This is a genomic window from Bacillus nitratireducens (assembly GCF_001884135.1).
Taxonomy (GTDB): domain Bacteria; phylum Bacillota; class Bacilli; order Bacillales; family Bacillaceae_G; genus Bacillus_A; species Bacillus_A nitratireducens.
Window position 1 is genome coordinate 346,029 of the sequence record NZ_MAOC01000091.1, and the last position, 57,671, is coordinate 403,699.

56 protein-coding genes and 1 pseudogene (2 of these 57 cut by a window edge) are annotated in these 57,671 nt (G+C 35.5%); 14 read left to right on the forward strand and 43 right to left on the reverse strand.

The window, feature by feature from the left end; translation table 11 throughout:
* A protein-coding gene (locus BAU23_RS26600) for a YfhD family protein (RefSeq protein WP_000792006.1) crosses the window boundary here: on the forward strand, positions 1–73 show its final stretch. 77 nt of this gene lie to the left of the window's left edge; 73 of the gene's 150 nt are visible here — the last part of the coding sequence; the start codon falls outside the window, past its left edge; the stop codon is at positions 71–73.
* Positions 74–146: 73 nt separating this feature from the next.
* On the opposite strand, the gene BAU23_RS26605 is transcribed toward BAU23_RS26600, so the two are convergent.
* The 8 genes from BAU23_RS26605 to BAU23_RS26640 all read right to left on the reverse strand — a co-directional run bounded on the left by BAU23_RS26605 (position 147) and on the right by BAU23_RS26640 (position 10,310).
* Positions 147–2,000, reverse strand: coding sequence for a terpene cyclase/mutase family protein (locus tag BAU23_RS26605; protein ID WP_071735526.1), 1,854 nt, complete (start codon positions 1,998–2,000; stop codon positions 147–149).
* Between the two features lie 100 nt (positions 2,001–2,100).
* Positions 2,101–2,526 carry a divergent PAP2 family protein gene (locus BAU23_RS26610; RefSeq protein WP_000447809.1) on the reverse strand — a complete coding sequence of 142 codons (426 nt, stop codon included), beginning with the start codon at positions 2,524–2,526 and terminating at the stop codon, positions 2,101–2,103.
* 80 nt (positions 2,527–2,606) lie between these two features.
* Positions 2,607–3,548, reverse strand: a complete 942-nt coding sequence (rarD, locus tag BAU23_RS26615) for an EamA family transporter RarD (RefSeq protein ID WP_000535482.1) — start codon at positions 3,546–3,548, stop codon at positions 2,607–2,609.
* 105 nt (positions 3,549–3,653) lie between these two features.
* Positions 3,654–3,902: a DUF1294 domain-containing protein gene (locus BAU23_RS26620; RefSeq protein ID WP_000871335.1), complete on the reverse strand. Its 249-nt coding sequence runs from the start codon at positions 3,900–3,902 to the stop codon at positions 3,654–3,656.
* A 73-nt stretch (positions 3,903–3,975) separates the two neighbouring features.
* Entirely contained in the window at positions 3,976–4,110 is a 135-nt protein-coding gene (locus tag BAU23_RS26625) for a hypothetical protein (RefSeq protein WP_001116171.1), read from the reverse strand.
* 57 nt (positions 4,111–4,167) lie between these two features.
* The gene (locus BAU23_RS26630; RefSeq protein ID WP_071735528.1) at positions 4,168–7,530 is read right to left on the reverse strand and encodes a tubulin-like doman-containing protein; all 3,363 of its coding nucleotides are present in this window, start codon (positions 7,528–7,530) and stop codon (positions 4,168–4,170) included.
* 73 nt (positions 7,531–7,603) lie between these two features.
* Complete coding sequence (locus BAU23_RS26635) at positions 7,604–9,700, reverse strand: vWA domain-containing protein (RefSeq protein WP_071735530.1); 2,097 nt, start codon at positions 9,698–9,700, stop codon at positions 7,604–7,606.
* Between the two features lie 274 nt (positions 9,701–9,974).
* Positions 9,975–10,310 carry a hypothetical protein gene (locus BAU23_RS26640; RefSeq protein ID WP_000842909.1) on the reverse strand — a complete coding sequence of 112 codons (336 nt, stop codon included), beginning with the start codon at positions 10,308–10,310 and terminating at the stop codon, positions 9,975–9,977.
* 138 nt (positions 10,311–10,448) lie between these two features.
* Here BAU23_RS26640 and BAU23_RS26645 point away from each other — a divergent pair, with 138 nt between their 5' ends.
* Positions 10,449–10,847 (forward strand): hypothetical protein, encoded by a 399-nt coding sequence (locus tag BAU23_RS26645; protein ID WP_071735532.1) that lies wholly within the window; start codon positions 10,449–10,451, stop codon positions 10,845–10,847.
* A gap of 40 nt (positions 10,848–10,887) precedes the next feature.
* Here the strand turns inward: BAU23_RS26645 and BAU23_RS26650 are convergent, their stop codons facing one another.
* From BAU23_RS26650 to BAU23_RS26695, 10 genes and pseudogenes are all read right to left on the reverse strand, one after another.
* Positions 10,888–11,607, reverse strand: coding sequence for a class I SAM-dependent methyltransferase (locus BAU23_RS26650; protein WP_016130064.1), 720 nt, complete (start codon positions 11,605–11,607; stop codon positions 10,888–10,890).
* Between the two features lie 83 nt (positions 11,608–11,690).
* Complete coding sequence (locus tag BAU23_RS26655; protein WP_016130065.1) at positions 11,691–13,385, reverse strand: peptide ABC transporter substrate-binding protein; 1,695 nt, start codon at positions 13,383–13,385, stop codon at positions 11,691–11,693.
* Positions 13,386–13,804: 419 nt separating this feature from the next.
* Complete coding sequence (locus tag BAU23_RS26660; RefSeq protein ID WP_071735533.1) at positions 13,805–15,520, reverse strand: peptide ABC transporter substrate-binding protein; 1,716 nt, start codon at positions 15,518–15,520, stop codon at positions 13,805–13,807.
* 281 nt (positions 15,521–15,801) lie between these two features.
* Entirely contained in the window at positions 15,802–17,499 is a 1,698-nt protein-coding gene (locus BAU23_RS26665; protein ID WP_071735535.1) for a peptide ABC transporter substrate-binding protein, read from the reverse strand.
* 348 nt (positions 17,500–17,847) lie between these two features.
* A pseudogene (locus BAU23_RS26670) lies at positions 17,848–18,315 on the reverse strand (cation:dicarboxylate symporter family transporter); the annotation flags it as partial.
* A gap of 201 nt (positions 18,316–18,516) precedes the next feature.
* On the reverse strand, positions 18,517–19,554 hold the full coding sequence (locus BAU23_RS26675; protein WP_071735537.1) for an LCP family protein: 1,038 nt from the start codon (positions 19,552–19,554) through the stop codon (positions 18,517–18,519).
* Positions 19,555–19,571: 17 nt separating this feature from the next.
* A complete protein-coding gene (locus tag BAU23_RS26680; RefSeq protein ID WP_071735539.1) occupies positions 19,572–20,570 on the reverse strand; it encodes an anti-sigma factor in 999 nt (332 codons plus the stop codon).
* A gap of 12 nt (positions 20,571–20,582) precedes the next feature.
* Complete coding sequence (locus BAU23_RS26685) at positions 20,583–21,116, reverse strand: sigma-70 family RNA polymerase sigma factor (protein ID WP_071735541.1); 534 nt, start codon at positions 21,114–21,116, stop codon at positions 20,583–20,585.
* A gap of 209 nt (positions 21,117–21,325) precedes the next feature.
* Positions 21,326–22,132 (reverse strand): ABC transporter permease subunit, encoded by an 807-nt coding sequence (locus tag BAU23_RS26690; RefSeq protein ID WP_016130070.1) that lies wholly within the window; start codon positions 22,130–22,132, stop codon positions 21,326–21,328.
* Entirely contained in the window at positions 22,125–23,018 is an 894-nt protein-coding gene (locus tag BAU23_RS26695) for an ABC transporter ATP-binding protein (RefSeq protein ID WP_071735542.1), read from the reverse strand. Before BAU23_RS26695 ends, BAU23_RS26690 begins: the two co-directional genes overlap by 8 nt.
* 164 nt (positions 23,019–23,182) lie before the next feature.
* On the opposite strand from BAU23_RS26695, the gene BAU23_RS26700 reads away from it, so the two are divergent.
* Positions 23,183–23,776: a TetR/AcrR family transcriptional regulator gene (locus BAU23_RS26700; protein WP_071735544.1), complete on the forward strand. Its 594-nt coding sequence runs from the start codon at positions 23,183–23,185 to the stop codon at positions 23,774–23,776.
* Positions 23,777–23,870: 94 nt separating this feature from the next.
* Here BAU23_RS26700 and BAU23_RS26705 read toward each other — a convergent pair whose 3' ends face one another.
* The gene (locus BAU23_RS26705) at positions 23,871–24,839 is read right to left on the reverse strand and encodes a helix-turn-helix transcriptional regulator (RefSeq protein WP_033670273.1); all 969 of its coding nucleotides are present in this window, start codon (positions 24,837–24,839) and stop codon (positions 23,871–23,873) included.
* A 59-nt stretch (positions 24,840–24,898) separates the two neighbouring features.
* Here BAU23_RS26705 and BAU23_RS26710 point away from each other — a divergent pair, with 59 nt between their 5' ends.
* Positions 24,899–25,342 (forward strand): VOC family protein, encoded by a 444-nt coding sequence (locus tag BAU23_RS26710; protein WP_000171329.1) that lies wholly within the window; start codon positions 24,899–24,901, stop codon positions 25,340–25,342.
* Between the two features lie 60 nt (positions 25,343–25,402).
* Here the strand turns inward: BAU23_RS26710 and BAU23_RS26715 are convergent, their stop codons facing one another.
* The 8 genes from BAU23_RS26715 to BAU23_RS26755 all read right to left on the reverse strand — a co-directional run bounded on the left by BAU23_RS26715 (position 25,403) and on the right by BAU23_RS26755 (position 36,405).
* Positions 25,403–26,434 carry an oxidoreductase gene (locus BAU23_RS26715; protein ID WP_071735545.1) on the reverse strand — a complete coding sequence of 344 codons (1,032 nt, stop codon included), beginning with the start codon at positions 26,432–26,434 and terminating at the stop codon, positions 25,403–25,405.
* 270 nt (positions 26,435–26,704) lie between these two features.
* Positions 26,705–29,128 (reverse strand): DNA topoisomerase IV subunit A, encoded by a 2,424-nt coding sequence (gene parC, locus BAU23_RS26725; protein ID WP_071735547.1) that lies wholly within the window; start codon positions 29,126–29,128, stop codon positions 26,705–26,707.
* A gap of 1 nt (position 29,129) precedes the next feature.
* Positions 29,130–31,094, reverse strand: coding sequence for a DNA topoisomerase IV subunit B (parE, locus tag BAU23_RS26730; protein WP_001062211.1), 1,965 nt, complete (start codon positions 31,092–31,094; stop codon positions 29,130–29,132).
* Positions 31,095–31,465: 371 nt separating this feature from the next.
* On the reverse strand, positions 31,466–31,879 hold the full coding sequence (locus BAU23_RS26735) for a CoA-binding protein (RefSeq protein WP_000151377.1): 414 nt from the start codon (positions 31,877–31,879) through the stop codon (positions 31,466–31,468).
* Positions 31,880–31,958: 79 nt separating this feature from the next.
* Positions 31,959–33,200 (reverse strand): S1C family serine protease, encoded by a 1,242-nt coding sequence (locus tag BAU23_RS26740; RefSeq protein WP_000542627.1) that lies wholly within the window; start codon positions 33,198–33,200, stop codon positions 31,959–31,961.
* A 203-nt stretch (positions 33,201–33,403) separates the two neighbouring features.
* Complete coding sequence (locus tag BAU23_RS26745) at positions 33,404–34,081, reverse strand: response regulator transcription factor (RefSeq protein ID WP_071735548.1); 678 nt, start codon at positions 34,079–34,081, stop codon at positions 33,404–33,406.
* Positions 34,082–34,099: 18 nt separating this feature from the next.
* Positions 34,100–34,552 carry an anaerobic ribonucleoside-triphosphate reductase activating protein gene (nrdG, locus tag BAU23_RS26750; protein ID WP_000867055.1) on the reverse strand — a complete coding sequence of 151 codons (453 nt, stop codon included), beginning with the start codon at positions 34,550–34,552 and terminating at the stop codon, positions 34,100–34,102.
* Complete coding sequence (locus tag BAU23_RS26755) at positions 34,549–36,405, reverse strand: anaerobic ribonucleoside triphosphate reductase (protein WP_000917714.1); 1,857 nt, start codon at positions 36,403–36,405, stop codon at positions 34,549–34,551. The genes nrdG and BAU23_RS26755 overlap by 4 nt, the downstream gene beginning before the upstream one ends.
* A gap of 225 nt (positions 36,406–36,630) precedes the next feature.
* Between BAU23_RS26755 and plsY the strand changes: the two genes are divergently transcribed.
* Together plsY and BAU23_RS26765 are read left to right on the forward strand one after the other, a co-directional pair.
* Positions 36,631–37,227 (forward strand): glycerol-3-phosphate 1-O-acyltransferase PlsY, encoded by a 597-nt coding sequence (gene plsY, locus BAU23_RS26760; protein ID WP_000237189.1) that lies wholly within the window; start codon positions 36,631–36,633, stop codon positions 37,225–37,227.
* Positions 37,228–37,335: 108 nt separating this feature from the next.
* On the forward strand, positions 37,336–37,626 hold the full coding sequence (locus tag BAU23_RS26765; protein ID WP_001054449.1) for a HesB/YadR/YfhF family protein: 291 nt from the start codon (positions 37,336–37,338) through the stop codon (positions 37,624–37,626).
* 36 nt (positions 37,627–37,662) lie between these two features.
* On the opposite strand, the gene BAU23_RS26770 is transcribed toward BAU23_RS26765, so the two are convergent.
* The gene (locus tag BAU23_RS26770) at positions 37,663–38,082 is read right to left on the reverse strand and encodes an acyl-CoA thioesterase (RefSeq protein WP_000495819.1); all 420 of its coding nucleotides are present in this window, start codon (positions 38,080–38,082) and stop codon (positions 37,663–37,665) included.
* A gap of 109 nt (positions 38,083–38,191) precedes the next feature.
* On the opposite strand from BAU23_RS26770, the gene BAU23_RS26775 reads away from it, so the two are divergent.
* A complete protein-coding gene (locus BAU23_RS26775; protein ID WP_000614834.1) occupies positions 38,192–39,484 on the forward strand; it encodes a glycoside hydrolase family 18 protein in 1,293 nt (430 codons plus the stop codon).
* A gap of 87 nt (positions 39,485–39,571) precedes the next feature.
* Here the strand turns inward: BAU23_RS26775 and sspN are convergent, their stop codons facing one another.
* The 4 genes from sspN to BAU23_RS26795 form a co-directional block, all read right to left on the reverse strand.
* A complete protein-coding gene (gene sspN, locus BAU23_RS26780) occupies positions 39,572–39,706 on the reverse strand; it encodes an acid-soluble spore protein SspN (protein WP_000527988.1) in 135 nt (44 codons plus the stop codon).
* Positions 39,707–39,749: 43 nt separating this feature from the next.
* On the reverse strand, positions 39,750–39,893 hold the full coding sequence (locus BAU23_RS26785) for an FbpB family small basic protein (RefSeq protein WP_001254700.1): 144 nt from the start codon (positions 39,891–39,893) through the stop codon (positions 39,750–39,752).
* Positions 39,894–40,033: 140 nt separating this feature from the next.
* Positions 40,034–40,981, reverse strand: a complete 948-nt coding sequence (locus BAU23_RS26790; protein WP_000528747.1) for a 3'-5' exonuclease — start codon at positions 40,979–40,981, stop codon at positions 40,034–40,036.
* A 114-nt stretch (positions 40,982–41,095) separates the two neighbouring features.
* Positions 41,096–41,671 (reverse strand): TlpA family protein disulfide reductase, encoded by a 576-nt coding sequence (locus BAU23_RS26795; protein WP_071735550.1) that lies wholly within the window; start codon positions 41,669–41,671, stop codon positions 41,096–41,098.
* 480 nt (positions 41,672–42,151) lie between these two features.
* On the opposite strand from BAU23_RS26795, the gene BAU23_RS26805 reads away from it, so the two are divergent.
* Both BAU23_RS26805 and BAU23_RS26810 read left to right on the forward strand, forming a co-directional pair.
* A complete protein-coding gene (locus BAU23_RS26805) occupies positions 42,152–42,367 on the forward strand; it encodes a hypothetical protein (RefSeq protein ID WP_001047914.1) in 216 nt (71 codons plus the stop codon).
* 11 nt (positions 42,368–42,378) lie between these two features.
* On the forward strand, positions 42,379–42,711 hold the full coding sequence (locus tag BAU23_RS26810; RefSeq protein ID WP_083583416.1) for a YmzC family protein: 333 nt from the start codon (positions 42,379–42,381) through the stop codon (positions 42,709–42,711).
* A 22-nt stretch (positions 42,712–42,733) separates the two neighbouring features.
* Here the strand turns inward: BAU23_RS26810 and BAU23_RS26815 are convergent, their stop codons facing one another.
* Entirely contained in the window at positions 42,734–44,392 is a 1,659-nt protein-coding gene (locus tag BAU23_RS26815) for an ABC transporter ATP-binding protein (RefSeq protein ID WP_071735553.1), read from the reverse strand.
* A gap of 114 nt (positions 44,393–44,506) precedes the next feature.
* On the reverse strand, positions 44,507–47,230 hold the full coding sequence (gene acnA, locus BAU23_RS26820) for an aconitate hydratase AcnA (RefSeq protein WP_000238548.1): 2,724 nt from the start codon (positions 47,228–47,230) through the stop codon (positions 44,507–44,509).
* Positions 47,231–47,519: 289 nt separating this feature from the next.
* On the opposite strand from acnA, the gene sspO reads away from it, so the two are divergent.
* Positions 47,520–47,669, forward strand: coding sequence for an acid-soluble spore protein SspO (sspO, locus tag BAU23_RS26825; protein ID WP_000518053.1), 150 nt, complete (start codon positions 47,520–47,522; stop codon positions 47,667–47,669).
* Between the two features lie 37 nt (positions 47,670–47,706).
* On the opposite strand, the gene pdaB is transcribed toward sspO, so the two are convergent.
* The gene (pdaB, locus tag BAU23_RS26830; RefSeq protein WP_000744280.1) at positions 47,707–48,432 is read right to left on the reverse strand and encodes a polysaccharide deacetylase family sporulation protein PdaB; all 726 of its coding nucleotides are present in this window, start codon (positions 48,430–48,432) and stop codon (positions 47,707–47,709) included.
* Positions 48,433–48,478: 46 nt separating this feature from the next.
* Positions 48,479–48,742, reverse strand: a complete 264-nt coding sequence (locus BAU23_RS26835; protein WP_001146298.1) for a hypothetical protein — start codon at positions 48,740–48,742, stop codon at positions 48,479–48,481.
* Between the two features lie 121 nt (positions 48,743–48,863).
* Here BAU23_RS26835 and BAU23_RS26840 point away from each other — a divergent pair, with 121 nt between their 5' ends.
* Both BAU23_RS26840 and BAU23_RS26845 read left to right on the forward strand, forming a co-directional pair.
* Positions 48,864–48,986: a small acid-soluble spore protein P gene (locus BAU23_RS26840; RefSeq protein ID WP_000517651.1), complete on the forward strand. Its 123-nt coding sequence runs from the start codon at positions 48,864–48,866 to the stop codon at positions 48,984–48,986.
* A gap of 124 nt (positions 48,987–49,110) precedes the next feature.
* The gene (locus BAU23_RS26845) at positions 49,111–49,491 is read left to right on the forward strand and encodes an Hsp20 family protein (protein ID WP_000516751.1); all 381 of its coding nucleotides are present in this window, start codon (positions 49,111–49,113) and stop codon (positions 49,489–49,491) included.
* 50 nt (positions 49,492–49,541) lie between these two features.
* Here the strand turns inward: BAU23_RS26845 and BAU23_RS26850 are convergent, their stop codons facing one another.
* Together BAU23_RS26850 and BAU23_RS26855 are read right to left on the reverse strand one after the other, a co-directional pair.
* Positions 49,542–50,780 (reverse strand): MDR family MFS transporter, encoded by a 1,239-nt coding sequence (locus BAU23_RS26850; RefSeq protein WP_000676839.1) that lies wholly within the window; start codon positions 50,778–50,780, stop codon positions 49,542–49,544.
* Positions 50,781–50,845: 65 nt separating this feature from the next.
* The gene (locus BAU23_RS26855) at positions 50,846–51,253 is read right to left on the reverse strand and encodes a hypothetical protein (RefSeq protein WP_000119681.1); all 408 of its coding nucleotides are present in this window, start codon (positions 51,251–51,253) and stop codon (positions 50,846–50,848) included.
* Positions 51,254–51,387: 134 nt separating this feature from the next.
* Here BAU23_RS26855 and BAU23_RS26860 point away from each other — a divergent pair, with 134 nt between their 5' ends.
* Positions 51,388–52,590, forward strand: coding sequence for an alanyl-tRNA editing protein (locus BAU23_RS26860; protein ID WP_165615108.1), 1,203 nt, complete (start codon positions 51,388–51,390; stop codon positions 52,588–52,590).
* A gap of 44 nt (positions 52,591–52,634) precedes the next feature.
* Here the strand turns inward: BAU23_RS26860 and BAU23_RS26865 are convergent, their stop codons facing one another.
* The gene (locus BAU23_RS26865; protein ID WP_000432579.1) at positions 52,635–53,078 is read right to left on the reverse strand and encodes an NUDIX hydrolase; all 444 of its coding nucleotides are present in this window, start codon (positions 53,076–53,078) and stop codon (positions 52,635–52,637) included.
* Positions 53,079–53,182: 104 nt separating this feature from the next.
* Between BAU23_RS26865 and BAU23_RS26870 the strand changes: the two genes are divergently transcribed.
* Complete coding sequence (locus tag BAU23_RS26870; RefSeq protein WP_071735557.1) at positions 53,183–53,764, forward strand: DUF6434 domain-containing protein; 582 nt, start codon at positions 53,183–53,185, stop codon at positions 53,762–53,764.
* 8 nt (positions 53,765–53,772) lie between these two features.
* Here the strand turns inward: BAU23_RS26870 and BAU23_RS26875 are convergent, their stop codons facing one another.
* From BAU23_RS26875 to BAU23_RS26890, 4 genes are all read right to left on the reverse strand, one after another.
* Positions 53,773–54,864 carry an acetyl-CoA C-acyltransferase gene (locus BAU23_RS26875; protein ID WP_001077976.1) on the reverse strand — a complete coding sequence of 364 codons (1,092 nt, stop codon included), beginning with the start codon at positions 54,862–54,864 and terminating at the stop codon, positions 53,773–53,775.
* Positions 54,857–56,320, reverse strand: a complete 1,464-nt coding sequence (locus BAU23_RS26880) for an acyl-CoA synthetase (protein WP_071735559.1) — start codon at positions 56,318–56,320, stop codon at positions 54,857–54,859. Before BAU23_RS26880 ends, BAU23_RS26875 begins: the two co-directional genes overlap by 8 nt.
* A gap of 65 nt (positions 56,321–56,385) precedes the next feature.
* The gene (locus BAU23_RS26885) at positions 56,386–56,961 is read right to left on the reverse strand and encodes a biotin transporter BioY (RefSeq protein WP_001093323.1); all 576 of its coding nucleotides are present in this window, start codon (positions 56,959–56,961) and stop codon (positions 56,386–56,388) included.
* A gap of 123 nt (positions 56,962–57,084) precedes the next feature.
* A protein-coding gene (locus tag BAU23_RS26890) for a long-chain fatty acid--CoA ligase (RefSeq protein WP_071735560.1) crosses the window boundary here: on the reverse strand, positions 57,085–57,671 show its 3' end. It continues 1,027 nt past the right edge of the window; only the last 587 of its 1,614 coding nucleotides appear in the window; the start codon falls outside the window, past its right edge — the gene reads right to left on this strand; its stop codon occupies positions 57,085–57,087.

Consider the following 57,671-nt stretch of genomic DNA (forward strand, 5'->3'; position numbering starts at 1 on the left):
CAATGACTTAGAAGCAAACGCACGTGCAAATGCCGCTGATGCACGTCAAAAACGCCAGTCATCAGAAAAATAAGGCACTACAACATTCCTTATTCTTTTCAACAGGGACCTACTACCCGAAAAATAAACCGAGAGCTACTCTCGGTTTATTTTTTATATTTTTTTATATAATGTGCCAAAGCGAGCAACGGATATATATGTCCGTAACTATGATACCGAATATAAAAGCCACCCGGTAACCCTGTACCAGTAGGATATTTTTCATTCATAGTAGGCTGCGCGAGCAAATATGAAATTCCTTTTCGAATAATTGGTGTTTCTTGATCATAGTAAGAAATGAGTGCATCAAGCGCCCACGCTGTTTGTGACGGTGTACTAAAGGGTAACGAAACAAATTTTTTCTCCTCACTACTTTGACATGATTCTCCCCAGCCTCCATCTGTGTGCTGTACATGTTCAAGCCATAAAGCTGCTTTTTTCACCGACGGATGAGTAGAAGGTACTCCTAATGCAAGTAGACCTGTCATCGCTGCCCATGTACCGTATATATAGCATATCCCCCATTTCCCATACCATGATCCATTCAGTTCCTGTACATCCATTAACCATTTGACTGCTTTCTTTTTTTGCTCTTCAGGCAATTCATTCGGTGCGAATGTGCCGAAAAATTCTAACACCCTACCTGTAATATCTGGTGTGGACGGATCAGTTATCATATCACTCGCATTCTCAATCGGTAAATTCGCTAATATACGGCTCGTTACCCCCCGTTCGAAAGCTCCCCAGCCTCCATCATTGTTTTGCAATCCTTTTAACCACTCCACACCTCTTTCCCACGCACTATCTACTCTGCTACTCCCTCTACTTCGCGCTAACGCTCTAAGAGCAGCTGTTGTATCGTCTACATCAGGGATTGTCGTATTCACATCTGAAAATCCCCAGCCGCCAGCCATAATTGATGGTGCATGTACGCTCCAATCCATTCTCTTAGTTTGTTGTCTTTGTAGTAAATATTCCGTTGCCTTTTGAATCATCTTATTTTCTTTCATTACATTAGCTTCTTGCAATGAATAGCTAAGTAAAGCGGTATCCCATACGGTAGAAGGAGAATTTTGCAAATGACTTCCTCTGTCCATCTTCCATATATAAGATTTTAATCCTATCACAGCTTTCTCAATAATTGGAGACTGAATAGAGTGCCCTAATGCAAGCAAAGCATAAATCATATAAAACGTAGCACTCGCGTAACTATATAATGTTCCATTTTCATCTATACGTTCTCCTATAAAGCGCTCCACTTCTTCGTATCCTTTATGATGTAAAGAAAGTGGATAAGCTATTACCTTTTTCACATCACCTACAAACGATTGAAACAACGGAGACCGCTCCTCCCGAAACCATTGTCCACCTTCGCCTGCAATATGATTTAAATTTGGCAATAACTTTTTTTCTACACGGAATCTCTTATTCATACAAATCATCATCGGAATTAAATGTATACGGGCTGAGCTACTTAACTCAAATATACTGAGCGGGGAGTCATCTTGTAAAAATAAGATTGGCGTTGGAAAGTGAAAAAGCGTAGGAAATTCATATTCTCCATGAATCGCTAATAAAAATTTCGTCATAAAATGAGCACGAGAAACTCCCCCGTGTTCCTTAATAAACATTTCAGCTCGCCTCATATTTATATCTTCCTTCGAATATTTTTCCGAAGCAAGTAAAGCAGCATATGCTTGAATCGTCGCGGATAAATTCCCTCCATTTTCATCTTCGTATAATTTCCAAGTCCCTTCATTTGTTTGAAGAGACGCTAACCTTTTCACGAACGGCTCTATTTCGTCATTTCGTCCTAATAATTTGAGTAAAAAAATCATGTGACAATCCGTTAGCAATGCTCCTTCAAAACAAAATGACCACGTTCCGTCTTGCCTTTGCATCGTTTGAAGTGCAGTCGTTCTCCGCTCTATCTCCTCACGCACTTTGTCATATAGTAGCACACCGCTCACCCACCCTTTCTAAGTCCGTATACGATATTCGAAAAGCTAGCTAAATATGTATGAAAACAAAGAAAAGCAGAACGTGTATTACACATTCTGCTTACAAACAATACCCAACCCCGACAACAATTCCTAATAGTGCACCAACAACAACTTGATACGGTGTATGTCCAACGAGCTCATTTAACTTTTTATATTCTGTTTGTCTACCATGAAAAAAATCATTCAATATTTTCGCTTGCTTACTTACCGCAAGCCTTACTCCTGAAGCATCGTACATAACAATAATGGCAAAAATAGCGGCAACCGCAAATATTGGACTCTCCACACCTTCCACCACTCCGACACCTGTAGCAAGTGCAGTAACAGTCGAAGCATGCGAACTTGGCATTCCACCTGAAGCGAAAAACTTAGCAAAATCAAACTCGCCTGTTTTTATTAATTTAAAAACGACTTTCGTTAACTGTGCTAAAAACCAAGAAATTATAGCTGCTATAAGTGGATCATTATGTAAAATTGTTTCCATGTTTTTCAGCTCCTCACTGACTATAATGGAATTTCTATATAATATAAGTATAAAGAAAAATGCGTAGAAAATACTACGCATTATGATACTTTTGCTGATTTATTTTTAATAAATTTTGGTTGTTTCTGTAGTAGAAACTTTGTTTTCGCCATTGAAAAGACAAATAAAGCAATCCATATACAGAAAAACGCAATCATATGAGTAGATGTGAAATGTTCACCAAAAACGAACACACCTAAAATTAAACTAATAGTCGGTGCGATGTATTGTAAAAACCCTATCATATAGAGCGGAATAAGTTGTGCCCCTTTAGCAAAATAAAAGAGTGGTAATGCTGTAACAATACCCGCACCTATTAAAAGAAACGTTGATATTGCCGAAATAGAACCGAACGAACCGAAACCATGCACTCCTGTCATAAACAAATATATAAGTGCAAATGGCGTCACTAACATCGTTTCCATCGTAAGCCCGATTGTTGCGTCGTAATTTAATAATTTTTTCGTTAATCCATATAATCCAAATGAAAAAGCAAGTGAAAGAGAAACCCATGGAATTGATCCGAAACGTACCGTTAAAATAACGACACCTAATCCAGCTAAACCGACCGCAACATATTGCCAAAAATTAAGCTTCTCTTTTAAAACAACTGTACCAAGTAAAATACTTATAAGTGGATTAATATAATACCCAAGACTCGCTTCGATTACATGGTTATGATTTACTGCCCATATGTATACAAACCAGTTTCCACTAATAAGTACCGAAGCAATTGTTAATGACATTAATAATTTAGGTCGTTTAAAAAGGGCCACTAACTCCCCACCAAACTGACGAAATCTCTTTGTTACTCCTAAAACTAACAACATAAAAACAAATGCCCAAACGATGCGATGCGCTAATATTTCATCTGCCGGTACTTCCTCCACCCATTTCCAATAAATCGGAAGGACTCCCCACATCGTATACGCACCTGCCGCATATATAATCCCCTGCTTTTGTTGTGCTGCTTGACTCCCCATCTTCCCTGTTCTCCTCTGCTCTTTTTTTCTTCATTATAAGGTCTCACATGCTTACTTTACCAATATTCAATCTGCATTTCTTTCGACATTCCTCTTACAAATCCCTTATATGTATAAAAACACTCCTACTGTTATAATAACGAGCACTGGAATACCGAAGACAAATTTACTTTTATGTGTCTTATGATGAAACATATACATACCAATCCAAGCTCCAACCGCTCCTCCAGCTGCAGCTGATAAAAATAACGTACTTTCTGGCGTTCTCCACTGCTTTTTCTTTGCTTTTCGCTTATCAAGCCCCATCATACTAAATGCTATAACGTTGATAATAATAAAATAAATCCATTTCATCTCTTTCTCTCCCTTAAAAAATTCGCTTTATTGTAACACGAAAAAACCACGCAGGCGAGTAGCCTGCATGGTTTTATACTTCAGTCTCATGATTTTCTTGTTCTTTTTGTTCTTCCATTTGTTGCTCTGCAATCTCCGCTGAAATCATTCCATAATAAATTTCTGGATATAATCCAAATATTTGATATACACTCCCTAAAAACGGCATCGGAATCCCTCTTTTCTAAAGTTGTATTGCCATTCTTAAGGATTCCCTTTTCGCTCATTATACATTCGTTTTTGGTGCTTCTTCTTCATCGTGAACATGTAATACATTTTGCCATTTTTTATAAGGTGCACTATTTGGATCTACATACCCTTTCGCATACGAACGATCCCACAATTGCTTAATAAACATCTCTTTTTCTTTCTTCGCAACCATATCCGCGCCTGTTCCGTAGTAATTTTGGAAATACAACTCAATTTCATCAAGGAATAATCTTAACAACTCGTCGGATGTTTCTTCTAACGTCGGGTCATATTTCGCCTCACGGTCATACATTAAAATCATATCTAAAATATTATGGACATGCTCTTTACGAAGCCATCTAATATCTTGAGCACCTAATACAAATGGATGTGTATATAAATGTCCACCTTGTATCATCGCTTTGTCTTGTTCTTCTTCAAACCTGGACAAGATGTTTTCATAAATGAACGGATTATGAAGCAACGCTCTGTGCAACTTATAACTTTCGCTTGAAATATTTTTTCCCATCGACTGGATTAAAAAACTACGGCCGACACCATTATATTGATACACGAATTGTCCATCCACAGCAACTAAACTAATCCAGCGGTACATATACGCGTATAGAAGAGCACGATTACATTTATCGTAATCTAACTTCGTTTGCGTTGCATTCAAGTCTGGCATAAAGGCTGGCAAATGCCAATATTTATCTAAATGCGGCGTCAAACTAGATTTTTTACTATTTAATTTGTTCACGCGGCGATAATACGATTGGAAGTAATCACCTTTATCATTCATAAAACCATTTGAAATATGCCCAGATGAAAGCTTAGGAAAATCTTGTAGCGATAATCCGTAATGAGCACGATAACAAATCACTTCAAATGGTGAAAACGCCTCGTTTACCGTATCTTTTTCTTTGAACATTTCTTGCAATAACTCTTCTTGCAATTCTTGTTTTAAAGATGGATGTACGCCCCAATATTGTAATTCCCTATGATGAGAAACTTTCGGAACGAACGGACTTGCTAAATGGAAAAGATCTTCAATTTTTTCACGAACGTATTCATCACGATCACGCTTCTTGAAATCTGCTTCTTTTCGCAATGCTTCAACGATATTAAGCTCTAATTTGTCACGATAGCGTACTTGAAGTTCGTCATAACAATAACTCAATATATGTTCACGATAGAAGTCTTCAACCTTTTTCGACTGAATTTCTTCGGCTTTCGCATCACGACAATATTCCCCGTACAAGCTCATATAAATTTCTGCTGATATATCTTTCGGTAATACACCTAAATTTAAATGTTGCTGCATATCTTGCCAAATCTTTTCTTGTAATTTCTCTTCAGCTAATACGTATACATTCGTCGGGTTCGTTTTCCCCTCAAATTCTTTGCTTCGCTTTTGAATTTCAAACAATAAATTTTCACGTGTTTCGTGTAAGTTATCAAAAAACCTTTCCCAATATTGAATCATTTTATCAACTGCTTGGTATAGCGATTGATACACGAGTTCTAACAACATCTCTTTACGATACTCACTTAATTTGTGTACGTACTGCGTTACAATATCTTCAAATTCTTTTTTAAACAAACGCTGCTGATTATTAATCATTTTTCCAAACCAGCCTTGTTGCTGCGCAATTTCTACTCGGCGAACAGCTGTTACCGTTCCATCAATATTACTCACATTAAATTTCTTATCGTAATTTTGAATTAAATTACGCTTTTGTTCATTATTTTCATGTAGTCGATTCATCTTCTCTACTAACTGCTTTCGGATTTCATACAGCATAAAACGCGCTGCAACGGGATGGACAGGATCCGTTTTCTTTAAAAACCATGTATTTAATTGATAAGACTGTCCTTCTGAGCCACTCGGTGTAAAGCGATCTGATTCGATCATGTCATATAAAAGGGTAGTTACATGTTCATGTACACGGCTCGGAATCGCATACGCATATAAACGAACCGCATGATCAACTCTCGCTACTTCACCTTTCATTTGTTCCATTATTTTAAGTTTCGCAGCCGATATTTTGCACTCATGCTGCAGGCGGTTTAATTCTTCATCTTTTTGCACTGTACGGTGTACATAGCTTTCAACAGCCTCTAAAAACAACTTAGACTTTGCGACACCGACCTTACCGCCCTCTGCTCCTTCACGCGTTTCATTGAACATTTGTCTATAAAAAATATGAGCCTGCTCTGGACGAGTAGCAAGATGCTCTAAATCTTCTAAATAACTTTTCCCGCGTTCTGGCTTTTCACGCTGCATACCACGTTTGACATCTTGGTCGTATCTTTGCTTCTTTTCTTGAAACAGTTGATCTAAATGAAGCCAAGATTCATCTAAACCTTGAACCGCCCATTTTAAAGCACAATATTTCAAAACGTGCTCATACGGATAAATAAGTTTTGCCGTTCCTGCTCCGCAATATCTACCTTTCCCGCTCGATTCTGCCAATTGCTGAATTTGATTATCTTCTTGTGCAAAATGATTTGCAGACATTGGACTAAATAACTGTAAATGAATTGTATTTGCCATTTGCTCCATATAATCTGATAAGTTGTGCAAATGGTGCCCATGTAAATTTTCATAATCATATAAGAAGCAATAATTGTACGGTAAATGATGCTGCTTTATCGTATGATTCGTTCTTCCATCTTCATCCACTTGATCAGGACGATATTCTAATTCAATCGTGACGCCGCCTCGTTTTGATAATTCACCGGTAGAGCCGAGTGTAATAGCATGTAATTCTTTTAACGAGGCATAGCCGTTTGCTTGCACCGTTTCAAACTCTTTTGCACTAACCGTTCTCGTCTTCACTAAAACATCTGGCATTAAAAACGCACCGCGAATTAAAATGTTGTGATGCTGCAATTTTTTCCGAAGCATTTCACGCAAATATAATGCGATTTGTAAAAACATCCCTGAACCTGTTCCGCCCGCTAGTGATGTTACGATAATGACACGCACTCCATATTCCGTTTGATCGCTTGTAACCGGAAAAATCTTCTCGATTTCTTGCCAAAAGGATGTCAATTTATCTTCTTTCATCGCAGCACGTAACGCTAAACGGGAAATGACGCGTAACTGTCCTGCCCCTTCTGTCAGTGGTTTATCAAGTATAGTCGGGTCCATCGGAAACCACTCCGGAATTGTTGGATCTCCCGCAATATACTCTCTTGGCGTTTTACTCGAACTTGTTTGCGTCTTAAACTTCCGAATATGATCAAATTTACTCAATGTATTCACATCTGTATCAAATACGTGCATTGCTACCTTTTTTCGGCGCTCCTCAGGTAGCCTTTCATATATTTGATGTGTCACAGTACTACCGATTCCACCTAAACCAATTAATATCGTTGGAACTTGTAACGTCATGTGAACCACCTTCCTATTCTTGCTTGTTTGAAAAAGGAGGAGAAAGCTAAAATTCCCCTCTTTTCCCTATCTCCTATTCACACTCGTACCTGTAAATCTCTTTACCGTATCCTCTATCAATTACTAAAAGTTCATTTGGATATAGTGTCTTATGTTCCATTCCAACCTCATCCTCTGTTATAAACATTCCATCAATAATCATCCCAACTACTTGTGACTCTTTCGCTACAAATATAGATTTCGATCCATTTTTCGCTATTAATGTTACAGATTGCACCGTCTTTCTTTCTGCTCGGAATGGAATACCAAAATAGTGCTTCCACCATTTATTTTTAAGTAACTCTGGTTCGGATTGATAAAGCCAATCTTTCGCTACCTCTTGATCCCATTCATAATATAATAATGCTTTTCGGTGAAATCTCGGACGAACAATCCATCCTAAGATAATAATTCCTACTACTAAAAGTAATAAAGTGATAGGAATTACAAATTTAAAAATGAGCGCATATTTCTCAAAAAATGGTGCATTTTCTATGTGAAGTACAATCTTTTCCTTTACTTTTTGTAATTTTGAATCATTAATCGTGATGGTAGCTTCTACGGTGCCTGTATCTGTAAAATTGAATGTGTCGGAGTAATAAGGTCGAGGATAAACGTAAATTTGATTATCATGTTGTTTTACTTCATAGTTGATTGATTGATTGGATGTGACACCAGTAGATTTTAATAGTTTCTTTACAGCCTCTTCTGTCATCGGTTTACCATCTAACTGCGGCTGTAAAATAAATGGTTTACTATTTTCCAAATTCGTTACCTTTTCTTCGTAACCTTTTGTAACAGTTTGAAGTGTTAATTTCGGTTTTATGGATGTATCAATTTTGAATTCTTTCGTCTGCCTATAAAATCCCTTTATGTTCATATGAACTTTTCCGCGTACTAACTCTTTGCCAACTTTTGTCTCATAATAAAACACATGTCTTTTATCATCCCACTTCATCGGATACTGCTTTCCGTCTATTTCTACTTCTGCTTCAAAATAAGAAATTTGAATTGGAAGCTCCGTAGGTTTTGCTTCAATAACAGCCGTTACTCCTTCGTACATTTTCTCAACATTTTTTCTATCTTTATCATCTTTGTCATACGTAGAAACAGTATAATTAAGCGCTGGTTCAACAAGTACTTGTAACCCTTCGTTCTCCATATCTTGATCCACTTCTATCGTATATGTTCCTGGCTTAATCACTTCCTGATTCGCTGTACTCACATGTACTATATTTCCGAATAATTTAGCTTCTCCTGGTGCATGTATGGAAAAAGAAGACTGCACTTGTAACGGTTTAGAAATTTGCATAACTTTATAATTAGACAAAGACGATGATTGTCGTACAAGCGTCATACGCTTTAATGGGAACGGCGTTGTAATTTCTATTTTTTTCCCTACTATTTTCGTTTTGACAATTGTTTCAACCGAGGAGAATGGGTCACGATTGGCAACTAATGCTGCCACTTGATTTACACTTTTTACAATGCCATCCTCACCACTAGATGGCATCGTAACACCATTTATCTCTTTCTTCCATATTTCTTTAAACGTATTTAGCTGTTCTTTTTCTTGCTGCCCTAAATCCTCTTCCATCGTGATTAAGACTGGATGTAAAGAGATCTTTTTCGAATCCATTTCTTTCTTAAACTGCGCTAACTTCTGTGTAATTTGTTCTTTTCCACCAATCTTATCTTTCTCCAAATCATTAAATGCCCCGTCAGTTAATACAATAAGCCAAAATTCACGTTTCCCATCTATATCTGCTTCCTTTTTTATAGATTGCATCGCCGTTTCTACTGCGCTAAATGGAGTATTTAAATATGTTTTCCACGCCCCAATCCCCTCAATTTCTGTTTGCCTTTGATCCTTTGTTAATGAAATGTTTAATGGAGCATTCGGCTTGCTCATTGGAACGTAAGAAAATTTATCTTTCTCATCTAATAGCGCAACTAAACTTTGCAAGGCGTAATTGGCATACTTCCAGCGATCGTTATTTCTCATGCTGCCCGAATCATCATATACAAGTGAAACGACCCTTTCCTTTGCCTCCTCTCCTTTTGCAAAAACTGAAAAAGGTAAACATATAAATAGAAACAGCATGAACGTGGCACAAATTCGAATTTTCATGATGAGGCTTCGCCACCTTTGTAGACAAATTCCTATGTTTAAATTTATGAGAGGAAACAAGATATATGACTTGTATTTTAGGACAACAGTTCACAACGAGTACATTATGTAAATAAAAATGAACTACTCCCATATTTTATTTCTAGTTTTTTCCTTATTATATATCTGAAATAACACATAGCTTTCATACTTTTCCCGCTATAAATTCCACCACTAAAGTTTGATTTTCTTTTCAATACAAGAAATAAAGAGCACGCTATAATTAGCGCACTCTTTATTTCTTCACATATACTTCAACAATCGGATTTTCCTTCTGATCTGCATGTAAACGTATATTCTCTTCCGGCGTATTATAAATGCTCGCTACCAGCATAACTGTTAACAAATTAGGGATTTTCCCGTCACTCCCGTATTTTCGTTCAAGAGCTTCTGTATACTCGAAATCCAAATCTCCTTGCACATATGTATACACTTCAAAACCATCTTCTAAATTACAGACTACTGTGTCTATAATATCCGCTCCTACTTGTTTCTTCATCTCTCTCCGCAATGCTTCAATAAATTCTTCCCAAGGAACTTCGTACGTCTGAAATTGGTCTGTAGATTTCATTTTCTCTTCCTCCTCGTTATGTATCCTGTTCGTATATTTCCCCTTTCGTATAACAATTATGATAGATAGGTCATTCGTACAAGCCGCACTTGTCCTGCTTACATATCGTATTACGGTAATGCGGAAGGAGGAAAGAACATGCATAGAAAAAAATGTTATGATACATGCCAACGTTATTTCGGTAAAGTTGTTCGAATTGAAGATCGTGATGGTCGCATTCACTTAGGCAAAATAATCGATGTAACAAACGATTCTGTTTGGATTGAACCAATGCAACAGCGCTCATCTTTTGATACAGGATTCGGATATTATAACGCATATTCAAACGGTGGATGTGATATTTGCGGTGGTATTAGCAGATGTGATAACTGTGGATTTGGATGCGGTGGTGGATTCAGTGGTGGATTTAGTGGCTGTGGATGCGGCGGTCGTGGTTGCGATAGTTGTGGCTGGGGTGGCGGCGGTTGTGGCTGGGGCGTTGAACTCGGATTTGGCTTTATTTTTGGAATTACTTTGGCTGCATTATTTTTCATCTAACATAGTAAAGAGTTGACTATCTTTAGCCAACTCTTTTTCTCTATTTTTCACATATAAAAATCCGATGTCCTAAAATATGTTGATACATAAGCAGTACTTGTTCGTGTTGCACCCACGCTTCATACAATTCTTCTGGAATAAACGGTGATACATTCCACTCTGGCTCTTCCATATGTCCTGCAACTGTTTCTGCAATAGTTCCGCCACCTGCAATTGTAATTCTTTTAAAATTTGCTGCTTTAAATAAATGAATCCACTCATTCTCAGTTAATAATTCTTTCATACCGTATAACTGTCCAATCTTTTCTTCCTCTTTCTTCTCAATATGTTTTTCGGTAATCATTTCAATGACAACAAGCTTTCCGTCCTTCTGTAATACACGATAACATTCCGAAATAACCTTTTCTTTATTTGTAAACGCGAGTATAGATTCTCCAAGTACCAGTTCAAATGAATCATTTAAACACGGTAATCCTTCTACATCGCCTTGAATCAATTGTATATTTAAACCATCAAACAACCATCTATCTTTCGCTTTTTGAATCATAATTTCATTCTTTTCAACTGCGGTCACTTTATAACCCAATTCTTTTGTCATATACGCCGCTGTTTTCCCCGTGCCACAACCTATCTCAAGAACATTTGCTCCATGTCTAAGTGGCAATTGAGCTAATAATTGTTTTGTTAACGTAAAACCACCTGGATGAGCACTCCCTATTCCGTAATAAGCTAAAAAATCAATGTACGAGTTTCTTTTCATGGGATTCTCCCTTTTTTATTTTATATATTCCAGGAAGGAAGAAAAGTGCATAAAAAAAGGGCGCATCGCTCGCGCCCTCTCTCTTACTTATCTTCAGAAATATATGCCCATTTGTAGCTGTAATCTCCACCAACTGGATGGTGAATAATACCTTTTACTTTCGCTCTTTGAACAAGAGCATCGCCACGTTGATATAATGGTGCAATTACAGCATCATCAAGTAACATTTTCTCAGCTTTCAGTAAGCTATCCCAACGCTCTTTCGTTTTCGTTAATAGCTCGCCTTTACCTTTTTCTACAATTTCATCATATTTCGGATTTGAATATCCAGTTTGGTTATGAGGTCCATTTGTAACGAACATATCAATGAATGTCATTGGATCTAAGTAATCAGGTCCCCAACCAGCGTAAGATAAATCATAATCTAGATCTGATTCTAATTTTAATTTTTGTTTAAACGGTTGGTTTTTCAAATTCACTGTTAAGCCCGGTAAGTTCTTCTCAAGCTCTCCTTTTAAGAACTCACCTACTTTTTTCGCATTATCGCTATCGTAGTTTAATAGCTCTACAGTTACTTGCTCTTTTCCAAGTTCTTTTTTCGCTTTTTCCCAATGCTCTTTTGCTTTTTTCACATCTGTTTTTAAAATATCTCCGTTATCTTTACGGAAGTCTTTTCCATCTGGACTCTTCGCAAATTCTTTTGGTACTAAGTAATCTGCAGGTGTAGATCCGTCATTTAAAATTACATTCGTTAAGCCTTTTTTATCATATGCCATTGCAATCGCTAGACGTAAATCTTTACTCTTTAACACTGTATCTTGATTAACACGTTTTTGGTTTAATCGTAAGAAGAACGTTGACGGTGTTTTTTGTGTAAAGAAATCTGGATTTGATTTATATTTATCAACCATTTCAGATGCAAGTGCTGCACGATCGATTTGTCCACTTTCATATAAGTTTACACGTGTACCGCTATCTTTTACTACGTTAAAGTTGATTTCTTCTAACTTAACTGTTTTATTATCCCAGTATTGTGCATTTTTCTTTAACTTCCAACCTTCTTCATGTTTCCAGTCTGTTAATGTAAATGGTCCGTTGTATAACGTTGTATCTGATTCTAAACCGTATTTTTCTCCTTTTTCTTTTACGAATTTTTCATTTAACGGATAGAATGTTCCGAATGAAGTTAATTCTACAAAGTAAGGAACTGGATTTTCTAATTCTACTTCTAACGTGTAGTCATCTACAGCTTTTACACCTAACGTATCAAGTGGTGCTTTTCCATCATTAATTGCTTTTGCGTTCTTTAAATCAAACATAATGTATGCATATTCAGCTGCTGTATTTTTATCTACCGCACGTTTCCAAGCAAACACGAAATCTTTCGCTGTTACAGGGTCTCCATTTGACCATTTCGCATTTTTATTTAATGTGAATGTATATTTTTTACCATCATCACTCTTTTTATATGATTCAGCAACCCCTGGTGCTGCTTTATTATCTTTATCAAGTCGATATAAACCTTCCATTACGTTGTTTAAAGCAAGAAACGATACTTGGTCTGTTGCTTTTGAAGAATCCATAGATGGAATCTCTTGGCTCTCCGTTAAATTAAGTACTTGCTTTGCAGCTAATTTTCCGCCTTCTTTTTCGCCACTTTTCGGCGTTGTGCTTGCCTTATCTTTATCCCCTGATCCCGAGCAAGCTGTTAATGCCATACTCATTACTAGAACTGGTGCTACAACCGCTGTTAATTTTGTCATCTTTTTTCTCTTCATTTTTTTGTACCCTCCCCAATTATATGTACGATATTAACATTTAGAGATTCTCTATTAACTTTCGTTATCAGAAAATTCTTATTAATTAATATTCTACTATTTTTTTGAGTTTTGTAAAGTAGTTTTGTAAATTTTCTAAATATTTATTTTTTTATGATAGTAACTTGTTATTTTACTATTACTACTATATGAATTATCCCCCATCTACTATATGTAAACATACCTCCTCTTATTCTTCTCTATCGCTAAGTTCTATATTTTTCTTATAAAAATGATATCACTAGCTGTCTTATTGAATCCCTTCTACTATTCCTACAGTCAAACTTTAAAAGTGGCCTCAAAATTCCCATGTGCTTATTCTCCTATTCATAAAAAAAGCATTTCAAAAGCATATTAGCCACTTTTGAAATGCTTTCATATTATTTCTTGCCGCCATCCTCAGTTACATACGCCCACTTAAAGCTATATTCTGGACTAATGTTGTGTTTCACAATTCCTTTGACATTCGATTTCATTACATATGCTCTTCCTGTTTGATATAAAGGAACTAATCCTGCATCTTCTTCAAGGAATAATTTTTCTGCTTTTCCTAACGTTTCCCAACGTTTCTTCGGATCAGACAATAATTCATTACCTGCTTTTTGTACCATTTCATCATATTTCGGATTTGAATAACTCATTTGGTTATATGGGCTCTTCGATTCAAACATATCAATAAATGTCATTGGATCCGAATAATCTGGGCTCCAACCTGCAAACGAAACTTCATAATCTTGCGCTGACTCTAATTTTAATTTTTGTTTGAATGGCTGAATTTTCGTGGTAACTGTTACACCTTTTAAATTTTTCTCAATTTGATCTTTAAAGTAATCAGCAATCTTTTTCGCAGTTCCATCATCATAGCTTAGTAATTCAATTGTAACTTGATCTTTTCCAAGTTCTTTTTTCGCTTCTTCCCAAGCTGCTGCGCCTTTTTTCGTATCATATTTTAGACCATTTTTAAATGTATCTTGATAATCTTTACCATCCGGCCCTGTCGCAAGCCCTTTTGGAACCAATTGATCCGTTGCTTTTGATCCATTATTTAATATAACGTTTGCTAAACCTTTTTTATCAATTGATAATGCGATTGCTTCACGAAGTTTTTTGCTCTTTAACGGTGTATCTTGTCCGTTACGCTTTTGATTTAAACGTAAGAAGTACGTACTTGCTTCTGAATACTCACCATATTCATCTTTGTTCGATTTATATTTATCTACAAATTCTCCTGATAATAATGTAAAGTCAATCGATCCTGTATCATATAAATTTACTTTTGTAGCCACTTCTTTTACAACGCTGTAATTAATTTCTTCTAATTTCACAGTCTTATTATCCCAATATTTATCATTTTTCTTCAGCTGCCAACCTTGTTCATGTTTCCACGATGCCATTACAAATGGCCCGTTATACAATGTTGTATCTGCTTCTAAACCAAACTTCTCTCCTTTTTCTTTTACGAACTTTTCATTTAAAGGATAATATGACGGGAATGCTAATAGATTTAAGAAGTACGGTACCGGTTTTTCTAATTCTACTTCTAGTGTATAATCATCTACCGCCTTCGCTCCTAATTCAGTTCCAGGTTTTTCTCCTTTATTAATCGCTTCTGCATTTTTAATATAGTAAGCAATAAATGCATATTCTGCAGCTGTGTTTTTATCAAGTAAGCGCTGCCATCCAAACACGAAATCTTTTGCTGTTACAGGATCTCCATTTGACCATTTCGCATCTTTACGCAGTTTAAACGTATATTTTTTGCCATCTTCGCTTTTCGTACTAGATTCCGCAGCAGCCGGAATAGGCTTATTATTTTTATCAAGACGGTATAACCCTTCCATCGTGTTCCCTAAAATTTGTGCCCCTAATGTATCAGTAGATTTAGAAGTGTCCATCGTCGGAATCTCTTGGTTTTCCGTACGATTTAATACTTGCTTCGCTGCATATTTAATATCAGATTTTTTTTCTTCCCCACTATTAGATGTAGTAGTCGTTTTCTTTTCCCCACCTGACCCAGAGCATGCTGTCAATGCAACGCTCATTGCTAAAACTGGTACTACAACCGCTGTTAACTTTTTCATCTTTTTTCTCTTCATTTTTATACCCTCCCTAATTATATGTACATTACCAACCCTTGAGAGACCCCTTGTCAATGATTTACTTTTCAGAAAATTATAACTAATGTTATTCTACTCTTTTTTTCGCGTTTGTAAATAGTTTTATTTTAAATATTCTGATTTTAATCTTCATAAATTAGTATGATTTATCCCCCATCTACTATATGTACGTACTATACGCCTTATTCTTCTCTATTTAACTGAATTAAAAAAAGCATTTCAAAGTAGCTAAGCTACTTTAAAATGCTTTTTTAACTCTATTATTTTTCAGTCACGTATGCCCACTTAAAGCTAAATTCTGGGCTGATATTATGTTTTACTACACCTTTTACATTTGGTTGTAAAACATAAGAATCTCCACGTTGATATAAAGGTACAATCGCTACATCTTCTTCAAGTAATGTTTTTTCAGCTTTTCCTAACTCTTCCCAACGTTTTTTCGCATCACCCATTAATTCAGTACCGGCTTTTTTCACCATGCCGTCATATTTAGGGTCAGAGAAGCTCATTTGGTTATGAGAATGTCCAGTCTCAAACATATCTAAGAACGTCATTGGATCTGCATAATCTGGATTCCATCCGCCATACGAAATATCATATTGTTGCTCAGATTCTAATTTTAGTTTTTGCTTAAATGGTTGAAGTTTAATGTTAACTGTTACACCTTTTAAGTTCTTCTCAATTTGGTCCTTAATATATTCTCCAACTTTTTTCGCATTACCAGTATCGTAGTTTAAGAATTCAATTGTAACTTGATCTTTACCAAGCTCTTTTTTCGCTTCTTCCCAAGCTGCTGCAGCTTTTTTAGCATCTGGCTTCAAACCATTTTTAAACGTTTCTTGGAAGTCTTTACCGTCCGGTCCAGTTGCTAAACCTTTTGGTACTAAGAAGTCAGCTTCTTTTGATCCATCATTTAAAATTACATTTGCTAGATTTTTCTTATCGATAGAAAGTGCAATTGCTTCACGTAATTTTTTGCTCTTTAATGGTGTATCTTGTCCATCACGTTTTTGGTTCATACGAATGAAGTACGTACTTACTTGTGAAAATGTTCCAAATTCATCTTTCTTATTTCTGTATTTATCTACGAACTCTCCAGTTAATAAAGCAAAGTCAACTTGACCGCTATCATATAAATTGATAAGAGTTGCTGGTTCTTTAACAACACTGAAGTTAACTTCTTCAAGTTTTACAGTCTTTTTATCCCAATATTGATCATTTTTCTTTAATTGCCATCCTTGTTCATGCTTCCAATCTTTAAGAACGAACGGTCCATTATAAACTGTTGTATCAGACTCTATACCGAACTTCTCCCCTTTTTCTTTTACGAATTTTTCATTTAATGGGTAGTACGATGGGAATGCTACTAAGTTTAAGAAGTACGGTACCGCTTGCTCTAATTCAACTTCAAGCGTAAGATCATCTACCGCTTTCACTCCTAATTCAGCTACAGGTTTTTCACCTTTATTAACCACTTCTGCATTTTTAATTGGGAATGCGATAAATGCATACTCAGCAGCTGTTTTTGGATCTAATAGACGTTGCCAAGCATATACGAAATCTTTCGCCGTTACTGGATCTCCATTTGACCATTTTGCATCTTTACGTAGTTTAAATGTATATTTTTTACCATCTTCACTTTTCGTGCTAGATTCTGCTGCAGCTGGAATAGGCTTATTATCTTTATCCAGACGATATAATCCTTCCATCGTATTCCCGAGCATTTGTGAAGATACTGTATCTGTTGATTTAGAAGAATCCATCGTTGGAATCTCTTGGTTTACTGTTCGATTTAAAACTTGTTTTGCTGCTAATTTTTCCCCTGACTTGCTATCTCCACTTGAGTTTGTGCTTGTCTTTTTATCTCCGCCTGATGTAGAACATGCTGTTAGTGCCATGCTCATTGCTAAAACCGGTACTACAACTGCTGTTAGTTTTTTCATTTTTTTCTTTTTCATTTTTGTACCCTCCCTAATTCTAAACGATATCTAATCAAGAATTTTCTGATAATTCTGTTTTTCTCTATATATTTATCAGACGATTCTTACTACTTCTTATTCTACTAATTTTTTAAAATTTGTAAAGTATTATTATTAAAAATTTTTAAAAAATTATTTTCTTACAGTAATATTCATAAAAATTCCATATAATGTTCAAATTCTATTTCTCATCCATATAAATGTACCATTTTAATAGTCTTTATTATGTTTACACATTAAATCCCTGTGAATTATTGTTAATAAATAATGTATATTTTTAGAAACTCCTTTCCTACAAAAATAAAAAAGTCAGCTAAGCTGACTTTTTTATCCGGCCATTTTCTCTTTTTTCATTTCATCTAATACTCTCGTATACTTCTCATCATTGAATTCATTTTCGCTTTTTGCAACAACTACAGTCGCTACACCGTTACCAATTAAATTTACAATCGCTCTTGCTTCTGACATGAAACGATCAACACCCAGTAAAAGTGCTAACCCTTCTAACGGGATAACATTCAGTGCAGATAAAGTAGATGCTAATACGATAAATCCTCCACCTGTTACTGCTGCTGCTTGTTGACCTAGTGAAAGATCAATGTGAAAAACTTGCGCTAAAAATATAGTTGCCATTGATAAATATATTGTTGTTCCATCTAAATTAAAAGAGTAGCCCGTCGGAATAACTAAGCCTACTACTGGCTTTGAACATCCGAATTCTTCCATCTTTGTCATCATTCGTGGTAGTACAGATTCCGATGATGATGTCCCTAAAACAATGAGTAATTCTTCTTTTTCAATACTCCCCTGTTTCTTTCATTTCTCCCATACTATTTCTATCGATGACAATCATTTATTTTATGTGATAGCCCCCTTGTTATTTAACTTAAACCCCTGTTATTACGTTACACTAATATATAAATTTTTTAAATAGTATATAACAATTAAATATAAAAGATATACTATTTAACAAAAAAAGCAGATATAAGATCTGCTTTAATTTCCCTCAATTTGTTTCTCACTTAACCCAAGATGTGTTCTGAGTGTATTACTCAAATTTTGTAAGTCTTTTTTATTAGGATTATAATAATATACCCGTTGCCCATTTGGGCCATTTGGTAAATATAAATCATCACCATTTAGCTGAATCTTCTCAACTGAGCAATCTAAACCATATTTATAAAAAGATAAAATATCATCCAGTGCTAAATTTGTTTTAAAATCACCATCGACGGCCTCAACCATTTTCTCAACTTTTGTAATAGACCCTACATTTTTTAATTTACTTAAAATCGCCTCAATAACAAGTTGTTGGCGCTGTCCCCTCATTGCATCACTATCAATATGACGAGTTCTCGCCAAAGCAAGTGCTTCTTCTCCCGTTAATTTTTGAACCCCTTTTTTCAAATGAATCGTATCAGGTTCATCTTTACTATTTTGTTCAGTAAATTCAACCGGGACATCTACCTCAACACCATCGAGCCCATCGACAATTTTAATAAATGATCCAAAATTAAATTTCACGAAATAATCTACCGGTACTTGCAGTAACTTTTCTACTGCCTCAACAGAAGCTTGTGGCCCTCCATCTTTTCCGTTTTTAACGAAACCACTCCCATATGCGTGTGTTATTTTATCTTTTTTCTTTTCGATTGGAACATATGTATAAGTATCTCTTGGTATACTGGTTAATTTCACTGTCTTATCTTCTTTATTAAACGTAGCTAACAATAATGCATCCGTATGAAATGCACCATTATAGCCCTTTTGCCGTTCTTGATTTTCATCAATTCCCATAATTAACATTGAAACGTTGTGTGTAATTGGCTTTACAGCTTTCTCACGTAAATTTGATTTTTCACCACGCGATAAGTTCAAATTAGATTTTTGTACGAGATTAGAAGTTTTCATATATACATAGGCACCATACCCAACTCCGCCAAATAGTAATACCCCTAACAATACACTTATTATCGTTATCTTTTTATATTTTCGTTTATTTTTCTTTTCTCTTGAAGGAGAGGTATTCTCCATATAGTTCCCTCCGTTTTCTATTCATCTAATAAGTTTTTCAATTTTTCATAATTAGCGCTATCCTTTTGAAATACATTCTCTTTCAATCCTTTGTTTATTTGTATCCATTCAGTCGTAATCGAATATTGAATCATACCCTCATCGAAACTAAGGAACTTCAACATAATCCCCGTATTTTTCTCTACAACCATTTCAAATTTCCCTCTTAAATCTTCAGATGTACTTACAGGCATTTCTATGTTTATTACCCCTTCTATTTTGTAGCAATCAAGTCCAAGATACTTCGTTTCTTTATAACTCCAATCTTTATATCGAATTAATAGATCAGCAAATTCTGATTGAATACTGTACTTAGCGAATCCCACATATTCGTCATCATACCGTTTCTTCTCACCTGATTTTCTCAATAACCTTTCCGTAGGGCTTAATTTTACTATTCCATTATTTCTTTCTTTTGGACTCCATCTCGTCTCTTTATACGTATTATTCTTATCATTAAACTCTTTTTTTCCTTCCTCGCTATAAATCATCGTGCTTTTTTTCGATAGCTTGTCTTCTTTAGATGAAATACCACTTTGTTTCTCCGTATCAATTGCATATTTATATGTTGTAGCAATTCTTGTAGAGCTAGAATATTCTTCGAATTGCCCTGAAACATTTTGGAAGTGATCAATTGAATCAAGCATCTTTTGATGAATCTTTTCCTTATCTGGATAATTGACGTTCGACTTTATTTCTTCTTCATTCTCATAATCAGAAAACGCATTCTTCTTTACGTAATTAAACATCCCTCCATTTTGTGCAAAGCTCTGTATAGAAAACTCAGACATAGATACAATTGATAGCGTTAGAACAGCGGCACTAATAAACATCATATGTACTCTATAACTCTTTCTTTTTACAGGAAGATTATGAAGTGTATCATTAATTTTTTCGTTTAGTGCCTGTGGCAATACGGTATTATCCTTTTCTATTCTCTTTTTTAATTTTTCATCAAATGATTTTTCTTTATCCATTTTAACCACCTCCTACTCCATCTTTAATCGCTCTTCTAATTGTTCCCTTGCACGTGACAATCTTGATTTAACCGTGCCTTTTGGAATTTCTAAAAGCGTTGCAATACTTTCTTGATTCATATCTTCATAATAATAAAGTACGGTTACAGCTCTTAGTTCTTCCGTTAAGGACTGAATAGCATTACAAAGATCAATATCTTCATATCGATCGAACGCCACCATATTACTATCATGATCCTCAATTACAATTACTTTTTTATAAGCGCGAATTATATTGTTACACTCATTTATTAAAATTCTAATGAGCCAAGTTTGAAAAAATTCTTCCTTTTTCAATTTTTTTATATTTTCATAAGCTTTTAAAATTGTTGCCTGCATTGCATCCTCTATATTCGTCTCATCACGTAACATCGCCTTCGCAATGCGATACATCTTTACTTTTTCTGTATGTATAAGTGTCATAAAAGCCTCATGATTACCCTTTTTTGCTAAAGAAACATCTGTTTCTTCTTTTACAATCATCTTATATAAAGGAATTACTTTCACATTTGGTCCTCCTGTTTCAGCCTCTCTATTAATTAAACTTTACACATATTAGACGGAGTATCCTAGAAAAAGGTTCAATTCTTTTTGAATATTTCTACAAGAAAAAATATAAACATTCCATTTTGACTATCCACTTAAATGTTTCTCTAAAAGATATCCCTTCGAATTTACAAACGAAAAAAGCCCACTAATTAAGTGGACTTTCTACTTTACAACGGCAAATCTCTCTTCCTAAACACTACAATTGCTAATATAAAAATACATAGTGCCCCAACAGTTAAGCCTATACTTACCGGCCATATACTATATGTTCCTTCAGCAATTTCTTTTGGACGAAACAATGTAAATAATGATAGACTTCTCATCCACTCTAACTTATCGCTTAATTTACCTACCATATCTAATACGAAAAATAAGATTGTTAAACTTGCTGAATAACTTAGTGCCTTTCTTTCGTCATTACATATACAAGAAAAGAAAAATGAATACGCACTAACTACTAAAAATATTAGTCCTCCGACTACATTTATCTTCAGGAATAATTCTTTATTTAAATTATTATCTTTTAAAAACCATTCTGCACCCAATATACCAGCTACATAAGTAACAATTACAATAATTAATAGTCCCAATATGAGAACGGTAGCTTGCGTAATTGCAATTTTCACCCTGGATACAGGTGTTGCTAATAAATATGCCATCGCTCCTTTATCTACATGACGAGCAATTAAATGCGTTGCAACCGTGACGCAAAAAATTGTTAAAATGATAATAAATAATAGGCTATAATATTCACCAGCTAAAAAATCCATTACATTTTGAATTGGACTCTCCATTCCAACAATTTTTTTTACACTATCAGGCATAGCGCTTATTAATTCATTTAACCCTTTCGCTGATACCATTGATGGGAATATCCAAATTAATAACCATAAATAAAGAGCTGCACCAGTTGCATAACTCAAAATACTTTTTTGCGTTTCTTTCAAACTAGCTAAAAATAGTTGCTTATTCATGCTTTACCCCTTCTTTCTTATCGTAATAATGCATAAATAAATGTTCTAAATCCGTCGCTCTCGTTTGTAGTGCAGTTACATTATAGTTTGAAAGTATTTGTAAAACAGTTTGATAATTTCCTTGCACAATAATTGACGCCTCTCTACCTTTCACTCCTTCAAATTGCAAATCACATTGTCTAAGAGACTCAATTTCTTCTTGAGATGATACTGTTACATCTATTACTTGTCTTCGCATTCCTTGTAAATCATGAATATCTTCTACCGTTACTAAACGTCCATCTTTAATAATAGCTACTCTGTCACAAGTTCTCTCAATTTCAGTGAAAATATGCGACGACATAAGAATCGTTTTCCCTCTTTGCTTTTCCTCTACTATTAAATCTATAAACACTTGTTGCATAAGTGGATCGAGTCCTGATGTTGGTTCATCTAAAATTAGTACTTCTGGATCATGCATAAATGCAGCAACAATCCCTACTTTTTGTTTCATTCCTTTAGACATTTTTCGAATTGGTGTTTTCACATCAAATTGCAGACGCTCTATCAAGTCATCACGTCTCTTCGTTTCCTTTAACCCACGCATTCCTTGCATCAAATTTAAAAAATCTAATCCATTCATTCCTTCAATAAAAGAAATTTCTCCTGGCAAATAGCCAACTTCTCTTTGAATTTTCGCAGCATCTTCCCAACAATCTAACCCGAAAATTGTCGCTTTACCAGCCGTCGGTTTTATAAATCCCATTAAATTACGAATCGTTGTTGATTTTCCAGCTCCATTTGGTCCTAAGTAGCCAAACACTTCTCCTTCTTTCACTTCAAATGTAATATCAAACAAGCCTTTCCCATTTGAAAACTGTTTTGTGACATTTTGAACTGAAATCATAAGCCCACCTCATTTTTTGAAATATTTAATGTATGATATTTCAAAATCATTGTACTCCTCACCTTACATATTCGCAACAACTTTTTGAAATATTTATATGTCCATATTTCAAAAATATTGTTTTCAATTATTTTTTATTGTATATTTTAAATGAGGTGATTACTTTGAACGGCTTTGAAAAAGTGAAAGAAAAGAAAAAACGTGCCATTAAAGATGCGGCCTTTAAATTATTTTCAGAACGTGGATTTAATGAAGTGAAAATAGAACATATTGCAAAAAAAGCAAACGTTTCTCAAGTTACAATTTATAATCATTTTGGAAGTAAAGATGCGTTATTTAGAGAGCTGATACAAGAATTTATAATATCTGAATTTCAATATTATAAAGATCTTGCAGAAGAAAACTTACCTTTTCATGATATGATGCAAAAAATGATTGTAAAAAAAATGAATACTGGTGGGTTATTTCAGCCGGATATGTTACTACAAATGATGCAAAGAGATGAAGAGCTCAGAGAATTTATTTATAGTTATCAAAACGAAAAAATCCTACCTTGGTATTTAGAAATATTAGAACAAGCACAGCAAAAAAATGAAATTAATCCACACCTTTCAAAAGAAATGATGCTACTTTACATTCAAATGTTCACTAAGTTAGGTGATGATTTCGGGGCACAACTTCTTGAAGGAGATCGAGAAAAACATATACAAGATATAGTCACTATGTTTTTTTATGGACTTTCTGTCCCAGAAAAATAATTTTTTCTAAAGAACAAACAAAATCACAAAAAAGCCCTTTGGATATTTAAATCTCAAGGGCTTTTCATGTCAATAAAAATTATTAAAACCAACTTTATCTTAACGAAGTTAAATGTTGCTTTATAGTTAATACCTTATTATAGATTAACTCTTTTAGCATAACAGGCTGAATTGAGATAATCGTTTCTCCGAAATTCAGAAAATAGTTCGAGATAAAATCAACTTCTTGTTTGTTAAAATAGCCTGTTATAATGTAATTTTCATTTTCTTTTTGTATCTTCATGGAAGGATAATTCTCTTTATCAAAAATATCTTTTCCTTTTTGATTAACAATGACAATAAAATCAGTTGCATCAGGCTTTCTGTGAAAAGCAGTAAGATAACTTAATAATTCTTCAAGATTTTTTGGATTAATATTACTTGTTTCCACAATAGAAAGAATTTTATCACATCTAATTATTTGAACATTACTTGTCTCAAAATTAAAGATTTTAGCATACCACTGGCCAAATTTAGATTCTATTCGAATAAATTGGGCGACCAATGCTTTCTCCTCATCTTTTTTTAAATATGTTAAATGATAAACTCGCTCAGCAAAAATCCCCTGTAAAATTTCTTTTAAAAACGGACTAAAATTACTATGATTTGTTACTTCAAAAGAAAGCGTTCGTTCCATAATTGAAATATTTTTACTCACATTATCAGGTAATACATGTTTAAATTTATTTTCAAGTGCAATACTTTCTATATTAAATGGTTTCGTCTTGTATCCATTTAATGTAAGAATCGAAAAGTATAACGCATACATTTCATCCACACTAAAATAAATTGGCGATAACACACTATTTTCTATAATTTTATAACTTCCATTTCTACCTAGTTCAGAATATATTGGTACACCTATTTCTTCCAATGATTGAATATCTCGCAACGCGGTACTTTTAGAAATATCATATCTAGACATTAAATCTTTTAAATTAAAATATCTTTTATTATTTAAGAAAATAAGCATATCATTTATTCGTTCAGTTTTTTTCATATTTCCCTCCCGAAAAGGTGTCATGTATTGAAACCTTTTTAGTCTATATTATAATTATTAACTAATAAAGGAGTTTTATATTTATGACATTAGAAATAGCTATTTTTCTTTCAATGAATGGGCAAGCAAAGGCGGCAATTAATTTTTATACACGTAATTTAGACGCCAAGAAGTTAATGATTGTTACGTACGAAGAACTGGCGAAAAGAGATCATTCTTTTAAAATTACAAGTGAAAATAAAGATCATATTGCCCACTCTGTTTTACAAATTGGGACTACAAAACTAATGATAGCAGAAGATACAATGAATCCTACTGAATGTTATAACGTTGGAAATAACATGTCACTTTGCATTCAAAGTGCTAATTTAGAAGAAATACAAAGATTTTATAATAATTTAATTTCCGATAAGCATGTGAAAATAATCTCTCCACTAGAAAAAAATATATTTAGTGAAGCATATGGTATTATTGAAGATCCTTACGGCATACAAATCCAATTAATGTATGACAAACGACTAAACTAAATACTTAGTCACATTCGCATATTCCTGTAAAATAAAAAAGACACGAAATTCGTGTCTTTTTTATTTTACAGGAATAACTCTACCCGTTTCACTACTTTCAATAGCTAATTGAATCACTTTAATAACCTCTAAACCTTCTTCTGCTGTTACAGGTGGTTTCTCACCATTTACAATACTATCTCTTACACCCTTATAATACATTTCGTAACAGCCAACTTCTGTCGGAATACGCACTAACTCTTCTTCTGTTTCTAAAGTAGCAAAATTCTCCTCAGAGTCTGCTCCATAACCATTATCTCCTGGCTTCATTCCAGTCTTTAATTGTTCTTCCTGTGAATCCATACCATACTTCACGATAGAACCTTTATCTCCATGCAGTGTAAAATGTGGACCTGCTTGCTTTACGTAACTGCTACTATGTAAAATGACACGCTTTACTCCGTAGTGAAGTACAACATGGAAGTAGTCATCAATTTCTGCACCTGGTCGTTGCTTTATTACATCAGCATGTATCGCATCTGGTTTCCCAAATAATGAAAATGCTTGATCAATTAAATGTGAGCCTAAATCATATAAAATTCCTGATCCTGGTAAATTCTTCTCTCTCCAGCGATCACGTACATGTGGGCGGAAACGATCGAAATGCGCTTCATATGCGTATACATTCCCTATTCTTTTTTCTTCTAACAATTTCTTTATCGTTAAGAAATCATTATCAAAACGGCGATTGTGATACACACTTAAAACGACATTATGTTGCTTCGCTAATGAAATAAGTTCTTCTCCTTCTTCAATTGAAACAACGAATGGTTTTTCCACAACAACATGCTTACCATGTACAATCGCTTCTTTTACATATGGAAAATGCGTTGTATTCGGTGAAGTAATAACTACTAAGTCAATATCAGCACGATTTACTAATTCCTCAATTGTGTCAACAACTTCAGTATTTGGTAATGCTTGTTTCACTACTTCTTCTTTTGATGATAAAATAGCACGAATATCATATTCTTCTATCGTTTGTAATAACGGGATGTGAAATGTTGTACTAGAAAATCCAAATCCTACAATCCCTACACCTATTTTTTTCATGTTGCCCCTCCATTTGTCCCGCTTTAACGGGCAGTAAGATTCCTACCTCAAAATTCAGCGAAAGCAAAGAAATTAGGTGAGGAATCAACTGCTCGTAAAAGCCCGATTAGTTCAACTAATAATCAGTGGGGATAAAGAAAATCCCCACTGATTAAAGTTCCACTTTATGAGAACGATTTCATTTCATTATTATAACAAGATTATTTTTATATACATAATGATTTGCTTATAAAAAAGCATCTTGCTATGAATGATAGCAAGATGCTTCCTTTACTCCGTTCTTTTCTTCGTCCACGTTTCTACAACTTCACCAGTATCATTAACATCTAATACTAAACTACCGTTACTATACCGGTCTTTATTTCGATACGCTTTCGGATCAATCTCTTCTACAATGTGTTTCTCTGTCTTCATGTAAATTAGTTCATCGTCTCGCACAATTTCAATACCGACAATGCGGTACGGATTACGCTTTAACTCTTTGAAAATAACAAGACCTCGCTTCGCCCTCGTTGATTTCTCAATTTCTGATGCTTTTAGACGTTTTACAGCACCTCGCTGCGTCACGAGAATAAGTTGATCTTTTTCACCATTTAACGGTTTACCAGAAGCGACATAATCATCTTCTTTTAAATTAATTGCTTTTACACCAGCGGCCCTTACACCAACTGGACTTACTTCATCTTCATGGAAAATAAGTGCATATGCACCATGAGTTGCAAGAACAATATCACTCGTTCCATCTGTCGCAAATATATCAACAACTTCATCTTCTTTTTTCAAGTTTACAGCGACGAACGCTCTTGAATAACGTTGCACTTTATATTGGTTTAATTCGGTTTTCTTAATCATACCCTTTCGTGTAACAAATACGATAAATCGTTTTTCTTCTTCAAAATTCGGTACGACTGTTGCCCAAATTAATGTTTCATCTCGCTCGAGTGTAACAAGATTCGCAACGTGTTGACCTAAATCTTTCCAACGAATTTCTGGCATTTCATATACAGGAAGATAAATATAATTTCCTTTGTTCGTAAATAAAAGAATGGTTTCTGTCGTGTTTGTATCGAAACGCTCTAGTAAGATGTCACCCTCTTTCATACCGAAGTCTTTCCCGTTCGATGCATTATGCGAACGCCAACCTGTTCGTTTCACATATCCTTCTTTCGTTACAGTAACGATGACATCTTCTTGCGGAATCATAACTTCCACATCAATTTTAATTTCTTCAATTTCCTCTTCAATTATCGCACGGCGATCATCACTATATGTTTTCTTTACTCTCTTCAAATCTGTTTTAATAACTTGAAGAAGTCTTTTTTCACTTTGTAGAATCGACTGTAACTCTATAATTTTCTTACTAAGTTCAGCTGCTTCTTGCTCTAGCGCTGTAATATCTGTATTCGTTAAACGATATAGTTGCAACGAAACAATTGCTTCTGACTGCGCCTCTGTAAATCCAAATTTCGCACTTAAATTATCTTTCGCATTACGCTTATCTTTAGACCCACGAATTGTTTCAATCACTTCATCTAAAATTGATAATGCTTTCTTTAAACCTTCTACAATATGCTGACGATTTTCTGCTTTTCGTAATTCATATTGTGAACGTCTCGTAACAACTTCTTTTTGGTGTCCAATATATGCATCCAAAATTTTAGGTAATGTCATAAGTGTTGGACGACGATGATTTATCGCTACCATATTAAAATTATATGGAATTTGTAAATCTGTATTTTTATATAAATAATTTAAAATGCCTTCAGCATTTACTTCTTTTTTTAATTCTACAACGATGCGAAGACCTGTACGATCTGTCTCATCACGCACTTCAGCAATTCCATCTAGCTTTTTATCTAGACGTAATTCATCCATTTTCTTAACAAGGTTTGCTTTATTTACTTCATACGGAATTTCTGTAATAACGATTTGTTGCTTCCCACCACGAATCGTTTCAACTTCTGCTTTTCCGCGAATAATAATTTTACCCTTCCCTGTTTCGTACGCTTTTTTAATACCATCAATCCCTTGAATAATACCACCTGTTGGGAAATCTGGCCCTTTAATGACTGTTAATAAATCATCAACAGTACTATTCGGCTTATCAATACGCATCATCGTCGCATCAATTACTTCTCCAAGGTGATGCGGAGGAATTTCTGTTGCATAACCCGCTGAAATCCCTGTCGATCCGTTCACTAATAAGTTCGGGAACATTGCCGGTAATACGACTGGTTCTTCACTCGTATCATCGAAGTTTGACACAAATTCTACTGTTTCTTTATCAAGATCACGTAATAACTCAGATGCGATTGGTGATAAACGCGCTTCTGTATAACGCATTGCCGCTGCTGGATCGCCATCAACACTACCATTATTACCATGCATTTCAACTAAAACATTACGTACTTTCCAAGTTTGACTTAAACGTACCATCGCCTCATATACAGAGGAATCTCCGTGTGGATGGTAGTTACCAATAACATTACCTACTGTTTTAGCTGATTTACGAAACGCTTTATCATGTACATTTCCTTCTACATACATAGAATATAAAATACGTCTTTGTACCGGTTTTAAACCGTCACGCGCATCTGGAAGCGCACGGTCTTGAATAATATATTTACTATAACGTGCAAAGCGGTCACCTAACACGTCTTCAAGCGGGAGGTCATGAAACTTCTCTGCCTGCATGTTATTCCACCTCCGTCTCCATAATCATTTCATTTTCTAAAATATTTCCCTCTTCTTGCATACCAAATTGTACATTTCGTTCGATCCATTTACGGCGAGGTTCTACTTTATCACCCATCAATGTCGTAACTCGACGCTCAGCTCTTGATGCATCGTCAATTTTCACACGAATTAACGTACGTGTTTCAGGATTCATCGTTGTCTCCCATAATTGATCGGCATTCATTTCGCCAAGTCCTTTATAGCGCTGCAACATATAACCTTTACCGACCTTTTTTGTTACACCATCTAATTCTTCATCAGACCATGCATATTCAATTACTTCACTTTTCCCTTTTCCTTTACTTACTTTATATAAAGGTGGAAGTGCGATAAATACTTTACCAGCTTCAATAAGTGGTTTCATATAACGGTAGAAGAACGTCAGTAGTAACACTTGAATATGTGCTCCGTCCGTATCTGCATCGGTCATAATAACAACTTTATCGTAGTTAATATCTTCAACAGCGAACTCATTCCCTACGCCACCGCCAATAGCGTAAATGATTGTATTAATTTCTTCATTTTTAAAGATATCAGCAAGCTTTGCTTTTTCCGTGTTAATTACTTTACCACGTAATGGCAATACAGCTTGAAAACGGCGATCTCGCCCTTGTTTCGCAGAACCACCGGCAGAGTCACCCTCTACTAAATATAATTCATTTTTCTGCGGATTACGTGATTGCGCAGGGGTTAACTTTCCGCTTAAAGTACCTTCTGATTTTTTCTTCTTCTTACCAGTACGCGCTTCTTCTCTCGCTTTACGAGCAGCCTCACGTGCTTGCGCTGCTTTAACTGCCTTTCTCACAAGAAGTGTAGCAACATCCGGGTTTTCTTCTAAAAAGTAAGCTAAATGCTCAGATACAATTGCATCAATTGAAGAACGAGCTTCACTTGTACCTAGTTTCCCTTTCGTTTGCCCTTCAAACTGAAGTACTTCTTCTGGTACACGTACAGAAACGATAGCCGCTACACCTTCACGAATATCTGTACCTTCTAAGTTTTTATCTTTTTCTTTTAATAACGATACTTTACGAGCATACTCATTGAACACACGCGTCATTGCTGTTTTAAATCCAGCTTCGTGTGTTCCCCCATCTTTTGTACGTACATTATTTACAAACGAAAGAATGTTTTCTGAATAGCCATCGTTAAACTGGAATGCTAACTCTGCTTCAATTCCGTTTTGTTCACCAGTGAAGTATACAACTGGGTGAATCGAATCTTTCTCTTCGTTTAAGTATGAAACGAAAGCTTCAATTCCTGTTTCATAATGAAATACATCCTCTAAATCATTACGTTCATCTTTTATCGAGATTTTCATTCCTTTTAATAAGAATGCAGATTCACGTAATCTCTCACATAATGTTTCATAATTGTAATTTGTTGTACTGAAAATAGTTGTATCTGGTTTAAAATGCATTGTTGTACCAGACTCTTTTGTCTTCCCGATTTTCTCTAACGTCGTTGCAGGAATACCACCATTTTCAAAGCGTTGTTCATAAATGCTTCCATCACGTTTAATCGTTACTACTAACCATTCTGACAAGGCATTTACAACTGATGCCCCAACACCGTGTAAACCACCACTTGTTTTATAGCCACCTTGACCAAACTTACCACCAGCATGAAGTACAGTTAAAATAACTTCAGGTGTTGGTTTCCCAAGTTTATGCATTCCCGTAGGCATTCCTCGCCCTTTATCAATAACACTAATACTATTATCTTTATGTATTACGACAGAAATTTCGTCGCCAAATCCCGCTAACGCTTCGTCAACGGAGTTATCTACTATTTCATATACTAAATGATGCAATCCACGGCTATCCGTACTCCCGATATACATACCCGGGCGTTTTCGAACGGCTTCAAGTCCTTCTAGCACTTGAATTGCATCTTCATTATATTGGAACTGATGCTTCGCCAAACTCCTTGCCCCTTTCCTAATCAAATCAGAACATATGTTTCTATTATAGAATAACGCCTCGACTATAGTTTTGGCAAGTTATCTTATCTATTTTATATACCATTTTCAATAGAAAAATCCTTGTTTTTTCACAAGGATTCCTCTAGGCTACTATTTCAGAAAAATAATCGTTTGTCAACGAGAAATGGATATGTATTCCAAGATTATACATTCCAAACCTTTATCATGATCCAAATGATCAATATCCAAAACGGGATAACAAGTAACAATCCCCAAAAACAGCCTTTAAAAAATCTCATGATGAACACCTCGTTCATCTACCCCATCATATATAAGGGGCGGAATTAACATTTCCGTTACCAAAACATAAACTACTTTGTCATCGCATGCTCTACTTTAATACAACGATCCATTATTACAGTATAGCCTTTTTCTTGTAAAAGTTTATATGTATCTTCATCTTGTACTCCTAATTGTGCCCAAAAAACATCTGCATCAATCTCTACAAACTCTTTCGCAACATCCATTAAAAATTCTGAGCGGCGGAATACATTTACAATGTCAACATGTTCCTTAATATCCTTTAGTGAAGAAACTGCTTTTTCTCCAAGCACCTCATCTACTGTTGGGTTTACCGGTATAATACGGTACCCTGCATCTTGCATTGCTTTTGAAACCATATACGATGTACGTTCTGCTTTATCCGATAATCCAACAACCGCAATCGTTTTGCTTTTCTTTAATACTTCACCAATTTCCGTACGAGTTGGGTTTTCAATTGTCATAATTTATCCCTCCTATTCCTTTAGTATAGCCGATAAAGAAAGTCTCTTTCAACATGAAAGAGACTTTCTTTTATTCCGATTATTGATTCTTTGTAGCTGAATTATCTGCTAGTGTAGCTGTTTTCGTCATTTTTTGACCGTTGCGATAGAACGTAACTTCTACTTTCTCGCCTACTTTTTTCTTTTCATATAAATATTTACGGAATTGAAGTGAATTTTCTACTTTTTGATCATCTAATGATACTACAATATCATATTGCTCTAAACCAGCTTTTTCTGCTGGTGATACTGGATAAATTTTACCTAATACAACGCCATTTGTTACTTCTTTTGGTACTTTTAATTGGTTTAATGCATAAGCTTGCACATCTTCTAATGAAACTACACCTACACCAAGAGCTGGTCGTTTCACTACTCCGTCTTTTTCAAGCGATTCAATAACTGGTTTTGCGACATTAATTGGAATTGCAAAACCAATCCCCTCAACTTCTTGCTGCGCAATTTTACTTGAGTTAATTCCAATTAATTCACCGTTTTGGTTAAATAATGCACCGCCACTATTACCAGGGTTAATCGCTGCATCTGTTTGAATAACTTGTGCTTGCCAATCTGGACGTTTGTCCCCATCAATATCTACTGGAATTTCACGTTCTTTACTACTGATAATACCTTCCGTTACACTACCGTCAAATCCAAGTGGGTTACCGATTGCAATTGCTTTTTCTCCAGCACGAAGTTTACTAGAATCACCTAAAGTTGCAACTTTATTAACAGCAGATCCATCAATCTCTACAACTGCTAAGTCTAACCAAGGGTCCTTACCAACTAACTTTGCATCAACTTGCTTTCCGTCGCTCAATTTAACAGCAAGTTTATTTGCACCATCTACAACGTGGTTATTTGTTACAATATATGCTTTATTTCCTGATTTTTTATAAATAACACCTGATCCTGTGCCAGCTGTTTGCTCTTGTTCTGCCGGTTGCATTGCAAACGGATCAATAGTCTTCTGCATATTAATTACACCAACTACAACATCCTTTGCCCCTTCAACCATACCTGGCAAATCAGTTTCGCCCTTCGCTTTATTAACAACAGGAGCTAGCGTACCTTCCACTTGTTGATTAGAATTGAATGATGAAACTGCCGCGCCATTATTTTGCATCCATGGCATGTAAGGTGCTGCAAAACTAATTGTAACAGCCCCGACTACAGCTCCAACTAAACCTGTAAAAAAGTATCCTTTTTTACTACCTGATTTTTTCATTTCTCTCGTTTCACTATGCTCTTCATTTAAATTCGGTCCGTCGTAATATCCCATGTTTTATTTCCCCTCTCTGGTGAACTCGTACTTTCAGTATAGTCACTTTTTGTGTCCTTCTTGTGAACTCATCGTGAAATCCAATTTAAAAAATACTCCTATCTATCATTGTAGACAAGAAAAGTATTTTTTGTACATTCCACCTACAAAGGAGAGTATAAATTTGCTATATCCCGAAGCTAAAGTGCATAGTAACTTAAAGGTTATTCTTCAAACTTATAACCAACTCGAATAACAGTACCGATATGCTTCGCTTTATCTCCTAGTTTATTTCGTAGTTTTTTAATATGAGTGTCCACCGTTCGGTCATCACCGTAGTAATCATATCCCCATAACTGATCTAATAAATGTTGACGTGACAACACAATTCCTTTGTTCTCCATTAAATAAACAAGAAGTTCAAATTCCTTATGTGTCAATATAATTTCTTCTCCATCGACTAAAACGGTTCTAGATAGTCGATTCACTTCTATTCCAGCTAAAGACATAGCATTTTCTTCAGTTACACCTACCGCACCATCCGCACGTTTCAATAATGTCTTTGCTCGAGCTACTAACACTTTTGGACTAAAAGGTTTTGTTACATACTCATCTGCACCTAATTCGAACCCTAGTAATGTATCATCCTCATCTGAACGAGCTGTTAGCATAATAATTGGTACTGCTGATTCTTTTCTAATTCGTCTACAAACAGACCATCCATCTATTTCTGGTAACATAATATCTAACATAATTAAATCAATTTCATGCTCTGCAAATAATTCTAACGCTTTTATTCCGTCTTCTGCTTCGATTACTTCAAAGCCTTCATTACGAAAATAATCACTAACGATTTCACGTAATCTTCTTTCATCTTCAACAAGTAATACTGTTTTATTCATATAATCTATCCCGCCTTTTTACTCTTTCAATCGAATAATACGTTGATTGGAGCTTCCGCGAAATGGAAGTGTTAAATCTTTTTTCTCGATTTCAAATCTTCCATCGACTAAAACATCCCCATAATGTAACAACTCTATCATATCATTATTTTGAGAACTCTGTATCTCTTCTAACGTATAACCTGTATACATCCATAGACTTTTTTTCAAATCTTTCACAGCTTTTGCTACTTTTTTCACTTCAGCAGCTTGGAAGAATGGATCTCCACCTGAAAATGTTACATCAGTTAATGGATTACTTGCAATCTCTTTCACAATTTCTTCTACTGTCATTTCAGTTCCGTTGCAAACATTCCAAGATGCCGGATTATGGCATCCGAAACAACGATGCGGACAGCCCGCAAAAAACACGACTGTCCGCAATCCTTCTCCATCTACTACACTATCATGAATGATGTTCATAACTTTCATTTATGCTTCACCCGATCCATCTCTTCACTACGTTTCGCACTATTCCATTTCGACATATCTCCTACAAGATAGCCCGTTATACGGCGAATTCTTTCTATATTAGCCTCATCTTCATTTCCACAGCTTGGACATTCATTCCCAATAACTCCATGATAACTACAGCACTTACAACGATCAACTGGATGATTAATTGAACCGTATCCAACGCCATTCTCTGCCATCGCTTGCACAATTTGCTTTAATGCCTTTTTGTTATGCATAGCTGCTCCGTCTAGTTCAATATACGTAATATGTCCCCCGTTACATAGGGCATGGAAAGGTCCTTCTAAACGAATTTTATTTATCGCTTGAATGTTATAGTAAACTGGGATATGGAATGAATTCGTATAATAATTATGGTTCGTTATACCGCTAATCACACCAAATTCCTCCCTATCTTTTTTCACAAACTTCCCTGATAAGCCTTCGGCAGGAGTTGCAATTACTGAGAAATTCAGTTCATGTTCTTCTGTCGCTTTATCCATTCTATCTCTCATAAAGGAAATGATTTCATACCCGAGTTTCCATGATTCTGCATCTTCTCCATGATGCTTTCCTATTAAAGCTACTAAACATTCCGCAAGACCGATAAAACCAAGACTTAACGTCCCTTGTTTTAAAATGGATGCTACAGAATCTTCAGGCTGTAACTTTTCTCCACCGCGCCATACACCTTGTGAATATAAAAATCGAAAATCTCTCGCTCGCTTCGTACATTGATACTCAAATCTCTCTAATAATTGCGTAATTCCTAAATCTAAATAATAATTTAACGCTTCAAAGAACGCTTCTTTTGAACCACTAATTAACGCTAATTTCACTAAGTTTATAGACGTAAATGATAAATTCCCTCTTCCAATCGCTGTTTCTTCTCCATGTATGTTAGACATAACACGGGTACGGCATCCCATGTAACATACTTCACTTTCCGGTCTTCCATCATAATGCACTGCATTAAATGGCGCATCTAAAAATGAAAAGTTAGGGAATAATCGTTCAGCCGTTGTCTCTAACGCTAATTCAAATAAATCATAGTTCGGATCACACTCTTCAAAGTTCACACCTTTTTTCATTTTGAAAATTTGAATAGGAAAAATCGGTGTTTCCCCTTTACCAAGACCAGCCTGTGTCGCTTTTAAAAGCTGTCTAACTAATAACCGTCCCTCTTTTGATGTGTCTGTTCCATAATTTATCGAAATAAACGGTACTTGTCCCCCGCCCCTACTGTGCATACTATTTGAATTATGAATGAAAGCTTCACACGCCTGATACGTATCATTTTCTGTTTCTTTCCATGCAAATTCTTCTATTTGTTCTTTCGTAAGCGGATATGACTGTAATCGTTTCTTATGTCTCGCTACTGTTTTTCTCACATATGGAGCTAAATCAATATCAAAGAGTGCAAACGATTGACCACCATGCTGCATGTTTTGATTTGCTTGAAAAATAATTGAAGAAAGCGCCAACGCACTTTTAATGTCTTGCGGTTGTCTCATATGTCCATGTCCAGTATGAAAACCGGTAGCAAGCATTTGTGCTAAAGGAATTTGCGAACAAGTCGTCGTTCCTGTTGCATAAAAATCCAAATCATGTGGATATAATATATTTTGATCTATCGCTTTTTTCACTTGATCTGATAGTAAATTTGCTACAGCATAATACTTTGCGCTTTCAGATGCGAACGTTCCCATCACTCCCATTGGAGATCGGCCATCTACATTTGCATTTTCCTGCATTAAATCTTGTTCATTACCGTGTATAATTGTCTCAAATACTTTCATTAATTCTTCTCCACGTACATTTTGTTTCAACATTCATAACCCTCCACCAACATGTTGTTGTCTTTTGATTAAAATCATACAACATATAGTTCTAGTGTATTTGTGAAAAATGTAACATTCCTGTGAAATTTTTTTAAAAAATTAATGACTTTTTCATTTGTAAAAAAGAAATGTGCTCTTTACAAATGTATGGTACAATATACGGGAAAAACTCTTTTTACCCTTTATCAACACATTTGTATAAAGGAGACTGAACTCATGGTTATTACATATCTTTTATTTATCGTTGCCTACTTACTTGGCTCGATTCCGTTTGCATTAGTCGTTGGAAAAATTGGCTATGGAATTGACATTCGTGAGCATGGAAGCGGTAATTTAGGCGGAACAAATACATTCCGTACACTAGGGAAAAAAGCAGGTTTCATCGTTACAATTGCTGACATTTTAAAAGGTACATTAGCAACAAGTCTACCGATTATTTTCGGATTAGATGTTCACCCACTATGGTTTGGATTAGCAGCTGTTCTTGGACATGTATATCCAATCTTTGCGAAATTCCGCGGGGGGAAAGCAGTTGCAACTTCTGCTGGGGTGCTATTATGCTATTCACCAGTTGTTTTTGCAATATTAGCTGTTGTCTTTTTCAGCCTTTTATTTACAACAAGATACGTATCACTTTCTTCTATGGTAACAGCTGTCGTTGCTGTTATTGCATCAATTGTTAGCGGGGATAAAATCTTCATTATTGCGATGTGTTTATTAGCAGGTATGGTTATTTATAAACACCGTGCAAATATCGGACGAATTATAAATAAAACTGAACCGAAAGCAAACTTTTCAAAAAAGCAAAAATAAGATCGTAACCCACATAACGCAAAAAGAAAACGTGAAGCATATTAATAGCGTCTTTTTGCGTTATTTTTTATACTAAAGAAAAAGCAACATAATTTGGAGGAACTATACATGAATCTTTCCGTAACAAAAGAAGCAGCACAATGGTATAAAAACGAATTAAACTTACAATCAGGTGAAACACTACGCCTTTTCGTACAATACGGCGGTTGCAGTACTGTGCAAAAAGGACTTTCTTTAGGTATTCGTAAAGATGACCCTGCGCACCCTGCTGTTCAAACTCAAGAAGAAGGTATTAACTTCTTTATTGAAGGCGATGATGAGTGGTTCTTCGATGGACATAATTTATCTGTTACATTTAATGACGGTGATGATTTCCCCCAATTTAATTATGAAAAATAAAAAAGCGTGGCTTCTGCCACGCTTTTTTATTTTTTTTTATTTCTTTTTAATTTCCTCATATTTCGCATACCACTCAGGATATAATTTTTTAAATGATACAGGGCGGAATCCTTCTTTTTTCGCACAAATATTCGTTGTACTTGCAGTAATGCAAAGCTCACCATCACCGTTATATATTTCATAACCATATACAACACGAAGCGGGCTCACAGTATCAATCCACGTTTTCACAATTGCTTTTTCTCCGTAACGCATCGCTTTACGATATGAAATTTGCAAGTCTAATACAGGAGAAATAATTCCCTCTTTCTCCATTTCAACATATGAAAATCCTAATTCTTGTATAAGTTTAGTGCGCCCAAGTTCCAGCCACACTAAATAGTTTGAATGGTAAACAACACCCATCTGGTCTGTTTCCGCATAGCGGATTTCAACTTCATGTTCTGCTACAAACATTTCTATTCGCCTTCTTTCACTTCTGCTACCTTGCATACATTTAATCATAATACAGTGGAATCAAAAATAAAATAAAAACAGTGAATCTTTTACCGAAAGGGGCAAGCACATGATCCAAATTGTAACTGTTCGTAGCGGTGATAGTGTTTATGGTTTAGCATCAAAGTATGGTTCTACACCTGAAGAAATTGTAAAAGACAATGGACTAAATCCAGCTGAAACACTCGTTGTTGGTCAGGCACTTATCGTTAATACAAAAGGGAATAATTATTATGTACAGCCTGGTGACAGCTTATATCGAATTTCTCAAACGTATAACGTTCCTCTCGCTAGCTTAGCTAAAGTTAATAATCTTTCATTAAAATCTATTCTCCACGTCGGACAACAATTATATATACCAAAAGGTACAAAACGAGCAGTAGAATCCATCGCTTATTTACAGCCTTCAACAATACCGATAAAAGAAAGTTTAGTAAGTGCCACACGTGCTATTAATCCATTTTTAACATATTTAGCCTACTTCAGCTTTGAAGCAAAAAGAGACGGCACTTTAAAAGAACCAACGGAAACAGCGAAAATCGCTAATATTGCAACACAAGGTAAAACTATCCCTATGCTCGTTATTACAAATATTGAAAATGGAAATTTCAGTGCCGATCTAACCTCGGTTATTTTACGCGATGCAACAATTCAAAACAAGTTTATTACTAACATTTTGCAAACAGCTGAAAAATATGGCATGCGAGACATTCATTTCGATTTCGAGAGTGTGGCACCTGAAGATCGCGAAGCGTATAATCGTTTTTTACGAAATGTGAAAACACGCTTACCTAGCGGGTACACATTAAGTACAACGCTTGTACCGAAAACAAGTTCCAATCAAAAAGGGAAATTTTTTGAGGCTCACGATTATAAAGCACAAGGACAAATTGTTGATTTCGTCGTCATTATGACATACGACTGGGGTTGGCAAGGTGGGCCACCGATGGCGATTTCTCCTATTGGTCCTGTGAAAGAAGTGCTTCAATATGCAAAATCTCAAATGCCTCCACAAAAAATTATGATGGGGCAAAATTTATATGGATTTGATTGGAAACTTCCGTTCAAACAAGGGAATCCACCCGCAAAAGCAGTTAGCTCTGTCGCAGCTGTTGCACTTGCTCGTAAATACAATGTTCCTATCCGCTATGATTTCACAGCCCAAGCTCCACATTTTAATTACTTTGATGAAAACGGCGTACAACACGAAGTTTGGTTTGAAGATTCGAGGTCTATTCAAAGTAAATTCAATTTAATGAAAGAACAAGGCATAGGCGGCATTAGCTATTGGAAGATTGGTCTACCATTCCCACAAAATTGGCGTTTACTCGTTGAAAACTTCACAATCACGAAAAAGGGCTGACATAAGTCAGCCCTTTTTTTCATATTGCTGTTGAAAATACACCTTTAATTCTCTCACAAAAAAGAAGAATGATAATATCCTTCTTTTCTAACCGTTATCTACAATTGGTTGTTTGCCAGTTTGGTCTTGCATTTGCTTCCCTTTATTGCCACCAGCTTTTTTCGATTGTGTTCCAATTTGATTTGGTGCAAAGTCTTTTGAATTCTTTTTCGGATTACCCATTACTATCGCCTCCTTAACACTAGTATCGTACTAGTGTTAAGAATTATTCAGCCTGCTTAAAAAGTCTCATTTCATAACGTTTTTCAATACGTTCTTCAATTCGATCGATTGCATCACGATCGCTTAATAATTGTTGTTTATTTTCATTTACAAGTTCTTCAAACGATTTGCGGCGACTTCTTCTCATGCTGTTCACCCTCTCTCCTTCACTTTCTTACTACATAGTATGAGCAAACGAAAAACTCTTTAATCAGATTTGCAAGAAAATTTTATGTTTTAATACTCCTAAAAAAACTCCGTGCACAATATTTTGCACACGGAGTTTTTTTATACCATAACATTTAAATACTCTTTCAATTTTTCATCTGCATTCTTTTCATTTTCTTTATAATCATGAAGCGCCTGTAATACAAAATCATACTGTTCTAAAATATAACTTTCTAATTTCAAGACATCCTCTAAGCTATTAAGCATAATTCGCGTAGTACCAACTTCACTTTTTAACGCCGGTTCACATATTAAGCTCGTACATATTCCCTTTACATCATCTTCTAATATCTCTGTTAATACGTATTTCTTTCGCCCTTTTACCTTTAATCTCATAACTGGATAAAAAGCTTTTACATCTAGATAACTACCTACGTTCATACAACGTAGCCATTCTACATTTCGTTTATTGCGTACAAGTATTTCTCTTACCGCTTCGTATACTACGGTTTCATCAAGTACTTCCTTATTTACTTTTCGCTTCCCTTCTTCTTCAATAGCTGCACAATTTTGATAAACAGCAGCACACGTAATACAGTCATCAAATGCATTATGAGAACTTAGACGAATTCCAAGCATTCGCTTTAACGTTTCAAGTTTATGATTAGGCGCGTGCTTCATATATTTCTTTGCTAAAAATACAGTATCAATTACTTTATTTTTAGGTTCAGGCAGCCCAAGCATATTTACATTACTTTTCAAAAAACGCATATCAAAAGACGCATTATGAGCGACAATAACATTTGTATGTAAAAATGCTAAAAAGAAAGGTAACACTTCTTCAATCGTCGGTGCATCCGAAACGCGATAATTTGTAATACCTGTCAAACTCGTTATCCGGTTCGGAATTGGACGCTCTGGATTCACATACGAAACAAACTGATCTACTAGTTCATGATTATGATATTTCACTGCTGCAACTTGAATAATTTTATCATTATAAGGGTTAAACCCTGTTGTTTCAAAATCAATTACAACATAATCTAACGGTAAGGATACATTCCCCACTCTATACACCCCTTTATCTCTAAACGTTTATATTTCTTTTATCATAACATGGTGCTATCACTACGTGAAAAAGAAAAGGCAGAAATGGCAACTTCCACCTCTACCTTTTCACCGTTATTTTAATTTAGCAACCCGTTTCTCCATCTCTTTTTGCGTCATCGGTCCAATAAACTTATCCTGAATAACACCTTTCGTATCTATAAAATACGAAGTTGGAATCGTAATTACTTTATACGCTGTTGTCACATCAATGTTCTTGTCCAATAAAATAGGAAAAGTAATCCCTTTTTCTTTAGCGAAATTTCTTACTTTTTCTTCTCCCCCTCCTTTTTCTGAAGGCGTATAATTTATTGCTAAAATTTCTACATTATCTTTATGTTCTTTATAGAAAGCCTCCATATCAGGCATTTCTTGCTGACAAGGTCCACACCACGTTGCCCAAAAGTTTAAAATAACTTTCTTCCCTTTTAAATCCGATAACTTTACCTTCGCTCCATCTAACTTTGTTAATTCAAAGTCTGGTGCACTCTTTCCTATTTCAATACCGTTCCTTGCGATCATCTCTTTCATAGCAGCTTCACTTTTTGCTGGCCTTTCTTGTACCACTTGATCCTTTTTACCAAACTGATCATAAGCTGCATATCCCGCTAAACAAAGTAACACTACAATAATCGTAAGCTTCCGCCACATTTTATATCACCCTAACGTGTTTATCTTCTTATAACATAATCACCAAAATACTATATACCTTATTTTAGCTTATACGGACAAGCTTGGAAATATTCATATTCTAAATAGTTAGAATATTTTTAGTTAAGATGAAATATTTACCTTTTTATCATATAATTAGAAATAAATACAAAACCTGCGAGGTGATATGTATTTTACAATTACTTATCAACCCTTTTACTTTTATTTTCTTCACTTTACCATTACTATGTATTTGTTTTAGCGGCTTGCTATACAAATTCAAATGGGCTGCTATTATTATTTCTTTTACTGTTCCACTTATTTTTTTCATCATCGTCTCGGGATTTGATATACACCTAACTTTACAAAACTTAGACGCTTGGATTGTTTATAGTGCTGTTTATTCTGTACTTTCCTACATAACAGCAGCACTAATACGAAGAAAACTACACAGATAGAACTTTCAAAAAGGGGGATTTTATGAATTTATTCGAAAAAATACTTTTATATATTCTTAGTTTTATATTTTCCCCAATCGGGATTATCACTTGGATCATCTCGCTCTTCAGTAAAAATCCTGAAAAAAAGCAAGTTGGGCGTATTTGTCTCCTTATCGCTTTAATCTCATTTATCCTTTTAGCCGGTCTCGGTATTCTTAGTTTCTTCACGATGACTACCACCACTACTATACAATAGTTATAGAAAGGATGATTATTTTGGGAGAACATCCTATAAGTAAAGAACTTCGCTATATACGAATATGTTTAGTTGTTTTAGTAATCGTTCTTTTATTTTTCAACGGTGAAAGAGTTGTTGAAATTTCTACAAATCATGATGCCGTAGAAAATGTTTCAACCAGTAATATGACACAGATCGCTGAAAATACATTTGCTATTCAAGAATATAATCCATCACTAAGTAGCGAACATACGGTCAAAATTTTCAAATATAATCCGGATACAAATCAACCTACTCTAGTCAAAGAGTTTAGCACTAACGATACTGAGTCTTATACGTATCAACTTAATAAGAGTGAATAAAGATAAGAGCACTATATAGCTCTTATCTTTTTATTAGCATCTCTTTAAACAATGACTTACACGTTAATAATTCTCTAGGATCCCCGCATTCCACAACAATTCCATTCTTCATGACCACAACTCGATCTGCTATCATCGCCCTCTCGACATCATGTGTGGTCACAATTCTCGTTACATTCCCTCCTAACCCTTTCAGCATATTCCAAACCACTCCTTGATTACTCAGATCTAATCCCGCAGTCGGTTCATCTAAAACAATGAGATTCGGATTTGATACAATCGCTCGCAATAACGCCAGACGTTTTCTCTCTCCTCCCGAAAACTCTTCACCGCTTTTATGTAGTACAGTTTGAATCCCTTCAGGTAAACCCCTAATAATCGGCTTCACATTTACAAGCTCAATATTTTTTGCTAACTGGTTTTTTAAATACTCTTCCCCGAAATACATATTCTCTTTTACTGTCGTCCGAAAGAAACGAGGTTCTTGCCACACTGTAGTCATACGAGACCCATTACCATAATAAACAATGCTACCGTTAGATGGTTTATACAAACCCGTTATTAATTTTAAAAGCGTTGTTTTTCCTGCACCACTTTCTCCTACAATAATGACGAGTTCACCAGGATTAATTTGCAAATGAATATTTTTAATTCTACATCTCTCTTCGCCGTTCTCTTGAAATGAAACATTTGTTAATCTCACTCCCATCGCTTTTTCTACATTTCTGTCGTCAGCTCCTATATTTAAAAAGCAAAAAACTCGATTTGCCGAAGCAATAGCAACTTGTGTCATCATCAATAAATCACTTGCATAACGAACAGGAAAAAATAACATCTCAATTGTAGCTAATACCGCCACAAGCGAACCGACTTCCATTTCCCCCTTCATTATTTTTTGTGCACCTATAATAAGAACGACTACATATGCGCCTGTTTCTATTACCGTTCCAACTATCCCAATACAATGTTGTAACATCGTCTTCTTTACTTCTGTTTTATAAGCTGTTACTGTAACTCCTTTAAATAAACCAATTGCCCAGCTCTCTTTTTGTAAACTACGCAAATCTTGTATACCTTTTACAAACTGTGACATCATCTCTACAACACTTGATTGATTTTTTTGAGCAATCCCCGCAATATTCCTTACCTTTTTTCCCATAAGCATCGGAACAATTGCACTGAAAAATAAAAACGGAGTTACCCACCATATGAACTGTATATCTATATGTTGTAGTGCTATGAGCGCACCAATAAATTGCGCAAGTGCATGAATATATTCGATTAATATAGATCCATATAACCTTATCCAGTTCGGGATATCAGAAACGACTAATGTTTCTAGCTCTCCTTGTTTTACCTTCTCGCTTTCTTCAAAGGGTAATGAAAAAAAGTGACGTAATAAGTCTATACGCTTCTTTTGTAATATACGTTGACTCGCTTTTGCACTTATATAACCAAACACAAGTGCATTCGTCCACATCATAAATCTACTCCCCACAAACAATGCAATGTACATATATGCATCTTTTAACTCCCTCTGAATAAGATTATCAACAATTAATCCCATTAAAAGTGGTCTAGATAAATTTAAAATGGCAGCAATTATTCCACTACATATGGCTGCTACTACTAATATTTTCTCTTGTCGTAACGGTAACAATATTCTTTTATACTCTTTCATGACGTTCCCTCCATTTTTAGTAAAAAGAAAGGGATGAAACCAATTGGTTTCATCCCTTTCCATAAAATAAGGAAGCTAACATACGTTAGCTTCCTTATCATTCATTTCAATTATTTAGTTTGACACTTTTGACTCTTCAATTTTCTCACGAAGAACCATTTGCAGGATACCACCGTGACGGTAGTAATCAATTTCAACTTCACTATCGAAACGAGCCACTACTTCGAATTGTTTTTCTTTGCCTTCTGCATCGATTGCAACTACTTTTACAAGATCGCGTGGTCTAACCGTTTTGTCAATTTGAATTTCAAATGACTCGTCACCAACAAGACCTAATGTTTCAGCGCTATCGCCATCTTTAAATTGTAATGGTAATACACCCATTAATACTAAGTTACTGCGGTGAATACGCTCGAAGCTTTCTGCGATTACTGCTTTAATACCTAATAAGTTTGTACCTTTTGCAGCCCAGTCACGAGAACTTCCCATACCGTAGTCTTTACCAGCAACAACTAGAAGGCCTGTGCCATCTTCTTTATATTTCATAGCAGCATCATAGATAGATGTTACTTCACCAGTTGGCCAATATGTTGTATATCCGCCTTCTGTTCCTGGTGCGATTTGGTTTTTAATACGAATGTTTGCGAATGTACCACGCATCATAACTTCATGGTTACCACGACGAGAACCGTAAGAGTTAAAGTCAACTGGTTGTACGCCGTTTTCTAATAAGTAGCGTCCTGCTGGTGTATGCTTACCGATTGAACCTGCTGGTGAGATGTGGTCTGTCGTTACAGAGTCACCAAATTTACCAACTATGCGTAAACCTGATAATGTTTCAACTTCACCTGGCTCTTTAGATAAACCTTCAAAGAATGGTGGGTTTTGAATGTATGTTGAGTCATTATCCCAAGTATATAAAGCTTCATTTGAAGTTTGGATTTCATTCCAACGCTCATTGCTGTTAAATACTTGCGCATATTCTTTCTTGAACAGTTCAGATGTAACAACATTTTGAACTACGTCTTCAATTTCTTTAGCTGATGGCCAAATATCGTTGAAGTAAACAGCATTGCCATTTGCATCTTTACCGATTTCATCATTTTTCAGGTCAATATCAACAGTACCTGCAAGTGCATATGCCACAACAAGCGGTGGTGATGCTAAGTAGTTCGCTTTTACAAGCGGGTGAATACGACCTTCAAAGTTACGGTTACCAGATAAAACAGATGTTACTAATAAATCGTTTGCTGCGATCGCTTCTTCTAATTCATCTGCTAATGGACCAGAATTACCGATACAAGTCGTACAGCCGTAACCAACTGTTTGGAAACCTAATTGATCTAAATATGTTGTTAACCCAGACTTATCTAAGTACTCTGTAACAACTTTAGATCCTGGTGCTAATGATGTTTTTACGTAATCAGGTACTTCAAGTCCTTTTTCAATTGCTTTCTTCGCAACTAGACCTGCCCCAATTAATACGTATGGGTTTGATGTATTTGTACAGCTTGTAATTGCAGCGATTGCAATTGCACCTGTCTTCATCGTTACTTCTTTATCTTTTAATGTAACCTTCACTTCTTTATCGAACTCTTGCTCATTAAATCCAAGTCCTTGTGTTCCAACTGGTGCTACAACAGCTTTGTGGAACGCATCTTTCATATCTGAAAGTGGAACTAAATCTTGTGGGCGTTTCGGTCCAGAAAGGTTAGATTCGATTGTATTTAAATCAATTTCAACAAGATCAGTGTAAATTGGATCTTTACTGCCTGCTGTATAGAATAAACCGTTCGCTTTACAGTATTCTTCAACAACGCGAATTTGCTCTTCATCTCTACCTGTTAAACGTAAGTATTCTAATGAAATGTCGTCGATTGGGAAGAATCCACAAGTTGCGCCGTATTCTGGTGCCATATTTGAAATTGTTGCACGGTCAGCTAATGGCATGCTCTGTAGTCCATTACCGAAGAACTCAACGAATTTACCAACTACACCTTTTTGACGTAACACTTGCGTTACTTTTAATGCAACGTCTGTTGCTGTAGTACCACTTGGAAGTGTACCAGTTAATTTCACACCGATTACTTCAGGTACTGGGAAGTATGAAGGCTGTCCAAGCATTCCTGCCTCTGCTTCAATACCACCAACGCCCCATCCAAGAACACCGATACCGTTAATCATTGTTGTATGCGAGTCTGTTCCAACTAATGAATCCGGGTATGCAACTAAGTCACCTTCAGCATTTTTCACAGCGTGAACAACTGGTGCTAAATACTCAAGGTTTACTTGGTGTACGATACCTGTTGCTGGCGGAACTGCACGATAGTTATCAAATGATTTTTGTGCCCAGCTTAAAAATTTATAACGTTCTTCATTACGTTTAAACTCTAAATCCATGTTGAATGCAAGCGAGTCTGCCGTACCCGCTCTATCAACCTGTACAGAGTGGTCAATTACAAGGTCTACAGTAATTTCAGGATTAATTTTGTCAGGATCCCCACCCATGTCTGCCATTGCTTTACGAAGCGAAGCCAAATCTACAACAGCTGGAACACCTGTGAAGTCTTGTAAAATTACACGAGATGGTTTAAATGGAACATCGATATCTTGAACATCTTTCGTTCCCCATTTCGCTAAATTTGTAACATGTTCTTCCGTAATTACGCGTCCATCTACTTGACGAAGTACAGATTCAAGTAAAACTTTCACGGAATATGGTAATTGAGATACGTTGCCAACCCCTGCGTTTTCAAGCGCTTTCAATGCATAATAATGATACGTCTTTCCATCTAGTTCAAAAGTTGCACGTGATTGAAATGGATTATGTTTGACCATTATGTTTCCCCCCTGTTAAACGTGACTAAGTTGTCTGAATATAAAATGTAGACAAACTTTTCAATACCTTACGATAATATCTTATTACAACTTTCTAAATAAGTAAATAATAAGAAACTTATGGATTACCATAAGTTTTCTTTATCTTTCTAAATTTGAATAGTGTCCATGCTCTTTATGAATACTATTACCATAAAGTAAAGCGCTCTTTCAGCGTTTTACTTTACGTTCATATATGCTATGAACAACTCATGGTTCGTCTATAAAAAAACATTATAGAGGTGAAAAAATGGGTAAGAGAAAAGCCAATCATACTATTTCAGGAATGAATGCTGCATCCGCACAAGGACAAGGAGCTGGTTATAACGAAGAGTTCGCAAATGAACCTTTAACACCAGCAGAACGACAAAACAATAAGAAAAGAAAAAAGAATCAGTAACGAAAAATCCCAAAAGGTATACCTTTTGGGATTTTTTCTAATGTTTATAACGTAACAACTCCGAAACTGTTACAAATCGATAACCCTGCTTTTTCAGCTCAGGTAAAATTTTTGCTAACGCCGCCACTGTTTGACTACGATCACTTCCCCCATCGTGTAACAGTACAATATCTCCACTTTTAGCATTTTTCACAACATGATTTACAATGGATTCAGTACCTGGATTCGCCCAATCACGAGGGTCTTGATGCCATGACCATAGAACAATTTGATACCCAGCTTTTTTTGCCGTAGTAAATACAGCATCGTTAATATATCCACCTGGTGGACGGAACAATAACGGTTCTTTCGCCCATCTTTCAAAATATTTCTTTCCATTTAAAATATCATTTTCTAATTTTTCATCTGATGAATTACTCGCATACAAATGATTCATCGTATGATTTCCAATTTCATGTCCTTCTTTCAACACTTGTTTTACTAAATATGGATTACGCTGCACTCGAAATCCAATCATAAAAAAAGTTGCTTCCGCCTTATATTGATGTAATAAATCTAGAATTTGCGGCGTGTATGTTGGATCTGGACCATCATCAAATGTGATTGCAATAACCTTTTCATTATTTGGCACTTCCCACGTTACATAGCCAGTTGGCTCTAACTCTTTTCGTAACAACATTTTAGCTTCCACTTTATCCACTTGAAATATATGTACTGCACAAATTAAAGAAAAAATTAGTAGTATAATTTTTTGTTTCTTCATATTAGCTCTAAAAGTTTTGAGGTTGTTGAATTCACAACAACCTCATTTACTTTTCTAATTGATCTACATTTCGCATAATATTTTGGAGATTATTTTCGTATTGCTCAAGTTGTGGACGTTGTGTTTCCGAAGCTACTTCTAGCGCATTTTGAATCTGTTCATACGCTTCCTGGACCTCCTGGCGTAACTCTTTTAAATCATGACCGTAGTTTGGATCATTTTTCACAATGTTATTGAATATATTTTCTGCTTGTGTAACTCCTTGCTGTGCAGCTTGAAAAGCTTGTTGTTTATCTTTATGATATGGCATTATATGATCCCCTTTCTGTAATAGTTAGTCCCATTTATCTTTACCCTTTTTTCTAAAAACATTCTCGTATAAATTCGCAAACTTCTCTCATTCTAAATAGGAAGAGGAGGTGTTATATACAATGGGCAAAAACAATCGTGAATCGAAAGAAAAAAAAGGACAACCTGAACCATTAAGCGGATCTCATAAGGTAAAAAACCGTAATCATTCTCGTCAAAAAAATCATGCGCATCATGATATGTAAAACAAAACATTCACACTAGCTACCTTTGCCACATACAATGTTTATATTTTTCCATTTATTCTTCACCCCTGGTTCATTCATGCATAACATAGTATGAATTGAGATTTTACGGAGGGTGTCTTACATGGGCAAGAAAAAGAAGGATTGTCTTTTTCATGTTGATGGTTTCGAAGAATGGATGGAACAATTTTGTTCTGATTCTTGTAGTAATTTTAGTTTTCCAAATCAAATTCATATTGACCTTTGTGAAACAGAACAAGAATACATTTTGGAAACAGATGTACCAAATGTGACCGAACAAAATGTACTCATTAAAAAGATGGAGACAGGCCTAAACATATGCATACTTCATAAAAATACTTCTTTACAGCGGACCATTCCTTTACCCGCTAATATTATTTATAAGAAGATGCTGGCCTGCTTAGAGAATGGATTTTTGGCCATTCATATTTCCAAAAACGAAGTTGCCGATAAGCATGAAAAGAAGGTTCTTTTTTCAAATTGAGAGTTAATATAAATACAAAAATAAGCCCCAGTAACTTGCTGGGGCTTATTTTATTTCGCATGCATTTCTATATTAGAATTTCTATCATATCTTTTTTTCAATAAGCCTTTTGTAACTAAAAGTACAGGAAATGCTACAGTTGAAAATATAGCTAGCGCTAAAAATACTACAAATCCATTTTGATACCCGTAATAATCGAGAAGTACTCCCCCAAACCAAGGACCAATTACTCCTCCAATTCCTGAAAAGCCCATCGCTCCGAAGTATGTTCCTTTCAGATTGGAATCAGCGATCTCATCAATAAATACATCTGTCATTGAGAACATTAAAACTTCTCCAAATGTAAAAATAATTGTACAAATAGCTGCCCCTAACATGGATTCTACTAGTCCAAATCCAAACAATCCCCCGCTCACAAATAACGTTCCAACCATAATAGACGCTAATGGCGTATACTTTTTACACATTTGAATAACAGGGTATTGAATAACTACTACCGTAATTGCATTTAAAGCTAGCATATATGAGAACAACTTTACTCCATCCTGAAATATATGTGCATTTGCAAAGTATTGAGATACTGTCGTCGTTAAATGCGAAAAGCCACAATTACTCAAAATAATACCGACTAAAGCAACTAAAAATACTACATCCTTTCGCAAAATACGAATTGCATTTAACATTGTAACAGGCTTTTCTTTATTTATTTTCTTTCGTTCCAGTGGATACTTCTTAAATTGGAACGCCAATATAGCTGTATATAAAATGTATACTCCAGCTGCTACTAAAAAAGGAATTGTTGATTTTGCGCTTCCAATCTGTAATCCGACAAGTGGACCAATCGCCACCCCAACATTTATTGCACCATAACGCAAATTATATACGAGTAAACGATACTCTGGTTTCGTTAAATCTGATAATAAGGCTCTTGAAGTCGGTTCAAAAAAGGCCCTACATAATCCATTCAAAGCATTTAATATAAAGAAACTTAAAACATGATCTGCAACTGAAAAACCTATAAATACAAACACCCAAACGATCATGGACCATATTATAATCATCTTTCGGCCGAATCGATCCGATAAATTCCCTCCGATAAAACTAGCAAAAACTCCAACAAGTGCACTCATTCCGATAATAGCACCCGTCATTCCAGCTGATACCCCTTTAACAGTCGTTAAATAAATTGCTAAAAAAGGAATACTCATTGAAGTGGCGAACCTCGCAAATAAAGTCCCTATTATAATTGTCATTCCAAGCGGATGAATCTGTTGTAACTTCCCCTTCATCTCTAACCTACTCTCCCTTTTCCTACAAAAAAAAGAAAGCAAAGGATCTGCTTTCTTTTCCCTTTTTATACTTGAGATGTTTGTACCCGAGCTGTTCTCGTTATGTCCATATCAATTCCATATGTAAACTGTAATTCCTTACAAACATCTTTAATTAAAATCGCGACATTATACGTTTCATTAAATTGTAAAACTATGCTTTCTACTTCTTCGTATGTATACTTATATTCTCCTGTAATGACACTTTTTAAATCAAAGCATTCATTAATACAAAGTTGTACAAGTAGTTGGTCATATTTTTCTAGTACATCTTCTTTCTTCCAAAGTAACTCCTTTACATATAACCGATCAAATTTCACACTTTCTCGGTTACAGTCCGTTAAAATCCGGGTCATTTCATTTAGTTCTCGATATAATTCAGAAATATTTCTGCTTAAACTAAGCAGTTTATCTACGCCGTTTTCATATGACATATTTATTCCACCCCCGCATTTTCTTCTTATTATAGCAAGAAAATTCTAAAAATAGTTTCTTTCTTCTGAAATATTAGGAAACTAATTTCAATTGCTTTACAATGAAACTAGCTAACACGAAAGGGGAAAGAAAATTGGAGCAAAAATTATATTACATCGACGCTTATAAGAAAGACTTTACTACTAAAGTTATAAAGCAAGATTATAATGCAGAAGGAAACTTATATGTTGTCTTAAATGAAACTGCATTTTATCCAACAGGCGGCGGACAACCACACGACACTGGAACTTTAAATGGTATTCCGGTAAGTAACGTTGAAGAAGTAGATGGAGAAATTCGACATTTCATAGTAGAACAATTACATACAGAAGAAGTAGAGGGTAAAATAGATTGGGAGCGCCGTTTTGATCATATGCAGCAACATACAGCTCAGCACATTTTATCTGCTGCTTTTTGGGATCATTTTAACATACCAACTATTGGGTTCCACCTCGGAAAAGAAACGATAACAATTGATTTAGAAACGGAAAATTTGCATGCAGAAACAATTGAAAAGGCAGTGCAAATTGCCAACAAAATTGTTTTTGAAAACCATCCGATCCGTATAGAGTGGATGAACTTAGAAGAAGCGAAAACATTACCTCTTCGCAAAGAACCGACTATGACAGAAAATATACGCGTTGTTATAATCGAAAACTTTGATTATAACGGCTGTGGCGGAACACATCCGAAACATACAGGTGAAGTAGGGCCTATTCAAGTACTAGGATGGGAGCGCAATAAAGGTGGTATACGCTTAACGTTTATCGCTGGCTGGCGCACACTAAAATTAATGGGACAACAACAACAAATTATGAAAGATGTTTCTAAACAATTAAACAGTAGCGAAGCTGATATTCCAGCAAAAGTATCCCAACTTCTTACATCCCAAAAAGAAAACGAAAAAGCACTGCAAACAATGAATGAAAAATTATTATTTGCAGAGGCAAATGAACTGCTGCAACAGCCCGCAAAAATACACGGTGGAATACTTATTTCTAAAGTATTTACAAATCGTTCTATGCAAGAAATCGCAAAACTTTCTGCTATTATTACAGAACAACAAGAACATGCAATTACATATTTCGTCATTGAAAATGATGACAAACTACAATGCATCCTCGCTTGTGGAAAAACAGTCACACTCGATATGAACACACTTTTAAAAGATGCCCTTCCTGCAATTGAAGGAAAAGGTGGCGGAAATAAAAAGAGTGCTCGCGGCGGCGGAAAAGCGGTTATGACTGGGGACGAGTTTTTAAATCAACTTGTTTCTTCTTTACAGTCAGCGGTGTAAAATATTTTTGCGAAGGATAGCTAATAGCTATCCTTCATCTCTATTTACAGGCCTATATTTTGTTTCACCCCTTGATAACTCCCTGCATTTGCAAAACCGTCACTTATAAGAGCTATAAAAGTTTGCGAAAAACCATACTGACTTAAATCTTTAATCGGCACCATTTGCACATCTTGAATTGGATTATGATCAAACTCATTAGAAGGTAGCGTAATTTCACCTTCAATCCTTTCAAGCAAAAACGTAATATGCAATAAAGATGGGCTAGCATCCGGTTTATCACAAACATAGAGTAGCTTCTTAATTTTAACTTCTAACCCTGTTTCTTCTCTCATTTCTCGAATCATCGCTTCTTCTAACGTTTCACCATTCTCTACCCTTCCTCCGGGTAAAGACCAATTCCGATTAGCCACTTTTTGCTGTACTAGCAATACTTTTTCATCTTCAATTAAAATTCCAGTAACACGAACTTGCATTACATTTTCCATATGTAATCTCCTCTTCCCATTATATTTACAAATTAATTCTTCCACTAAAAGAACGTACGTTTTATAATTAAAGAAAATTATGGAAGAAAGTAGTTGTTACATTCATGCGTCCACCTTTAACAAAGTCTATATCACTTGAAGATTTCCAAAACTATTATTGGTTAAAAGCAGAACTCCAAACATTTTGTCGTGAGCACGGTTTGCCAGCTAGTGGCTCTAAGATTGAAATAACCGAGCGTATCTCACATTATTTAAATACTGGTAAAATATTAAAAAACAGCTCTGGTCAAAAGGTGTGTAAAGCTTCCCTCTCTTATAAAGACCTTTCTCTTCAAACAATTATTACTAACAATCACCGCTGTAGCGAAGATATTCGTGCCTTTTTCAAAGAAAAAATCGGAGCAAACTTCCGCTTTACAATAGCTCTTCAAAAGTTTTTTAAAGAGAATGTCGGAAAAACATATGAAGACGCGATAACGTTTTGGTATGAAGAAAACGAACGTAAAAAAGACCCATCCTATAAAACAACTATCGGCACACAATTTGAATACAATAGTTTTACTCGTGCTTTTTTCGAAGACCCATACAACAAAGGAAAATCAAAAGCTGATGCTATCGCTGCCTGGAATGAAATAAAAGCAAAACCTGGTAGCAATGTTTATGTTCCTCAAAAAGTAGAAAACTAATTATCTTGCTAGTCTTCTACTTTTTCAAATAATAGAGCAAGTCCAATTCCCCCACCAATTCCTAATGTCGCAACTCCATATTTCATATGCTCTCTTTTAGCCTGATAAAACAAGCGTGTTACAAGCATAGCTCCAGACGCACCGTACGGATGACCAAGTGCTATTGCACCACCATTTATATTTAACTTTTCATACGGAATTTGTAACTCCTTTGCACAAGCAACAACTTTTGAGGCGAATGCTTCATTTATTTCAAAGTAATCGATGTCTTCTATTTTTACATTCATTTCGTTTAATAATTTGTTCACCGCAAATATCGGGCCAGTCCCCGGAAAATTTGGATCTACTCCAACTACAGCACTACGAACGAAACGAAGAACAGGCTTGTATCCTAATTTTCGGGCTTGCTCCTCTTCCATTACAAGAACGGCACATGCTCCATCATTTACACCGCACGAATTACCTGCCGTTACTGTACCATTTTGTAAAAATGCGGGTTTTGTTCTTTTAATCATTCTTTCATAATTTATTTCTCGTTTTATAGCCTCGTCTAAAGATCCATTAAACGAAATTATTTCATCTTGTAAATATCCGTTCTCTAATGCTTGCAGTGTCCTTTTATAACTAAGACAAGCGTATTCGTCTTGCATTTCTCGCGTTATATTATAATGCTCTGCAACATATTCAGCCGCTAGTCCCATATCAGGATCACCAATTGTTTCAGGTGAAAATCGCGCTCTATTTTGAAAAGGTGATGTACTTGTACTCTCTACTCCTCCTGCAATATAACAATTACCCGCCTCACCTTGAATGAGATGACACGCGGTGCGGATGGCTTCCAATCCAGCACCGCATTGCCGATCAATCGTTACACCAGGTATATGATAACCGAGCCCTGCTTCTAAAGCAGATAATCTTGCAACGTTACCTCCTGGTCCAACGACATTTCCTAATATGACATCATCTATTTCTCTCTCAATTCCTTTGCTTAGGAACGTAAGAAGTGGTGCTGCTAATTGCTGAACTTCATAATCTTTCAACATCCCGTTTTTTTTACCAATAGGTGTTCTTTTCGCTTCTACAATAACCGCCCTATTCATATATCTTCTCCCTGTTTTCAATCATACTTTTTGCTTCGATACGAGCAATCTTCCCGCTATTTGTATAAGGTATTTCATCAACAAAGTGCCATTCTTTCGGTATTTTAAAAGATGATAATCGTTGTAAGCAAAAACTCTTTAATTGTTGCTTTGTAGCACTTCCTTTTACGATAGCGACAGGCTTTTCACCCCAATAACTATCTTTTATACCAACAACAACAATTTCTTCAACAGCTGGATGCGTATATAGCAAACTTTCTATCTCTTCTGGATAAATATTAATTCCTCCAAATAAAATCATGTTCTTCTCTCTACCAACAATATATATAAATCCTTCTCCATCTTGGTAGCCCATATCTTGTACTGTCATCCAACCATCTTTGGTCAATTGCGGGATAATAGCCCCATCCGATACATAACCCATAAAAAACTGATCACTTTTCACATACACAGTTCCTATCTCGCCTGTCCGTACTTTTTCTCCTGCTTCATTACATATTCGAACTTGTACATTATGACAAGTTTTCCCCACTGAAGTCGGCTTTCTTTCACTCTCTTCATCGACCAATGCCGTTACAAAGCTTAGCTCCGACGCACCATAAAATTCATATCTTTTTGCATAAGGAAACATATTCTTCATCTTTTCTTTCGCTTCAGCTTCCCATTTCGCTCCTGACGAAATAATTTTCATTTCACTTTCAATTACTTTATTTTCTTTATACAAAGACTCAAGCATTGTAGGGACTGTATACATTACAGAAATATTCTCTATCTTTATACTAGATAGCACTTGAACTGGTACAAATTTTCTCGTTATGTGTACCGTTTGTCCTAGAAATAATGCACTTATTGCCCCGTATAAGAAAAGAGAATGAACAAGCGTCCCAGCTATTAAAATAGAATCCTCCTTTTTCATATAAAAGTCATGTACATTACAATCAAAACTATGAACCCACGACTGTTGCGCACGTAAAAACGCTTTTGCTTTTCCAGTTGATCCTGATGTAAATCCCATATAAAAAGGAGCGTCTTGTACATGTTCTACAGAATGATATGTAGGAAGATAGTTCTCAATCATTTCTTTCCATTCTTCAATCTCAATAATCCTTCCTTCTTCGCAGGATATATCATTGAGCCTATACTGCTCCGCCACAATAACATCTGGTTTACTAATCACTAGTCTGTCTTTAAGCTCATCTCGTTTCCATTTTATATCTAGCGGCACACAAACCCACCCAGCCATAGCAGCACCAGCAAATATTTGTAAAAACTCAGCACAATTTTCTAATACAATTGCTACTGTTTTATTCTTCGATTCACTTTCATTCAACCAGTTTGCTACTTTACAAACTGACTCGTACCAATCTTTATATGTTAACACTCTATCATTTTCTTTAATCGCTATTTTATTCGGTTGTAAAAAGGCATAATTTTTGTATTCTTTTGTAATTCCCATATGAAATATCCTTTCTCTACAAAATAATAAAAAGAAACACGCAATGAACGTGTTTCTTCTCTTTCTTATCCCGCATTTGTATATTTTCTATTCTTTAAAGCGGGCGTAATAATGTGTTTCAATGAACGATGTAATTTTGTCACGAGAATTGCTGCTATGATTGCTTTTATGCAATCCCCTGGTAAGAACACAGCACTCACTTTCATCGTTTCCCATACGGAAACCCCCATTAAGAAAGCTTGTACAGTAATACCAAATACATAAACTACGAAAATACCACCAATTATATTAATACATAATACCTTTATAATAGAAACTTCACGTAAACGCTCAATTAAATAACCAATAACAAACGCTCCAACGATATAACCAAGTAAATATCCTGCACTTGGCCCAACAAATACACCTGGACCACCTCGTCCACCCGCAAGTAATGGTGCTCCAACTCCAACTATAAGTAAGAAAATAAGCTGACTTAATGCACCAAGACGTGAGCCTAACAACCCACCAGCAAGCATAACACCGAGTGATTGTAATGTAATCGGAACTGGTGTAATAGCAAGAGCAATTGGAGGTATTAACCCTAACACTCCCATAATAGAACTAAATAAAGCGACGAAAACTAAGTTTTTTGTATTCATATTTGCTTCTCCTATTTGTAAACTTAAAATAATTTTTAGGTAACATATTATAGGAGTTATATTATCTTTCCATTCGATTTTTGTCAACTGAAATTAAAAATAAGTTTACAAATAAAAATTCGGTTATTTCTCTTTATGCAAATGCTCAAGTTCTTTCCTAAGCGCCTGTTTTAAAAACTTCCCAACAGATGTTTTCGGAATTTCCTCCATAAATACAATATCGTCTGGTAACCACCACTTCGCAAACTGTGGTTTTAAAAATTCATATAGTTCTTCTTTTGTAACAGTACTATTTTTCTTTTGTACAACGCAGGCAACTGGACGCTCTTGCCACTGCGGGTGTGGAATTGCAACGACAGCCGCTTCAAATATAGCTTCATGTGCCATTAGAGCATTTTCAAGATCAACTGAGGAAATCCATTCTCCCCCGCTTTTAATAACATCCTTCGTACGATCAACAATCTTTACGCACCCTTCCTCATCAACCGTAACGACATCTCCTGTATATAACCAACCATCACGAAAACCTTCGACAGTACGCTCATCGTTATAATAGCTTGCAGCGATCCATGGCGCTCGTAAACATAGTTCTCCCATCTCCGTACCGTCCCACTTCACTTCACCACTTGTACCGACTACTTTCATCTCTACACCAGGGACAAGATATCCTTGCTTAGATCTTATCTCAAGTTGTTCTTCATACGCCAAAT

Excerpts from the sequence above, each read along its gene's own strand:
- BAU23_RS26645 (WP_071735532.1), top strand. The coding sequence starts at position 10,449 with ATGCATAGAAAAAAATGTTATGATACATGCCAACGTTATTTCGGTAAA.
- BAU23_RS26785 (WP_001254700.1), bottom strand. The coding sequence starts at position 39,893 with ATGAGAAGAAGTCGCCGCAAATCGTTTGAAGAACTTGTAAATGAAAAT.
- BAU23_RS26735 (WP_000151377.1), bottom strand. The coding sequence starts at position 31,879 with ATGACAATTGAAAACCCAACTCGTACGGAAATTGGTGAAGTATTAAAG.
- BAU23_RS26880 (WP_071735559.1), bottom strand. The coding sequence starts at position 56,320 with ATGGGAATTACAAAAGAATACAAAAATTATGCCTTTTTACAACCGAAT.
- BAU23_RS26745 (WP_071735548.1), bottom strand. The coding sequence starts at position 34,081 with ATGAATAAAACAGTATTACTTGTTGAAGATGAAAGAAGATTACGTGAA.
- BAU23_RS26610 (WP_000447809.1), bottom strand. The coding sequence starts at position 2,526 with ATGGAAACAATTTTACATAATGATCCACTTATAGCAGCTATAATTTCT.
- BAU23_RS26695 (WP_071735542.1), bottom strand. The coding sequence starts at position 23,018 with ATGATTTCAGTTCAAAATGTCACAAAACAGTTTTCAAATGGGAAAGGC.
- BAU23_RS26770 (WP_000495819.1), bottom strand. The coding sequence starts at position 38,082 with ATGTTTGTAGCAGAACATGAAGTTGAAATCCGCTATGCGGAAACAGAC.
- rarD (WP_000535482.1), bottom strand. The coding sequence starts at position 3,548 with ATGGGGAGTCAAGCAGCACAACAAAAGCAGGGGATTATATATGCGGCA.
- BAU23_RS26855 (WP_000119681.1), bottom strand. The coding sequence starts at position 51,253 with ATGTCATATGAAAACGGCGTAGATAAACTGCTTAGTTTAAGCAGAAAT.
- BAU23_RS26835 (WP_001146298.1), bottom strand. The coding sequence starts at position 48,742 with ATGCCATATCATAAAGATAAACAACAAGCTTTTCAAGCTGCACAGCAA.
- BAU23_RS26850 (WP_000676839.1), bottom strand. The coding sequence starts at position 50,780 with ATGAAGGGGAAGTTACAACAGATTCATCCGCTTGGAATGACAATTATA.
- BAU23_RS26710 (WP_000171329.1), top strand. The coding sequence starts at position 24,899 with ATGACATTAGAAATAGCTATTTTTCTTTCAATGAATGGGCAAGCAAAG.
- BAU23_RS26705 (WP_033670273.1), bottom strand. The coding sequence starts at position 24,839 with ATGACACCTTTTCGGGAGGGAAATATGAAAAAAACTGAACGAATAAAT.
- acnA (WP_000238548.1), bottom strand. The coding sequence starts at position 47,230 with ATGGTCAAACATAATCCATTTCAATCACGTGCAACTTTTGAACTAGAT.
- BAU23_RS26660 (WP_071735533.1), bottom strand. The coding sequence starts at position 15,520 with ATGAAGAGAAAAAAGATGAAAAAGTTAACAGCGGTTGTAGTACCAGTT.
- BAU23_RS26870 (WP_071735557.1), top strand. The coding sequence starts at position 53,183 with ATGCGTCCACCTTTAACAAAGTCTATATCACTTGAAGATTTCCAAAAC.
- BAU23_RS26840 (WP_000517651.1), top strand. The coding sequence starts at position 48,864 with ATGGGCAAAAACAATCGTGAATCGAAAGAAAAAAAAGGACAACCTGAA.
- BAU23_RS26690 (WP_016130070.1), bottom strand. The coding sequence starts at position 22,132 with ATGAATAAGCAACTATTTTTAGCTAGTTTGAAAGAAACGCAAAAAAGT.
- BAU23_RS26875 (WP_001077976.1), bottom strand. The coding sequence starts at position 54,864 with ATGAATAGGGCGGTTATTGTAGAAGCGAAAAGAACACCTATTGGTAAA.
- BAU23_RS26795 (WP_071735550.1), bottom strand. The coding sequence starts at position 41,671 with ATGTGGCGGAAGCTTACGATTATTGTAGTGTTACTTTGTTTAGCGGGA.
- BAU23_RS26755 (WP_000917714.1), bottom strand. The coding sequence starts at position 36,405 with ATGTTGAAACAAAATGTACGTGGAGAAGAATTAATGAAAGTATTTGAG.
- BAU23_RS26715 (WP_071735545.1), bottom strand. The coding sequence starts at position 26,434 with ATGAAAAAAATAGGTGTAGGGATTGTAGGATTTGGATTTTCTAGTACA.
- parC (WP_071735547.1), bottom strand. The coding sequence starts at position 29,128 with ATGCAGGCAGAGAAGTTTCATGACCTCCCGCTTGAAGACGTGTTAGGT.
- BAU23_RS26635 (WP_071735530.1), bottom strand. The coding sequence starts at position 9,700 with ATGAAAATTCGAATTTGTGCCACGTTCATGCTGTTTCTATTTATATGT.
- BAU23_RS26815 (WP_071735553.1), bottom strand. The coding sequence starts at position 44,392 with ATGAAAGAGTATAAAAGAATATTGTTACCGTTACGACAAGAGAAAATA.
- sspO (WP_000518053.1), top strand. The coding sequence starts at position 47,520 with ATGGGTAAGAGAAAAGCCAATCATACTATTTCAGGAATGAATGCTGCA.
- BAU23_RS26650 (WP_016130064.1), bottom strand. The coding sequence starts at position 11,607 with ATGAAAAGAAACTCGTACATTGATTTTTTAGCTTATTACGGAATAGGG.
- pdaB (WP_000744280.1), bottom strand. The coding sequence starts at position 48,432 with ATGAAGAAACAAAAAATTATACTACTAATTTTTTCTTTAATTTGTGCA.
- BAU23_RS26845 (WP_000516751.1), top strand. The coding sequence starts at position 49,111 with ATGGGCAAGAAAAAGAAGGATTGTCTTTTTCATGTTGATGGTTTCGAA.
- BAU23_RS26680 (WP_071735539.1), bottom strand. The coding sequence starts at position 20,570 with ATGGATAAAGAAAAATCATTTGATGAAAAATTAAAAAAGAGAATAGAA.
- nrdG (WP_000867055.1), bottom strand. The coding sequence starts at position 34,552 with ATGAAAGTTATGAACATCATTCATGATAGTGTAGTAGATGGAGAAGGA.
- BAU23_RS26805 (WP_001047914.1), top strand. The coding sequence starts at position 42,152 with ATGAATTTATTCGAAAAAATACTTTTATATATTCTTAGTTTTATATTT.
- BAU23_RS26675 (WP_071735537.1), bottom strand. The coding sequence starts at position 19,554 with ATGGAGAATACCTCTCCTTCAAGAGAAAAGAAAAATAAACGAAAATAT.
- sspN (WP_000527988.1), bottom strand. The coding sequence starts at position 39,706 with ATGGGTAATCCGAAAAAGAATTCAAAAGACTTTGCACCAAATCAAATT.
- BAU23_RS26630 (WP_071735528.1), bottom strand. The coding sequence starts at position 7,530 with ATGACGTTACAAGTTCCAACGATATTAATTGGTTTAGGTGGAATCGGT.
- BAU23_RS26865 (WP_000432579.1), bottom strand. The coding sequence starts at position 53,078 with ATGGAAAATGTAATGCAAGTTCGTGTTACTGGAATTTTAATTGAAGAT.
- BAU23_RS26665 (WP_071735535.1), bottom strand. The coding sequence starts at position 17,499 with ATGAAAAAGAAAAAAATGAAAAAACTAACAGCAGTTGTAGTACCGGTT.
- BAU23_RS26620 (WP_000871335.1), bottom strand. The coding sequence starts at position 3,902 with ATGAAATGGATTTATTTTATTATTATCAACGTTATAGCATTTAGTATG.
- BAU23_RS26640 (WP_000842909.1), bottom strand. The coding sequence starts at position 10,310 with ATGAAATCTACAGACCAATTTCAGACGTACGAAGTTCCTTGGGAAGAA.
- BAU23_RS26740 (WP_000542627.1), bottom strand. The coding sequence starts at position 33,200 with ATGGGATATTACGACGGACCGAATTTAAATGAAGAGCATAGTGAAACG.
- BAU23_RS26775 (WP_000614834.1), top strand. The coding sequence starts at position 38,192 with ATGATCCAAATTGTAACTGTTCGTAGCGGTGATAGTGTTTATGGTTTA.
- BAU23_RS26655 (WP_016130065.1), bottom strand. The coding sequence starts at position 13,385 with ATGAAGAGAAAAAAGATGACAAAATTAACAGCGGTTGTAGCACCAGTT.
- BAU23_RS26810 (WP_083583416.1), top strand. The coding sequence starts at position 42,379 with ATGATTATTTTGGGAGAACATCCTATAAGTAAAGAACTTCGCTATATA.
- BAU23_RS26625 (WP_001116171.1), bottom strand. The coding sequence starts at position 4,110 with ATGCCGTTTTTAGGGAGTGTATATCAAATATTTGGATTATATCCAGAA.
- BAU23_RS26885 (WP_001093323.1), bottom strand. The coding sequence starts at position 56,961 with ATGAATACAAAAAACTTAGTTTTCGTCGCTTTATTTAGTTCTATTATG.
- BAU23_RS26765 (WP_001054449.1), top strand. The coding sequence starts at position 37,336 with ATGAATCTTTCCGTAACAAAAGAAGCAGCACAATGGTATAAAAACGAA.
- plsY (WP_000237189.1), top strand. The coding sequence starts at position 36,631 with ATGGTTATTACATATCTTTTATTTATCGTTGCCTACTTACTTGGCTCG.